Below are 57,671 nucleotides of genomic sequence, written 5' to 3'. Positions count from 1 at the left end.
TCGTGTGAGCATATTTACCAACACAAATTACAAGGTTACACTAAACGGTCACATACAAAAATTGATAAATTGTTGTGACTTTTGGATACTAATGTCGTCTATATCAGACCAGGGAAATAAACAAAAATGAAAAAAATTGCACTAGCATTAGGATTGATGAGTTTAGCCGCATTTGCAAATGCTGCAGACCCGCTAAATGGTACAACTTGGAAAACCATTGATGATAAAACCAAGCAGCCAAAAGCGATTGTAAAATTCACCGAGCAAAAAAATGGTACGCTTTCTGCGAGCATTCAGTCAGTTTTGACACCAGGTGAAGAGAATGCATGTAAAAAATGTGAAGGCCCATATCACAACAAATCATTAAAAGGCTTGCGAATTGTGACCGGTCTTAAAAATGTTGGTGGTACAAGCTATGAAAACGGTTCAATTTTGGATCCTCAATCAGGTAAAACTTACAAGTTAAAAGGTCAATTGGCTGATGGCGGCAAAAAATTAGAGCTTCGCGGCTTTATTGGTGTTGCTGCTTTAGGTCGTAACCAAACATGGATCCGCGCCAACTAATTTGACATGATTCAAACAAAAAAAGCCTGACAATGTCAGGCTTTTTTATAGTCTATTTTCAGCCACAATTGAACTAGAGCCGTGCATGAGTGTGATGAAAACATTTATTTCAATGCACGGTAAGCGTTTTCATCAAAGCCAACCAATAAGTCGCTACCTGTATCCAGTACTGGGCGTTTAATCATGCTGCTATGCGCAGTTAAACACTGAATCAAATTTTCTTCACTGGCTAAGGCTGCTTGTTGCTCTTCTTCACTGAGTTTTTTCCATGTGGTGCCTTTTTTGTTGAGAATCACATCAGCACCTTTGGCATCGAGCCATTTTTTTACGGTTTCAGCATCAATCGCTTGTTTTTTATAGTCATGAAACTCGTAGGTCAGGCCTAATTCGTTGAGCAAGTCGAAAGCTTTTTTCATGGTATTACAGTTTTTGATGCCATAAATTTTAAGCATGAACATGTGTCCTCAATTATTCAAACAATAAGATAAAAATACACTTCAGCATTATCCTACAGGCTAATTCATCAATGCTCAAAGCACGATCGTGATGTGGATTAAGAAATAAATGTTTTGCTGTACAAGTCGCATGCTGTAAATATTAGGCATTGTCATCAAAACGACATTTTGGCGTTTTAGAATAGCCTACAGAACAAAACGAATCAGAAAAGAAAGCGATGCCATAACTAGAAAATTCAGCCTAAGGTTGCACAGTCAGAAGTAAAAATAAAGCGAGAATAAGAATTTGCTGTGCAGATCGAATTTTTAGCTGTTTTATTTGGGGGAGTCTAGAGATGTAAGGGCTAGATAAGAGAAAACCCGCATTTAATCATCCTGATCATGCGGGTCTCAGTCCAACGTCCATTGTCACATCCTTGAAAACAAGCTAAATCATTTAGTTTGTTTTTATACTTCCTTCGGCGTCCAATCCTTTTGTGTCATCCTGACATGTCCCTTTGCCGTGCGACCATAATGCTACGTTCGAGTTGTGAGATAAATCCACAAATTCGTCATGCAATGTGAGAAATAACCTCTAATTGAGTAAACAATCGTTCACTCAATTAATTGCTGAAAGCTTAAATTTTATAGTCAATAATCACTGGGGCATGGTCGCTAAACCACTCATCTTTGAATACCCAAGCATTGACTGTACGTTCTTTCCAGTCTGGTGAACATGCATGGTAGTCGATACGCCAACCCACATTTTTGGCACGGGCTTGTCCGCGGTTAGACCACCAAGAGTAAAGCTCAGCTTCTTTGCGTACCTCACGGAAGGTGTCGACATAGCCAAGTTCATCATAAATATGATCGAGCCATGCACGTTCGTGCGGTAAGCAGCCCGAAGCCTTTTGGTTCCCAGACCAATTTTTAATATCGATACGTTTATGTACGATGTTGTAGTCACCGCAAACAATCACTGACTTATTTTCAGCACGCCATTGCTTCAAAATTTGTTGATATTCGCCTAAAAATAGGTCTTTGCGTGCCTGAGCTTCATCACCCGATGAACCTGAAGGCAGGTAGAGCGAGCAAATATGTGCAGTTTGTCCAAGTCCTAAATCGAACTCAGCAGAAATAAAGCGGCCTTGAGTGTCTGCTAATTCAAAACCTAAACCATCTGTCACCGAAACAAAGGGCAAGCGGCTATAAATCGCTGTACCTGCGTAACCTGGGCGTTCTGCAGGGAAGAGGTGTGTAAACCAACCTTCGGGTTTAAATTTATCGGTCCATTGTTCATGGGTAATGCGGCTTTCTTGCATACAAATGACGTCTGCATCGGATTGGGAAATCCAGTCAAAGATGCCTTTCTTTTCTGCCGAACGTAGACCATTCACATTAATTGAAACGACACGAAGAATTTTTTGATCACTTGGATAGCTACTCTTTGGTATCATGCTCAGGTTTAACCTCAAACTTAAAAAAAATGGAGCACCTCATGACAGCGCAAGCGGCATTTAATCCACAAGCTTTTATCGAACTCGCATTATCACGTGGTGTGCTTAAATTTGGTGAGTTTACTTTAAAATCGGGTCGTGTGAGTCCTTATTTTTTTAATGCAGGTCTACTGAACGATGGTGAAGCCTTATCATTATTGGCTTCTGGCTATGCAGCAAAATTAACAGAATGCGATAATGTGGAAGTGGTCTTTGGCCCAGCTTATAAAGGTATTCCATTTGTAGCTGCAACGGCAGTGGCATTGTCACAGAACCATGGTGTGAGCGTACCTTGGGGCTTTAACCGTAAAGAAGCCAAAGACCATGGTGAAGGTGGTGTATTGGTCGGTGCGTCTGTTGAAGGTAAAAAAGTCTGGATCATTGATGATGTGATCACTGCGGGTACAGCGATTCGTGAAGTGGTGACTATTTTGAAAAATGCCGGTGCGCAGATTGCGGGCGTATTGGTTGCACTAGACCGTCAAGAAAAAGGTCAAGGTGACTTGTCTGCCATTCAGGAAGTGCAAAAAGAGCTCGAAATTCCAGTTCATGCCTTAATTACCATGAAAGATTTGATGACTTTCTTAGAGGCTAAAGGCGAAACTGAAGCCTTGGCGAAAATGGAAGCGTACCGTGTTAAATACGGCATCTAATTTTTCGGGATTTCAAAAGGCAGCTGAAGCTGCCTTTTTTACGTCTTTAAATGATGATTGTTGCATCTAACTAACAAAAAACGTGAAATATTGCTTAAAAAGTAGGCGTTAAACGTGAAGAATCAATAAAAAGCCGTCTCAGTGCGCTATTTACTGAAACGGCTTTATTTAAAGTATTGATACTTATAGAAAATTTAAAGAATTTCGTATAACGTGTATTATGTTAATTTTAGGAAAATTTAACTATTCTAATTTTTTGGAATCTTAATATTTATAAGAGTCAAATAATGCTAATAAAAGGATATTGGATTCTTTCCATGTATGCACTGTTACTTATTGGGTGTACATCAAAGGATATTCCTCAAGAGGGGGAAATAGTGACATGGAAACAAAATCCAGAACTTATTGTTAAAGCTAAACTAGGGCCACGTCGCGTGCATATACCAGATCAATTCGATTATGAGTTTTATAAACCTGCACGAGAACATTATTTAGGTCAATTTGCCATAAACTATGTTCCTGAAAAATTTCCAACAATTATGCAAGGAGAAGCGAACAGTTTGCCGATGCCTGATTCGAATCGACAATTACAATTTGATTTAAAGTTAAGCAATTTAGATTTTCAAGCAACGGATGGATATTTGCCTGATCATGATGACCAAGTGAGAGTAAGGATTGAAGGTCTTACCATGGATATGCGAGCTGAAAATTTAGATACTCATAAGACATTTTTACAAAGAAAAGAATTTTTTGAAAAAAATTCAAAATTTGAAAAATATGGTCTGACTTGTTATCAGAGATTAGAAGCAGAATATTCCTTTAATTGTTATGGAAAATCTAAAGAGCCTGGCGTCAGTGGTGTTTTATTAAGTATACAAACTTTAGAAAGTTCAGTTGCACTGGAAAACAAGATTATTCCAATTAGAGGTGATAGTTATCAACCTAATAAATATGGCGGTATCTGGATTAAATGGGAAATGAACTTGAATAATTGGGATAGATGGCAAGAAATAGATAGTGCAATTTGGCGCTTATTAGGCACATGGAACTCTGCTCCACCATCTCAAGAAAGTAACTGATTTTAGTTTCATTTAACATAATGGCGATTATACGCAATACACTTGTATATTAATATAAATATCAATAATTTAAAAATTTCACCTTGGTCGCAAAAACAGCAAAAAGCCGACTTTGAAACAAGTCGGCTTTTTTATGAGCAGTTTTGATAGTTCTTGCCAATAAATTTGACTAAAAATTACACTTACTGGATTGAGTTATACAATTTTATGATACATTATTGTATATACAAATTTGAATGTTTTTTATGGAACAGTATTTTGAATGGGATGAGGCTAAGAATCGAAAGAATCAGAAAAAGCATGATGTCTCTTTCGAAACTGCGAGCCTTGTTTTTGAAGATCCACTACGGATCTCAATCCAGGACAGACATACCGATGGCGAAGAACGTTGGCAGACCATTGGAAAAGTAAAAGGCGTACTAATGCTCTTAGTAGCTCATACCATCTTTGATGAAGATGACTGTGAAATCATACGAATCATTAGTGCAAGACAGGTAACTAAAGCGGAGCGAGATAAATATGAGCATGGTTAGATACTCACGCAAAGAGCTGAATGAAAAATTCAGCGACAAGCAAGATGCTGAAATTGAACGCTTGCTTGCTAAAGGTATAGTTCCTGATGATCAGCTAGATCTATCAGATATTCCTGAAATGACTGATTGGAGTAATGCTGCACGCCATAATCAATTCTATCGCCCTGTGAAGCAACAAACTTCTATTCGGTTAGATGCTGATGTGCTTGCTTGGTTCAAAGCACAAGGTAAAGGTTATCAAACACGAATGAATGAAATTTTACGGGATGCTATGCTTAAAGAATTAAAAAATCATCAATAGAAATGGGAGCTTAAGCTCTCATTTTTTATCTTAAACTAATCAGTATCTTAATTTAAAAGCAAAAAATTATAAGTAAAAATAATTTAGGAATTATTAGATGCTTAAATCTCAATTTAAACCGAAGAAAATTTCCATTTATACACATATTACAGTTTTCATTGTATCTATAGTTTGTGGGGTAATACTTCTTCCAAACTTTTTAATTTTCCCTGCAATTTTCTATACTTGCACATATAAAAAAATAAGCGTGATAAAATCATTTATTATCGGAATATTTGTTTGCGTACTATTGTGGATTTCCAATATTTTGTATGGAAAACTAGCAGAGCATTGTTGGTATGAATATAAAACTAAAGGTATATGTGCCCTAGTCAAACCAAACTTTACTTTGTAAAAAAAGAAAGTTGAAAAATTTAAGTTTTAAATTAGATTTTTCTTCAATATTCCAAATATTCATTTAACATAAAATCTCTTATACGAAACTCTCTTGTAAGCCCAAAGTAGAAATGTCCGGTTTCTCCAAAGTAAAAATGTCCGCTTTTAGAATATGCGCTTTTGCAATTTCCTTAGCGGACGGTTTGATATGTTGGTGTCTATGTCGGATAAAGAACTTAAACGATTGTCGGTCTTGCAAGAAATCTGCGATCAACGCATAACTCAACCTCAGGCTGCTCAGCTACTTCATATCTCAGAACGTCAGATCAGACGCTTACTGCAGAAATACAAAGCTCAAGGTCCCGCTGCATTAGCCCATGCCGGTCGTGGCCAAATCAGCAATTCTAAACTTCCTGAAGAACTCAGACTTAAGTGTCTCAATATTGTTTCAGATCAACTTTATGGTTTCGGACCCACTTTAGCGCATGAAAAGCTCACCACTGTTCATGGATTTGATATTTCAGTGGAAACACTACGTTCTTGGATGATTGCAGCCGATTTATGGATCCCTCGCTGCAAGCGCCTGAAACGACCATATCAGCCTCGTTATAACCGAGATTGTTATGGTGAATTGATCCAAATTGATGGCTCACACCATGATTGGTTTGAAGGCCGTTCTGCCAAGTGCTGCCTACTGGTATTTATCGATGATGCCACAGGAAAATTGCAGCATTTACGCTTCTGTGCGTCAGAGTCAGCCTTTGACTATATGATTTCGACACGTTTATATATCGAACAGCATGGTAAGCCATTGGCATTTTACAGTGACAAACATTCAGTTTTTAGGGTGAATCAAAGTAGCAAGAAAGACACCAAGATTACCCAGTTTGGACGTGTTCTGAGCACTCTCAATATCGATATCATTTTCGCTAACTCCCCTCAAGCCAAAGGTCGTGTAGAACGAGCGAATAGAACACTTCAGGATCGTCTGATTAAGGAGATGCGTCTAGAAGGCATCAGTTCAATTGCAGATGCCAATAAGTGGCTGCCGTGCTTTATTGAGCAATTTAATCGTAAATTCGCCAAGATGGCTTTTAATTCCAAGGATCTACATCGGCCTATCGCTGAAACAGCCGAAGAATTAGATGATGTTTTTACCTGGCGTGAACCCCGCAGGGTCACGAACAGCCTGACGATTACATATGATAAATGCGTATATATCCTGAAAAAAACAGAAGAAAATCAAAGATTGATCGGCAAGTATATTGAGTTTCTGGAATACCCGGATGGTACGGTAGCCATTGAACACCAAGGTAGAAAAATCAATTACAGTATCTTCGATAAATTAAGTCAGCTCAACCAGCGAGAGATCGTTGAAAATAAACGTTTGGGTTCTGTACTAGCGCATATTCAACAACAGCATGAAGAATTAGAACAGCAAAACAAACGGAGTCGTTCTCAATCCATGCCACGTAGACGTGCACAGAAAACAGCAATTCAACAACGCAATTGAATCCTGTGCTTGACTTGGAAATGCCTGTATAGGACATTTCTATTTGGTTTTAAGGTAGGACATTTCTACTTAGGAATAACATCTCTTCATCACACTTCTTACATTCCAACATTACCCCTAACTTTTCGTTCCGTCCTTGCTCAGTGATAACCCAAGGACGGTTTTGCCAAGGCGGATCATGCCGGACATGCTGTGTATGGCCACAAGCTAAAATAGCATACCAATGATTTTCATCATCCAAGGCAAAATCAACAATGGCTTGCTGCATATCGGACACCTATCTAAACTGAACTTATGTTGAAAAGGGGAGAGAGCTCATGCTGAGCAATCACAACGGCTTGAATATCAAATTGCTAAATAGACTGTGAAATTTGGTTTATTTCTGCCGCACGCTTACGCCGCGACAATTCTATTTTTCCCGCCATGTTTGGCTTTATACAGCGCTAGATCAGCACGCTTAATTGTATCTTCGTAGGTACAATCTTCAGGCATGATGGTTGTTACTCCTATGCTCACGGTGACATGGGCGTTATCTATTGAAAACCGACTTAATTCTTTTCTGGAATGTTCATGAATCCGTTTGGCAAATTGAATGGCTTGTTCACAGCCCGTGTTGGGTAATGCGACCACAAACTCATCTCCACCTAAGCGGCAGGCGCAATCAGTCTTGCGCAGCGTTAAACGAAGAATATCTGCGACTGCTCGGATTGCCTCATCACCGACATGATGACCTTTGCTGTCGTTGATTTTTTTGAGGTTATCAAGATCGAACATCAAAATCGAGGTCTGTATGGAATGTCGTAGGTATGACTCATAATGTAATGCTAAGTCATGCTCTAATTTTCTTCGATTGAAAAGACCGGTTAACTGATCCGTATGGCTGAGTTCCTTCAGCTTAATTTCCAAGTTGTGACGCGCTGAAATATTACTTGCGACCCAAAGCACAACGTCTTCTTCATCTACCGCAAAACTGAGCGCTTGGATGCGCACTTCAAACCAAATGGGCTCTTCAGGACCATAATCGGGCAGACCTTTTACATCCCTATTGCTCAATTCGTACTCTTCGATGAGTAGATTTCCTGACGCTAGAGCTTGGTCGATCAGTTGCATAAACAAGTTGGCTTTATCTGGCTTGATCACATCTGAAATATAGGTACCAACAAGACCGGAACCATCGTGGTAATAGCGATTATCGCGCCCACCAAAAACCGCAACGTATTTTCTACTACGCGATATGACAAAAGCAGGGTCTGGCAAAGCATCAAGAATGATAGCCATCTGCTCAATGTTGATCATTAATTAATTCTATTTCTTTATTTACAATAATTAACACAATAGCTAAAAAAAATAAAAAGCACGTGTTTTTTCACCAAAAATAATGATGGGCGAGATGTAGATGTGATGAATATCTGTCTCAATTGCTTGGCGTCGATTTACACAGGCCTAACGCCATAATGCTTTCATGGCTTATTTCCATTATTAAGATAAAGCCGATGATAGAAATGTTTTGAATTATCGCCTGCATCACACGAATCCATACATACACATGCAAAATCAGAATAAACAAAAGAAAAATCTCGGCTATACTCATTCATAAATTAATAATGAACAGAGCACTGAATAATGCGTGTACTTGTTGTGATGGATCCCATCGAAAATGTAAACCTAAAAAAAGATACCTCAATGGCGATGCTATGGGCAGCAGCACGCCGTGGACATGAGCTAGGCTATGCATTACAGCAAGATTTATATATCGATCAAGGCAAAGCCTTTGGTTTGATTTCACCGCTAAAAGTTTTTGAAGACTACAACCACTATTACGAACTCGGCGAAAAACAAAAAGAATCAATTGCAGCTTATGACGTGGTTTTGATGCGTAAAGATCCGCCGTTTGATATGAACTTTGTCTACACCACCTATATTTTGGAACAGGCTGAACGCGAAGGCGCATGGATTATTAACAAGCCACAAAGCCTACGTGACTGCAATGAAAAATTGTTTGCGACGCAATTCCCTGAACTTCAAGTACCGACCTTAGTGACCTCGCAGCAAAGCCTGATTCGTGAATTTTTGCAAGAATACGGCGATGTGATTGTGAAGCCATTAGACGGCATGGGCGGTATGGGCATTTTCCGTTTATACCAAGATGGCGTTAATATTGGTTCAACCATTGAAATCCTGACCAATAACGGCACACAGCCGATTATGGCGCAGCGTTACATCCCCGAAATTGTGGATGGCGACAAGCGCATCTTGATGATCAATGGCGAACCCGTACCGTATTGTTTGGCGCGTATTCCGCAAAATGGCGAAGTGCGTGGCAACTTGGCGGCAGGTGGTTTGGGCGAGGCGCGTCCATTGACCGAAAATGATAAAGCCATTGCAGCCAAAGTTGGGCCATTCCTTCGTGAAAAAGGGTTAGTGTTTGTTGGTCTGGATGTGATTGGTAATTACGTGACTGAAATTAATGTCACCAGTCCAACCTGCGTACGTGAAATTGATGCGCAATTTGGCACCTCGATTGCCGATGATTTATTTGATGTCCTTGAGGCAGGTTTAAAAGCTTAATTTTGCACTAGATTTAAAAGAGTCCTTCACGGGCTCTTTTTTTGGCCTGCGCTAAGGGGAGGGGAGCTTAAAAAGCAAAAAAACTGTAAGTGAATGCAATTAAAGTGAAAAATTGTCTGATTTTTTTTCAATTCTCATAGATTAATAATAAAACTAGTTTAAACTTTTAAAATAGTAGAAAAAAACAATCATACGCCTGTTGAAAAAAAGTAAATTACCTTTCACGGTCATGCGTTTGTGATTACAATTGTTTGCTTAAAATCGAATATCATTAGCCTCTTTTTAGAATTGAAGAATTAGACAGTGACCGAAGTAACGCAAGTAAAGCCGAAACATGTCATGATGATGGCTGCCGGAACCGGTGGTCACGTCTTTCCAGCGCTCGCTGTTGCCAAAGAGTTGCAACAACAAGGCTGTGAAGTTTCTTGGCTCGCAACGCCAACAGGCATGGAAAATCGCCTGCTTAAAAATCATAATATTCCAATTTATCAAATTGATATCCAAGGCGTACGCGGCAATGGAGTCGTGCGTAAGCTGATGGCACCGTTTAAAATTCTCAAAGCTACTTTGAGTGCCATGCGTTATATGAAACAACTCAAAGTTGATGCAGTTGCAGGCTTTGGGGGTTACGTGGCTGGGCCAGGTGGCTTGGCAGCTCGTGCATTGGGCATACCAGTCATTATCCATGAACAAAATGCTGTGGCTGGGTTTACCAATACGCAATTATCGCGTGTGGCGAAAACGGTGTGTCAGGCATTTCCAAATACTTTTCCAGCTCAAGATAAAATCGTGACCACAGGCAATCCTGTACGGAAGGAAATTACAGAAATTTTAAATCCGTCATGGCGTTACCAAGAGCGTGAAAAAGCTGGGTTGCCATTACGGGTTTTAATTGTAGGTGGCTCACTGGGCGCACGTGCCTTAAATGAATGTGTGCCGGCTGCTTTGCAGCAATTAGAACAGCCCCTCAGTGTATATCATCAGTGTGGTCAAAATAATGCTGAAAGCACATTGGCTCGTTATGCAAACGCACCTGAACATATACAAGTTGAAGTTCAGCCGTTTATTGAAGATATGGCAGCAGCCTATTCTGCAGCGGATTTGATTATCTGTCGTGCTGGTGCACTAACCGTCACTGAAATTGCGACAGCGGGTGTAGCAGCCGTGTTTGTTCCTCTGCCAAGTGCAGTGGATGACCATCAAACTGCAAATGCAGGGTTCTTGGCCAATATCAATGCTGCAAAAATTTGCCCACAAGCGGACATGACCGCAGAAAGTTTAACAGCGTTGTTGAAGCCGCTGATGAATCGCCAACGACTTATGGAAATGGCGGTTAAGGCTCGACAACAGGCACAACCCGATGCGACACAGCACGTGGTTGGTTTAATTCAAGATTTGTAAAATTCGAGTAATCTATGTCTCCATCAACGCCTGCCGATCAAGCGAAAAAGCTCATTAAAGTGCCAGAAATGCGCCGTATTAAACACATCCATTTTATTGGGATTGGTGGTGCGGGCATGTGCGGTATTGCCGAAGTATTGAAAAACCAAGGCTATAAAGTTTCAGGTTCAGATATTAAAGCGTCGAAAACCACGGCTCAGCTTGAAGAAAACGGCATTCAAGTTTTCATCGGTCATGCTGCTGAAAATATTCAAGGCGCCAATGTAATCGTGGTATCAACAGCTATTGATTCTGAAAACCCAGAAGTGAAAGCGGCGATTGAAACCCGTACACCTGTCGTGCGTCGTGCAGAAATGTTGGGTGAATTAATGCGTTACCGTCATGGTATTGCCGTTGCGGGGACGCATGGTAAAACCACGACAACCAGTCTGGTGACCTGCATGTTGGCAGAAGAAAATCTGGACCCAACTTATGTCATTGGTGGTTTATTAAATCGTACTGGTGTGAATGCTGCATTGGGTGCAAGCCGTTATATCGTGGCTGAAGCAGACGAATCAGATGCGTCATTCCTGCATTTACAGCCGATGGCAACGATTGTCACCAATATCGATGCTGACCATATGGATACCTATGGCGGTAGTTTCGATGTATTGAAAGATACCTTCGTACAATTCTTACAGCGCCTTCCATTTTACGGTTTAGCTGTGATGTGTGGTGATGATGCCAACATCCGTGAAATTATGCCGCGTATTGGTCGTCCTGTCGTGACTTATGGTTTCAATGAAGACAATGACATTCGTGCCGTTGATGTGGCTCAAGAAGGCATGCAATCACACTTTACAGTTTTGCGTAAAGACCGTGAGCCGTTACGTTTAACCATTAACTTGCCAGGTCTTCATAACATCTTAAACGCCTTGGCAGCGATTGGTATTGCAACGGATGAAGGCGTTTCTGATGCTGCGATTGCGCGTGCCTTAGAAAGCTTCAGTGGTGTAGGTCGTCGTTTCCAAGTACAAGGCGAATTTGAAGTTGAAGATGGCTTGGTGAAATTGGTCGATGACTATGGGCACCATCCAAAAGAAGTGGAAGCGACCATTAAAGCGGCACGTGCAAGTCATCCAGATCGTCGTTTGGTGATGATGTTCCAACCGCACCGTTTTAGCCGTACGCGTGACTGTTTTGATGACTTCGTCGATGTCTTGTCACAAGTCGATCAACTGTTGTTATTAGAAGTTTATCCAGCGGGTGAAAAGCCAATTGTGGGTGCGGATAGTCGTGCATTGGCTCGAAGCATTCGTCTACGTGGTGAAGTTGAGCCGATTCTCATCGATCCAGTAGAAGGCAACTTACAAGCAGTAATGAAAAAAGTGTTACAAGCAAATGACTTGTTATTAACACAGGGCGCAGGTAATGTTGGAGCAATCTCAATCGAACTTGCTCAAAACAATCTCTATGTAAAATGATTACCGCTTGGTGATCCAAAGTTTGTTTAGACCGTAGATAAAAGTTTAAGGATATAAACGTGTCAAATGCTTCAAAATTCGGCAAAGTTGCCGTGTTATTAGGTGGGAAATCTGCCGAACGTGAGGTTTCTCTCGATAGTGGTAAAGCTGTACTTGAAGCATTGGTGCGTTCGGGTGTAAATGCCGAAGCATTCGATCCGCAGCAACGCAGTGTGACTGAGTTGGTGGCTTATGACCGTGCATTTATCGTACTTCATGGTCGTGGTGGTGAAGATGGTCAAATTCAGGGTACTTTGGAATGGTTAAACATTCCGTACACTGGAACAGGCGTTCAAGGCTCGGCGATTGGTATGGATAAAGTCAAAACTAAACAAGTTTGGCAAGGTTCAGAACTACCGACAGCACCTTATCGTATTGTCAGCAAAGATTCAAATTTACAAGAAATTGTAGATTCAATTGGTTTGCCATTTATCATCAAGCCTGTGCATGAAGGTTCAAGCATTGGTATGAGCAAAGTTGAAAAAATTGAAGACTTTGCAACCGCAATTGCAAAAGCGACCCAGCATGATGCAGTCGTGATGGCTGAAAAATGGATTACCGGACGTGAATTTACCATTGTGATTTTAAATGGTCAGGCATTACCGGTGATCCGTTTGGAACCGCCTGCAGATGTGGCTTTTTACGATTACGAAGCGAAATATAACCGTAACGATGTGCAATATGGTATTCCATGTGGCTTGACTGAAGATGAAGAAAAGCGTCTACAAGCTTTATCTTTACGCGCTTTCCAAGCGGTAGGTGCGAGTGGTTGGGGCCGTATTGACGCGATGCAAGATGCAGAAGGAAACTTTTGGTTACTTGAGGTAAATACTGTTCCGGGTATGACCAGTCATTCTCTAGTACCAAAAGCTGCTAATGCTGTAGGTTATAGTTTTGAAGATCTTTGTGTTGCAATTTTGGAACAAACCCTAACAGGTGCGGCACACTAAATTATGGCTCAACTTCCTGCGTCAATGCGCCGTAAACGTGCAGCAACGACATCGATACATGACAAACCACCGACACGTAAGGAAAAGCTTACCAATGTGGGTGGATGGCTGTTGTTGTTTATTGCATGTGTGGTCTTGATTGCTGGGATTTGGGGGCTATATAAAGTCATGACGGATGCACGTGTGGCTGAACTTGATGTGGTGGGTGTGCGGAGCGCCCAAGAAAAACAACAAGTCATGTCATACGTTTCACCGATGATGACTGAAAACTATTTTACCTCTGATTTACGTGTCATTCGTGACCGTACTTTAGAAATCTCTTGGGTCGATCGCGTGGTGGTATCGCGTGCATGGCCGAATGCAATTCGTGTACGGGTGATGCCGCGTCAAGCGATTGCACGTTGGGGAACTGGGCGACTGTTAAGCGACAGTGGTGATGTATTTGCTGAATTAACTCCGACCAATCATCAGAATTTACCGTTATTGCATGGGCCGACGAGTCAGTCCAAAATGATGATGCGTCGCTATAATGAAATTAATCAACTATTTATACCTGTTGGCATTCGTTTAAAAGAATTATATTTAACCGAACGAATGACTTGGTTTATGCAGTTTGATTCAGGCTTACGCGTGATTGTCGATCAAGATCAGACCATGAGTAAGTTGCAGCGTTTAAGTTATCTCGCACACAGTGACTTAAAACCTGTTTGGCCACGAATTTCTGCCATCGATTTGCGCTACCGAAATGGTTTAGCGATTCAATGGAAAAACTCTGTGCCAGCAAAGTCGGTAAATGGTCAGTTTGTTGTAACCAGTGATGACATAGGCATTGCGAATGCAGCGCCTGTAAAGCCATAATGATCGGCTTTATAAGTAGAGGCTTTAAGCCATAAATTAAACAAACATGTGAATGGTAGTAGTAAATAATGAATGAAGCTGTTCCCTCGGTTGTTGCGATTGACATTGGGACACACAAAGTTTCAGTTTTGATTGGTAAGGTACACGCGCCAGACAATATCCAAGTGGTAGGGATGGCGACCGCTCGTAACCGCGGCATGAATAAAGGGAAAATTGTCAGTCTCGATAAAGTTGTTACCGCAATTAAAAATGCAGTGCAGGAAGCGGAAGATATGGCGGAATGTCGTGTACATTCTGCGTGGATTTCCATTCCCAGTGCTGAACTAAAAAGTTTTTATGCCTCTGGTCGTACTCCAATTGAAAATAATGACCATGCGATTACCACCAATGAAGTGGTGCGTGCTTTAGAACTGGCCAAAGCCAGTCATTTAACGTCTGACCATTATTTGGTGAGTGCTGTACCTTTAGGTTTTGAACTAGATGATGAACCTGAATGGGTGTTAAACCCGATTCGCATGTCAGCACGGAGTATGACAGGACATTATCATTTGATGATGTTGCCAATCAGCACCATGCAGAATTTGGATCGTGCATTAAAAGGTGCCAATATTGGTGTTGAACGCATGGTCATTTCATCATTAGCAACTGCTGAAGCCAGTTTGCTTAAAGATGAAAAAGAATATGGTGTGTGCTTGGTTGATATTGGTGCTGGTACGACCAATATTGCGGTGTATTTAGATGGTCGCTTGGCGATGACACACACTTTGCAACGTGGCGGTGAGCATGTAACGCGTGATATTGCTGCTGTATTGCAAACCACAACAGAAGAAGCTGAACGTATTAAGCTGTTGTATGGTTGTGTTGACCTGAAAGTGGTTAAACCTGAAAGTATGATTCAATTCCAAGGTATTGATGGTCCACAAACCATTAGCCGTATTGAACTGACCGAAATCATTATTGCGCGCTATGAAGAAATCTTTAATCAAGTGCGTAATGAGTTGGTGGATCATGGTGCGATTCATGGTTTATACCATGGTGTTGTACTCACAGGTGATGCCTGCCAAATTGAAGGGATGGTGACATTTGCGCGTCGGATGTTAGGTGTTTCTGCACATTTAGGTAATCCACCTATGCAAGTGTATGCTGATGATCAACAGCAAGCCGCTTTACGTCGTTCACAATACGCGACTGCCGCAGGTCTGTTAATTTTCAGTCAAAGTGAAACACAAGATACGATCGTTGAGCCAGAAGATACGGAAAAACTTTCAGTATTGAATCGGGTAAAACGTGCATGGTCGGGCTTCAATGACACCTTGAAGTCGATCTTTTAAGTTGAAATATTTGGGAATATTGTTGGGAAGTTGTACGGATTATTGCTTGTACTTGACAAGCTGGAACTTGGACAGCATTCTAAAAAACAATTTTTATTAAGATCAAGGCAGTATACGGGCTGAAGTGTCTGCCAATTATGGATTAGGAATTTTTTAGGCATGGCCTCATTTGAATTTTTAGAAGATGATCAAAGCGACAGCAACGGTCAAGCCCGTTTCACAGTATTCGGTGTAGGTGGTGCTGGCGGTAACGCTGTGCAACACATGTTGGAATCAGATATCGAGGGTGTAAAATTTGTTTGTGCCAATACAGACAAACAAGCACTCGACCGCATGAATGCACAATTTAAAATCCAACTCGGCGAGCAAAGTACGCGTGGTTTGGGTGCAGGTGCAAATCCACAAGTGGGTCAAACTGCTGCTGAAGAAAGCCGTGAGTTGATTCGCCAACACCTTGAAGGTACGGACATGGTGTTCGTGACTGCAGGTATGGGTGGTGGTACAGGTACCGGTGCTGCGCCAGTTGTTGCTGAAATTGCCAAAGAAATGGGTATCTTAACGGTAGGTGTGGTGACGACTCCGTTTAACTTTGAAGGTAAACGTCGTCAGCAATCTGCTGAGAAAGGTATTGAAGCACTTGAGCAACATGTTGATTCTCTGATTATTATTCCGAACCAACGTCTACTTAAAGTATTCCGCGATATTTCAATGAAAGATGCTTACAAAAAAGCAGACGATGTATTGTTAAATGCGGTGCGTAGTATCTTTGATTTGGTGGTACGTCCGGGTCATATCAACCTTGACTTCGCCGATTTGAAAACTGCCATGAGTACACGTGGTTACGCAATGATGGGTGCAGGTTCTGGTCGTGGTGAAAACCGTGCGCGTCAAGCTGCTGAGCAAGCGATCCGTAGCCCGTTGTTAGATAACGTGACCATCATGAATGCAAAAGGCATTTTGATTAATGTTACAGGTGGCGATGATGTAACCTTCGGTGAAATTGAAGAAATCACTGATGTGGTGAACCAAATTGTCGATCTTGATGAAGGTCAAGTGTTCTACGGTACGGTATTTGATCCAGATGCACGTGATGAAATTAGCGTAACGGTGATCGCAACGGGTTTAACTCGTAATTCTGCCGATTCTGCTGAGCCAGTGAAACGCCCTGTCGCACAAGCAACGCGTACAGTCGCTTCTGCACAAGTACCTGTAGATGAAGATGATGTGCCAGCGATTCAACGTCAGCACAATGAAGCAGCTGCTCCGGCTGCAGCAGCGGCGTCAGCATCCAATTCACGCCCTACGCCAATGAGTATTCAAGACTATTTGAAAAATCAACAACGTAAATAAAATAAATTCAATGACTTAAATGTCTGTTGATTACAAAAGGTAGCTGATCAGCTACCTTTTTGTTTTTTATCAATGGCTAAATATGCTAACGTATAGCGGTTTTGTGAACTGATGATAGAAGACACATGTTGAAACAACGTACCCTGAAACGCATCGTGAAAGCGAGTGGCATCGGACTGCATAGTGGGCAAAAAGTGATGATTAACTTTGTGCCACATCATGCCGATGGGGGGATTGTGTTTCGTCGTATCGACTTAAATCCACCGATTGATATTCCAGCCGATGCTATGCTGATTCAAGAAGCATTCATGTGTTCTAACTTGGTGCAAGAAAATGCCAAGGTGGGCACAATTGAGCACATTATGAGTGCGATTGCTGGATTAGGGATTGATAACCTGATCGTGGAAGTGTCGGCGTCTGAAGTACCCATTATGGATGGGAGTGCCGGCCCGTTCATTTATTTGCTTATGCAAGGTGAACTACAAGAACAAAATGCACCTAAAAAATTCATAAAAATACGCAAACCTGTCGAAGCACTGATCGATGATAAACGTGCTGCCTTCCAACCCCATGACGGTTTCCAATTAAATTTTACGATTGATTTTGACCATCCTGCATTTAAGAAAGAATTTCAGTCGGCAACAATCGACTTTTCAACCGAAACATTTGTCTATGAAGTTAGTGAAGCGCGGACTTTTGGCTTTATGAAAGATTTGGACTACCTAAAAGCTAATAATTTGGCTTTAGGGGCGAGTCTTGAAAATGCCATTGGTGTAGATGACAATGGTGTGGTCAATGAAGAGGGCTTACGCTTCTCGGATGAGTTTGTTCGTCACAAAATATTAGATGCTGTGGGTGATTTATACTTGCTCGGTCATCAAATTATTGCGAAATATGATGCCTATAAGTCAGGTCATGCATTAAATAATCAGTTATTACGCAATGTCAAAAGTGATCCAGATAGCTATGAAATTGTAACATTTGATGACATTAATGATTGCCCAATTAGTTATGTGAATGTGACATAAGTCATTGTCTTATAATGGTGATGTTATATTGTATCATTTGTAAGTGTTAAATCTGTCACATTCTGAGCATTCAAATTTGTCTGTTACAACTGGGTGGTTACTTTTTATTGCTTGCCAAACGCAGCATTGCTTGGCTAAGCTTAGGGTCGCTCACAAAGTCAGCAGCATTACGGAGTAAATCCTGAGTTTCTGTACTGAGGGTTCTTGAAATTTTTTCAGGGGAATGGGGCGTTGGAGACGGAGTTCTCAGACGGACTTGAATCTTGTGCAAATCCTTGAATTCGTATATTTGTGATAATTGTGCAATATATTGCTTTTGCAAATAGGCCAACTGACTAATCAGTGCCTGATTTTCTCCAGTTAATATAAGTACACCATTTATATAACAAACAACTTGCCATTGATCCGGTTGGGGCAATAGCGGTTGAACAATTTTCGTAAGTTTCTGCCATACAGCAACTTGCGTTGAGAGAAACGACAAGTTTCCTGTTTTTATGTGTTTTCTTGTTGGTTGAAAGACGTTGACAGGTTCTGACATACATATTTCCTACATGTTTATGTCTTAATCTTATGCGCTCCTTTTGGCTGATATCAAGGACGAAATCACACAAGGAACAAAAGAGAACAGTTTATAGAGGTTTTTTATGCATTTACGACGTATTTTATTGGCGTTTTCATTGGCAGCTTCGGCCGCTTCAGTCGCTTTTGCAGATTTAGTTGAATTAAATCAAGCAGACTCATCATCAGATCGTATTGAACAGTTAACTCGCACTTTGTCTCAAGGTGCTTACTCTGAAAGCAATGATATTGATGTTCCAGCGGAAACGAAGTTGAATGTTCAAATTCGTGAAAAATCAATTGAACTCAACAATGCGACAATCGCAAAAAAATACGGTTCAAGCAATTCCTCTCAAAACTATTCAGCAAGTTCAAATAATCCATATTCATGGTTAATTGCCCACCCACTTCCAGACATGAAGCGCGTGAGCTCAAACTATGGTGGTCGTACCATGGGTGGCCGTGCAGAAAATCATTCAGGTTTAGATCTTTCTGCGGCTAGTGGCACACCTATTTATGCAACAGGCCCTGGCATAGTAACTAAATCAGGCTGGGGCACAGGTTATGGCCAATATGTTGAAATCAACCATGGTAATGGTTACCTGACACGTTATGCACATGCATCACGCTTAATTGCACGTGTAGGCGACCGTGTTGCTGCGGGTGAGCATATTGCTAACGTTGGTTGTACTGGTCGTTGTACTGGCCCACATTTGCATTACGAAGTAGTGAAAGATGGTCAACGCAAAAACCCATCGACGTATTTAGCGATGTTGCCATAAGCGCATACAACATCTGTATACGAAGCCATTGTCTGAACCTCTACAGACAATGGCTTTTTTATTTATCGCTAATAACTATAAAATTATCATTTTAAAAAATATTGTCTGTATAAAAAATGGCGAAAATTGACCCAAAAATGTAAATTTGTGTAATTGTTAATCAATAAGTATTTAGTAAATAAATAACAGAGCTATTTCGTATTCATCTGTGGCGATAACTCAGTCTAGCCAAAATATGGTACTAATAGAGCCATATATTTAGCACATAGGATAGGTGAAGTATGGCGTTTTATGGCGATACAGATGCGCAAGAAACCCAAGAATGGCAGGACGCATTTGATTCAGTTTTACAGCACATGGGAACTGACCGCGCTGCATTTTTGCTTGAAAAACTCTATCAACAAGCGATTGCTAAGCACGTTCCCATTCAGCGACTAAATACTCCTTACTTAAATACCATTTCAGTTGAAGAACAACCGCCTATGCCAGGTGATTCGGATATGGAGCGCCGTATTCGTGCGCTGATCCGCTGGAATGCCTTAGCGATGGTACTGCGTGCCAATAAAACAGGTGATGACTTAGGTGGTCACTTGGCAAGTTTTGCATCATCTGCAACTTTATATGACGTGGGCTTTAACCACTTCTTCCGTGCCAATAGCGACAGCTTTGGCGGTGACATGATCTATTATCAAGGTCACTGTGCACCGGGTATCTATGCACGTTCGTTCTTAGAAGGTCGTTTGACTGAAGAGCACTTAAATAATTTCCGTCGTGAAGTTGGCGGTAAAGGTTTGCCGTCATACCCACATCCATATTTGATGCCAGATTATTGGCAGTTCCCAACCGTATCGATGGGTCTAGGTCCAATCATGTCGATCTATCAAGCACACATCCAAAAGTACTTGATGAACCGTGGCCTGATCAAAGAAGAAAACCGTAAAGTTTGGGCTTACCTCGGTGATGGTGAAATGGATGAGCCTGAAAGTACAGGTGCCATTTCACTTGCAGGTCGTGAAAAGCTCGACAACCTGATTTGGGTCGTGAACTGTAACTTACAGCGTCTAGATGGCCCAGTTCGTGGTAATGGTAAAATTATTCAAGAACTTGAATCATTGTTCCGTGGTGCAGGCTGGCGCGTAATTAAGGTGGTTTGGGGTCGTCATTGGGATCCGTTACTGGCAAAAGATGATTCAGGTGCCTTAAAAGCGGTGATGGAAGAAGCGGTCGATGGTGATTTCCAGCGTTATCAAGTGAAAGGTGGTGCGTATACGCGTGCACATTTCTTTGGTAAGTATCCTGAAGCTGAAGAGTTGGTGCGCAACTTAAGCGATGAAGATATTGATAACCTGAACCGTGGTGGCCATGACCCATTCAAAGTGTATGCGGCTTATGCCGAAGCGATGAAGGAAACAGGTCAGCCAACAGTTATCTTGGCAAAAACAGTCAAAGGTTATGGTTTGTCGGAAGAGATTGAAGCAGTCAACAAGACGCATCAAATCAAGAAAATGCAGCTTGAGTCGTTGAAATATGTACGTAACCGTTTCAACTTGCCATTTACCGATGAACAGCTTGAAGAAGTGCCATTCTATCGTCCGAGCGAAAACTCGCCTGAATTGAAATACATGAAGGCGCGTCGTGAGGCATTGGGTGGTTATTTACCTGCACGTCGTAAAGAAAGTGAACAGCTGGCGATTCCTGAATTGTCTGTGTTTGATGCCGTACTGAAAGGCAGTGGCGGTAAAGAGCAATCGACGACCATGTTGATGGTACGTTTGATTTCATCATTATTGAAAGAAAAAGCCATTAAAGATCGTGTCGTACCAATTGTGCCAGATGAAGCGCGTACTTTTGGTTTAGAAGGTATGTTCCGTCAGTTGGGGATCTATGCTGCGCATGGTCAAAAATATACCCCTGAAGACCAAGAACAGTTGATGCACTATCGTGAAGCCAAAGATGGTCACATGTTACAAGAAGGGATTAACGAAGCGGGTGCGATGAGTGCTTGGGCTGCGTTAGGGACCAGTTATTCAACCAATAACTTGCCAATGATTCCGATGTATATGTACTACTCGATGTTCGGTTTCCAACGTATTGGTGATATTGCATGGGCTGCAGGTGATGCGCAGGCGCAAGGCTTCTTGCTCGGTGCAACTGCAGGTCGTACAACACTGAACGGTGAAGGTTTACAGCACCAAGATGGTCATTCACATATCTTGGCAAATACGATTCCAAACTGTATTTCTTATGACCCATGTTTTGGTTATGAGTTGGCAGTGATCGTACATGATGGTTTAAAACGCATGTACGTGAACCAAGAGCGCGTGTTCTATTACTTAACAGTAATGAATGAAAACTACGAACACCCTGCTATTCCTGAAGGTGCTGAAGAAGGCATTAAACGTGGTATGTATCTCTTCGAAGAAGATGAGAAGGCAACGGTTCAGTTGATGGGTTCAGGTGTGATTCTGCGTGAAGTTATTAAAGCGGCGAAAATCCTTCGTGATGAATATCAAATTCATTCAAACGTATGGAGCGTCACTAGCTTTAACGAATTAGCTCGTGATGGTATGGCGTGTGAAGAATACAACCGCTTACATCCGTTGGCTGAAGATACGAAAGAAGCTTGGGTCTCTCAATTACTTCGTGAAAAAGACGGTATTGTGGTATCGGCAACTGATCACATGCGTGCGTATAGCGAACAAATCCGTGCCTATCTTCCAGACAATCGTCCATTTGTTGCATTAGGTACAGATGGTTATGGTCGTTCAGATACACGTGGCAACTTACGTAGCTACTTTGGTGTCGATGCTGCACATATTGTGGTAGCAACATTGAAAAAACTCGCCGATGAAGGCGAAGTTGATGCACGTTTAGTTAAAGATGCCATCTCAAGCTTTGAACTAGATACTGACCGTCCAGTGGCATGGGCTCCGCAGGAAACGCCGGAACTGCATGCTGTGGCTGACTACAAAGAGGAGAACTAATCATGCAAATTACGACTCCTGATATTGGTGTAGATAAAGCAACGGTCGCTGAGATTTTAGTGAAAGTCGGCGACACCATTAGCGTTGATGACAGCATTGTGTTGTTAGAGTCTGATAAGGCCTCTGTTGAAGTGCCAAGCACTTCGGCAGGCGTGGTGAAAAGCATTGCAGTTAATCTGGGTGACAGTGTTGCTGAAGGTGCTGTGCTGATCGAGTTGGAATCAGAAGGTCAAAGTGCTGCTACAGCTGAGCCAGTACAAAATGCAACTGAAGACCAAGCAGCAGAACCAACTCCGGTTGTGGAAGCAGAACAAGCTGCAGCAGCACCTGTTGCAGCCAATGCTCCTCAGTCGCAAAGTATCGATGTGCAAGTCCCTGATATTGGCGTAGAGAAAGCTACGGTGAGTGAGATTTTGGTCTCTGTTGGTGATGAGATTGATGTTGATCAAAGCATTATCGTGGTGGAATCAGACAAAGCGACAGTCGAAGTCCCAAGTACTGTATCAGGCCGTGTTGAATCGATCACGATCAGTGCTGGCGATGTAGTGAAAGAAGGTGTAGTGATTTTAACGGTAAAAACGGCGGCTTCATCTGCTGCGGTTGAATCGGCTCCAGTGCAAGAAACTGCACAGCCTGTTGCTGCACCCGTTGTCGCAGAAGCAACACCAGCGCCGTCTACGGCTACAGCGTCTGGACCTGTAGAAATTGCAGTGCCTGACTTAGGTGTTGATAAAGCAGCGGTGGCTGAAATTTTAGTCGCTGTGGGTGATGTGGTTGAAAAAGACCAAAGCATCATCGTGGTGGAATCAGACAAAGCAACGGTAGAAGTGCCAAGCTCTACTGCTGGTAAAATCACCGCGATTCATGTTCAGTTAGGGCAAAGTGTCTCTGAAGGCGTCGCTTTGGTGACGATAGAAGCCGAAGGTCAAGCTGTTGCAGCACCCGCACAAGCAGCGAAACCTGCACCAGCTGTAGCACAGCCTGCGACAGTTGCACCTAAAGCTGAAAGCAAAGTTGAAGCAGCTCCACAATCACAAGGCGCAGATAAACTCACCAAAGAGCAAAATGCTGCCAATGCCAAAGTGTATGCAGGACCGGCCGTTCGTAAGCTTGCACGTGAATTGGGTGTGGTTTTGGCAGAAGTCAAAGCATCTGGCCCGCATGAGCGTTTAATGAAAGAAGATTTATTCGCTTATGTAAAAACCCGTTTGACTACTCCGCAAGCGGCACCTGCAGCTCAAGCTGTGGCACAGGTTTCAGGCTTGCCGAAATTGCCAAGCTTTGATGCTTTTGGTGGTGTCGAAGAGAAAGTTTTGACACGTTTACAACAAGTGTCGATTCCGCAATTGTCTTTAAACAATTTTATCCCGCAAGTGACGCAGTTCGATGCAGCGGATATTACTGATCTTGAAGCTTGGCGTAATGATTTAAAAGCTAACTTTAAGAAAGAAGGTATTGGCTTAACCATTATGGCTTTCATCATCAAAGCAGTGGCTTATTTGTTGAAAGAAGAACGTGAATTTGCAGGTCATTTGTCTGATGATGGCAAGTCAGTATTGCTACGCAATGAAATCCATATGGGGATTGCCGTGGCAACGCCTGATGGTTTGACCGTGCCTGTACTGCGTAATCCAGATCAAAAATCGATTAAGCAGATTGCAATTGAGCTGGGTGAACTGAGTCAAAAAGCACGTGACAAAAAACTGTCGCCGAAAGATCTACAAGGTGCGAACTTTACCATTACCAGTCTGGGTTCAATTGGTGGTACGGCATTTACACCGCTGGTTAATTGGCCACAGGTGGCGATTTTAGGTATTTCACCTGCAACTATGCAGCCGGTGTGGAATGGTGAAGGCTTTGATCCACGTTTGATGCTGCCGCTGTCATTGTCATACGATCACCGTGTAATTAATGGTGCGGATGCTGCACGTTTTGCCAATAAGCTGACGAAGCTGCTCAAAGATATCCGAACTTTATTGATCTAATCTGACCTGTTTAAGTTTCAAAATGAACCCTGCTTTGGCAGGGTTTTTTTATGGCGTCGTGGTGGTGGACTGACAAAGCCAATCAGGAAGTTCAATGGGTGAAGGGTAGAGCTTTAATGCTGAGTTTGCATTGAGGTTATAAGTGAGTGGAAGTGTACGATGTGGGTGCGCCGTCGACCAAAGCTTTTGTCTTAAATGTTCAAAGCGTTGGAAGTCTTTTAAAAATAAGCCCCAAAACTTTTCATAATGCTCCAGTTCTTGCACATGTTGATGCTGATACGCATGTGTTTGGCCCTGTTGGTGCTGGAAGTCATAGCCCATCAGCCAAATACGCTGCGGTTGAAAGAGATGTGCGAGTGAATAGGCTTGAAGGCCGCAATTATTACCATACACAAAGTACGGTGAATGAAATAACTCCGCTTGCGTATCGATGCGCACGGTTTTGAAGTTAATCACTTCATGTTCAGGATATGGACGGTTGTGACCTAAACCACATCCGCTAATGATGTCACCTTGAAAGCAGGCTTTGAGCATGGGTTGATAGTGTAACCACCACGCATAATCTGAATGATGGGCAATTTGAGCCTGAGGAAGTTGAAGAAAACTTTGATTACAGCAAATGATTAGCAGCTTTTTTGAGGGCTGAATGGTGGTTAAGTCAAAACTGAGCTGAGACGGGCCGCCTGCAATGATTAATACATCCTGCACATGCATATAGTGTTGAATAAATTCTTGAAATTTTTGATTATTGTTTTGCATATCAAATTGAGTCATCGAAAATTAAAATTGCGAAAACATGCATTCCTCGCTAGAATAGCATTACTTCATTGGGGAGTAGCCGCTTTTTACGCAAAGTAAAAAGGTGATGGTCAACATATTTGCTCTAAAACGAGCATGGTCATCATAGCAAAGAACCAAATGAGCTCTTCGTAGCTTTCTTTTGTTGGCAAGACCTTTGATTTATCACTCTGCACATTGGCTAGCAGGAGGGATAAGTCATCGGTATATGTTATTGCTAGCCAGAGAAATGCACCATGTTAACCGCTTTCTTCATTTCCCTTGCTGTTGTTGCCCTGTCAGAAATGGGCGATAAAACACAATTACTTGCCTTACTGCTTGCTGCACGTTTTCGTAAACCCGTTCCGATCTTAATTGCAATTTTCCTCGCGACTGTGGTGAACCACGGGGTTTCTGCTGTGCTGGGTCAATGGATTACCACTGTTTTAAGTCCAACCGTTTTATTGTGGATCGTTTCTCTGGGCTTTATTGCTATGGCGGTGTGGATGTTGATCCCCGATCAATTGGATGATGAATCTGAAAGTATCAATAAGTGGCAAAAATATGGGGTTTTCGGCGCCACTTTCGTTTTGTTCTTCTTGGCTGAAATTGGAGATAAAACCCAAATTGCCACTGTTGCACTGGCTGCACGCTTTGACAGTATTGGCTGGGTGACTTTGGGGACGACGCTAGGCATCATGTTAGTTAATGCGCCAGCGGTATTTATTGGGAACAAGCTAGCTGAAAAACTACCGATTTCACTGATTCATAAAATTGGCGCCTTGGTATTCTTGGTGATTGGTTTGGCTGCGTTGGCACAACACTATTTATTTTAAATAATGATCTCACCATATTAAAAATACATGAAATCCTGAGTTAAAAACTCAGGATTATTTGCCAATAAATGAGACCCAATTCACTGATATTTCAGATAATATTGACTGAATATTTATTGTAAGTTTCCCTAAATAAATATATGTTATTCACCTATAGAATATATATTTTTTGATAAAAAATTTGGGGAATTGGAATGGCTTTCGAACGCACAACATCACAGGTACTTTATGATGATGGAAAGCATAAATGTATTAGCTTTACCAGTTTGGTAAAAGGCGAGGGCGTACAGGCGAACCAGTTCCTGATTTTGGATAATGAGCGCGCAGCGGTGCTCGATCCGGGTGGTGACTTGACCTATGTCCCACTGACTATGGAACTGAATAAATATACCCGTTTGACCAATCTTGACTATGTGATGGCCTCGCATCAGGACCCAGACATTATTACCTCGATGCCACGTTGGTTGGTTTATACCGAGGCCAAAGTGGTGGCATCTAAACTGTGGGCGCGTTTCTTACCACATTTAAACTCTGCATTTATGAGTGACCGCATGAAAGGCAACTGGTTGGATCGTCTGATCGAACTGCCAGATCATGGTCAGGTGATTCCATTAGGCAACAGTCATTTGGTGGCTGTTCCGGCACACTTCCTACATTCGGTTGGTAACTTCCAATTTTATGACCCGATTGCCAAAATTTTATTCTCAGGGGATATGGGCGCATCAATGGTGGACGATGCTTCTAAACCTTTAGAAAATTTTGCCGCTCATATTCCTAAAATGAAAGGCTTCCATCAGCGCTATATGTGTTCAAACAAAGTGATCCGTCTTTGGGTCAACATGGTACGGACGATGGATGTGGAAATGATCGTACCGCAGCACGGCACGCCATTTATTGGTAAAGAACAGATCAATCAATTCTTAGATTGGATCGAAACCTTGCAGTGTGGTGTCGATTTAATGGATGAAACAGTCTTTACTTGCCCAGTATAATGACTTGAAAATTCAGAAAAAATAATTGAGTTTGCAGATAACATTTTTTAATATTTTTTGTCCATAAAATAAGCTTTTAGATGACGAGAATAGATAAAAATGTTGTCTCAAATACCGACTCAGGATGCATGTTTAACCTGTGGAGCATGTTGTGCCCACTATCGCGTTTCTTTTTATTGGGCAGAAGGGCTGAATATGCCCGAACATTATACTGAGCCGGTTAACGCCGTGTATTCATGTATGGCAGGCACCAATCAAGCGCAGTCTCGTTGCATCGCTTTGGGTGGTGAAATTGGGCAAGCAGTGAGTTGTAGGGTGTACGAGGCTCGCAGTTCCACATGTAAAAGTGTGCAGATAGCTGATGAGCAATGTAATAAAGCACGCATCGCGCATCAAATGATTCCATTGATCAGTATTCCACTGCATGACGCTGAAAATGATGAAGATTTCGATCAAGTCAGTTAAGGCTTGAGTTCCAGAATAAATTTATTGAAATTAAGCGGTAGAGTCTTCGGATTCTGCCTATATTGCACAGGATGCTGACTAACCCTCAGTGTATTCTTGCTGAAAACAGCATATTCGATGGTTAATATTGAAAACTCCGTAAAGAATTGCCGCAATTAAAATGAAAATTGAACGGAAATTTGTATATAATGGCTCACGGAAATTACCAGCGAGACTGTTATGTTGACCATCGTTCAAGAAGCCCTAACCTTTGATGATGTCTTATTACTCCCTGCCTATTCTACTGTTCTCCCAAAAGATGTCTCTCTTAAGACACGTTTCACACGTGGCATCAATTTGAATATTCCACTTGTTTCTGCTGCGATGGATACTGTGACTGAATCACGTATGGCAATTGCAATGGCGCAAAACGGTGGTATCGGTATCCTGCATAAAAACATGGATATTGCTGCACAAGCTGCAGAAGTTCGCCGCGTGAAAAAATTTGAAGCAGGTATGGTGAAAGACCCAATTACCGTTACACCAGAAACGACTGTACGTGAGCTGATTGCTTTAACTCAAGCAAATAACATCAGCGGTGTACCAGTGGTGAAAGACGGTCAAGTGGTGGGTATTGTTACTGGTCGTGACACTCGTTTTGAAACCAATCTTGAGCAACCTGTTAGTAACATCATGACAGGTCATGATCGTTTGGTAACTGTTCGTGAAAACGAATCAAAAGAAAACATCCAAGCATTACTTCAAAAGCACCGTATTGAAAAAGTCCTTGTTGTAAATGACAACAACGAACTGAAAGGTTTAATCACGGTTACTGATTTCCGTAAAGCTGAAAACTATCCAAATAGCTGCAAAGATGACTTAGGTCGTTTACGCGTTGGCGCTGCAGTAGGTACAGGTGCAGAAACACCAAGCCGTGTAGAAGCATTGGTAGAAGCGGGTGTTGATGCGATTGTTGTTGATACAGCACATGGTCACTCTGCAGGTGTAATTGAACGTGTACGTTGGGTAAAAGCTAACTATCCACAAGTTCAAGTGATTGGCGGTAACATCGCGACTGGTGACGCAGCACTTGCATTATTAGATGCTGGCGCAGATGCAGTGAAAGTGGGTATTGGTCCAGGTTCAATCTGTACTACACGTATTGTGGCTGGTATTGGTATGCCACAAATCTCTGCGATTGACAGCGTTGCCAATGCACTAAAAGATCAAATTCCATTGATTGCAGACGGTGGTATCCGTTTCTCTGGTGATATGGCAAAAGCGATTGGTGCAGGCGCGAGTACCATCATGGTAGGTTCATTGATGGCGGGTACGGAAGAAGCACCGGGCGAAGTTGAATTCTTCCAAGGTCGTTACTACAAAGCTTATCGTGGTATGGGTTCATTGGGTGCGATGGCAGGTGCTACAGGTTCTGCTGATCGTTATTTCCAAGACTCAAAAGCAGGTGCTGAAAAGCTTGTACCAGAAGGTATTGAAGGTCGCGTACCGTACAAAGGCCCAATGGGTAACATCGTTCATCAAATGATGGGTGGTTTACGTTCATCTATGGGTTATACCGGTTCTGCGGTGATCGATGACTTACGTAAAAATGCACAGTTTGTCAAAATTACTGCGGCAGGTATGTCTGAATCTCACGTACATGACGTGACTATTACTAAAGAAGCACCAAACTACCGTGTTGGTTGATATTTAGTAGCTTTTAGCCGAAAAGGCCGTCATTAATATGACGGCCTTTTTGTTTTTGGTGTAAAGTATTTGCAGTAAAAAGTGATGATTAAGATCACCATTAAGAAGTGAGTACAACATGAGTTATTTTGGTACAGATGGCATTCGTGGCAAATTCGGTGAATTGCCTATTACCCCTGAATTTGCATTAAAACTAGGATTTGCCGCAGGTAAAGTATTAAAACAATACAGTAAAAAAGCAAAGCCCATCGTTGTACTAGGTAAAGATACCCGATTATCGGGCTATATTTTAGAGTCAGCATTACAAGCCGGTTTAAACGCAGCAGGTGTTTATGTTCATTTGTTGGGTCCATTACCTACACCGGCTATTGCCCATTTAACCCGTGCATTACATGCCAGCTTAGGCATCGTGATCTCGGCGTCGCATAATCCGTATTTTGACAATGGCATTAAGTTCTTCTCGAGCGAAGGTAAAAAATTGCCGGATGAAATTCAAGAAGCGATTAACAAAGAACTTGAAAATGACTTGGTGATCGAAGATCCTGCAAACTTAGGTAAAAGTGTGCGTGTAAAAGATGCCAATGGTCGTTATATCGAATTTTGTAAATCAACCTTCCCCTACCATTTTGACCTGACAGGCTTAAAAATTGTAGTGGACTGTGCCAATGGTGCAGCCTATAGCGTCGGTCCATCGGTATATCGTGAACTGGGTGCAAAAGTGATTGCGCTGTTTAACGAACCGGATGGTTTAAACATCAATAAAGACTGTGGTTCGACACATCCTGAGTTTTTACAAAAAGCAGTTGTTGAACATCAGGCAGATTTAGGGATTGCCTTTGACGGTGATGCCGACCGTGTAATTATGGTCGATAAAAACGGTCAGCAAATTACTGGTGACCATATTCTCTATATTTTAGCCACTCAAGCGAGTCAAAAACCTGCGGGTATCGTGGGTACTGTGATGAGCAATATGGCGCTTGAAATTGCTTTAGATCAAGCCAATGTGCCTTTGCTTCGTGCCAAAGTTGGTGACCGCTATGTTCTACAAGGCCTAGAAGAAAAGGGCTGGGTAACGGGCGGTGAGCCATCAGGTCATATCTTGACTTTGGACAAGAGCACCACAGGTGATGCGATCATTGCTTCACTTCAGGTGTTAACTGTGATGGTTGAGCAAGGTAAAGCTTTGCATGAATTGGTGGAAGGGTTTGAGTTATTACCAAATGTCTTGGTGAATGTTCGCTTGGCTGCGATGTTTGATCCCTACGCTGTACCTGCACTGGTGAGCGAGTTTGAAAAAGCTGAAGCTCAGCTTAAAGGGCGTGGTCGCATCTTGATTCGTAAATCAGGCACAGAGCCGGTGATTCGTGTCATGGTTGAAGGTAATGACCTTGAAGAAGTCACCGCGTTAGCAAATCATTTGGCCGATGCTGTTCGTGCCAATGCAGCTTAAATCAAGAGGGGAAATTGCATGAATGATGTGATTAAGGACTTAAGTGAACTGCGTTTAACTTATCAAAAAGGTGAGTTGCATGAAGATCAGGTGAAGCGTGATCCACATGAGCAGTTTTTATTATGGTTTAACCATGCCTTAGCAGCACAATTGCATGAACCCTATGCCATGTCTTTGGCGACGGCAAATGCCCAAGGTCGTCCGCATGTGCGGACGGTCTTGTTACGCGGTGCGACCCATTCAGGTTATGACTTCTACACCAACTATGACAGTCAAAAAGGCAATGATCTGCTCGATAATCCTTATGCAGAATTATTGTTTTATTGGCAAGAGCAGGAACGTCAAATTCGGGTCAGTGGTCATGTGGAAAAGATTTCTCTTGAAGAATCGACGGATTATTACCATAAACGACCGCGTGACAGCCAAATCGCAGCACACATTAGCACTCCACAAAGTGGTGTTATCGCCAGTCGTGAAGAATTACAACAGCGATTCCAAAATTTGCATGATCAAGTGGAAAGCAAAGACGTATTGGCGAAACCTGAGTTTTGGGGTGGCTATCGTTTAGTTCCGGATTATTATGAATTTTGGCAAGGCCGTCCGAATCGTTTACATGACCGCTTGAGTTATGAACAACAGGATGGTCAATGGGTTCTACAGCGACTAATGCCATAAATGTCTAAACTTTTAATTCAACAAAGACCCTATTTGACGCGCCCTGAAGATATTCAGGGCGTTGCGCCGTTTATTGCGGACTTATTGGCACGTCGCGGGGTTTCTTCCGCACAAGAACTGGAATTGAAGCTCAAGCATTTACATGCCCCGACCTTAAAAGGCATGCAGCAAGCTATAGAGTTGATCGACCAAGCCATTGATGCGCATAAAAAAATTGTCATTGTAGGCGACTATGATGCCGATGGTGCAACCAGTACTGCATTGATGGTCTTGGCACTGCGTGATATGGGCGCGGATGTTGAATATCTGGTTCCAGACCGTTTTAAGTATGGTTATGGCCTGACACCCGCCATTGCTGATTTAGCCTTCGTGAGTTTTACCCCAGATGTGCTGATTACAGTCGATAATGGTATTTCGAGCCATGCTGGTGTAGCACAGGCACAGGCGCATGGTATGCAGGTGATCATTACAGACCATCACCTGACTACGAAGGAAACACCACAAGCAGAAGCGGTGGTGAATCCGAATCAGTTGGGATGTGAATTTCCAAGTAAAGCCTTGGCTGGTGTGGGTGTCGCATTTTATGTGTTGGCCAATTTGGCCAGTATGCGTAAAAAAAATGCTAAATCCACAGCCAACCTCAGCCAATATTTGGACTTGGTGGCTTTAGGCACTTATGCCGATGTTGCAAGTCTAGATCTGAATAATCGGATCTTGATCGATGCTGGTTTGAAGCGGATTCAGCAAGGACTATGTCGTCCAGGGATCAGTGCATTATTGGATATCGCCGGCCGTGATCCCGCACAGTTAAAAGCACAAGACTTGGGCTTTGTGGTCGGCCCGCGACTCAATGCCGCTGGGCGGATGGAGACCATGGATATTGGGATTGAGTGTCTGATTGCGGCGGATTTAAGTACGGCTTATCCGATTGCGCAGCAGTTGAATCAACTCAATATTGAAAGACGCCAAGTCGAAGGGCAGATTAAACAGGAAGCTCTGGCCGAGTTAGAGCATATTCAGCTTGATCAGGATAACTTACCTGCAGCATTGATCATGTTTGAACAGCATTGGCATCAAGGGGTGATTGGGATTGTTGCAGGGCGTTTAAAAGAACAATTCCATAGACCTGCAATCGTCTTTGCTGCAGATGAAGATAGCGTACATATTAAAGGCTCTGCGCGTTCGATCGAAGGTATTCATATTCGAGACAGTATTGAGCGTATTGCTGAATTACATCCGCATTTGGTGAGTCATTTTGGCGGGCATGCTGCCGCGGCAGGACTAACCATTCAAAAGCAGCATTTTTCTGAATTTAAAACCGCTTTTGAAGCATTCATCGCTGCGCAAGATGAAAGTTTATTTCAGGCCACTATTTGGACAGATGGCGAATTGCCCGATTCGGCCATTAATGTCGAAACCGTCGATCTTTTGCAAAATTTAAGTCCATGGGGACAAAAATTTCCTGCACCGGTCTATGAAGGTCTATTTAAAATTTTAGATTATCGTTGGTTGAAAGATGTGCATCTGAAATTAAAACTTGCTTTAGATAATGGCTTAATGGTGGACGCAATTGCATTTAATGCGGCAGAAAAGTATGAATTTAATCCTATGCAAGATCAAATCCGCTTGGTCTACGAACTCGATAAAAATGAATTTAGAGGAAATGTCAGTGTTCAATTGAGAGTTCTACACTTGGCTCAATAAATTCTATTTTTACAGGCAAATAAAAAACCGCTCAGAAGAGCGGTTTTTTATGGTTTTGAATTCAATGGATTAGAAGCGGTATTTCGCTGCTACACCAAATGAATTGTAGTCATTGTTGCCAACTTCACCGAAACCAACACGACCTTCAAGGCTTACTTGTTGGTTGAAGAATTTACGTGCATTGATCCCTACTTCGTTACGATCAGTGACATCGTTGTTGTAGTAGTCAGCACCAACACTGAATGTTTTGTCGATGAAGTAATCCGCTGCTAGATTGAATTCATCTAGATCACCGAATGCTGCACCCGCTTCAAGGTTGATGTCTTTACCATTGCTTAAAGTTGTTACGTATTTAGCACGTAAAGTTGGATCTACGCCATCATCTTCATCGTTATCCCAACCTTTCACACCAGCTGCAACTAAGAAGCCTGGTGCAGGAAGATAACCGACTTCAGCGCCGTAGTAGGTTGTATCGTTGTCTACTGTGCCAAATGGAGTGTCAACTTCAACATTATTACGGCTTACATCACCAGATACATAGAAATCTGAGTTTGGTACGAAGTATTCGATACCAACGCCATAAGTATTGTCGTCAACATCGCCACGGTCAGCGAAAGTTGCATGTGCATTTACGTTACTTGCACGGTTTAAGAATGCAGCTTCTGCAAGAGGAGCGTTACGAGTTTGAACAGGGTTGAAGTAATAAGTACCGTTTACACCAAATTCACTGCCAGAGCTTCCATTATCTGGGTCGATGTAACCAGCTGAAGCGCCCACTTCTGCTTGATAAGCATGAGCTGTACCTGTAATAGCAAGTGCAGAAAGAAGTGCTGAAGCAATTGCGAGTTTTTTCATGGAAACTACCCCTCTAAATTGTTTGGCTAAATTTAATACATTTTTTGTTACAAGTTTTAGTCTAGAGAATTTTTAAAGATGGTCAATCGCTGCAAAGTTGCAGAACTGTGTATTCGGTAATTTTATGTAATTTTAATTATTTAAGATATTGAAAAATATATAATTATTATTAATGTTTTGTTTTATTAAAACTGTGTAGATATTATGAATTTGTAGATTATTTGGTCAACAACTGGACTTTTTTTAAAGTAAATATTACATCGAAAAGAAAAAAGCACCTCAAATTTGAGGTGCTTTTTTAATGCACATTCCTAATTCAAACGAAATTAGAAACGTAAAGTTGCATTGATGTTGAACGCTTGAACGTCATCACCAAAACCAACTTGACCACCGATTGCTAGGTTCGGGTTAAGGAAGTATTTTGAACGGATAGCGAAGTAATCCGTGTCTTCATCACCATCATCTTCGATGTTGTAAGATGCACCAATGCTAAAAGCTTGGTCGAAGTAGTAGTCTGCACCAATCGTAACAGAGTCTAAATCACCAAAAGCGCCATCTGCCTCTAGGTTGATGTATTGACCATTGTTCAAAGGCGCAACATATTTTGCTTTAACAGCAAAACGGTTGTCTTCGTCTTCATCATTGTCGCCTTGATAGCCATCAATACCAACAGCAAGTAAAAGGTTAGAGACAGGTAAATAACCTACTAATGCGCGGTATGTTGTTGAATCATAGTCCTCGCTTGCTGAAATGCCAGCAACTTTTACTTCAGCTTTTTCTTCTTTGTAGCCTAATTCACCATTAAAGTAGAATTGTTCAAAGAAGTATTCAGCACCTAATGAAATATGGTGGCTGTCATATTCTGCTTTGCCTGCAAGCGGACCTGAAACAGGAAAATAATCTGATACATCTACTGTTTTTGTATCTAAATATTGATAGCTATATTTAGCATAAATATTGCTGTTATGACCTAAAAATGCAGCTTCGTTTAATGGGCCATTTTTAGGGTTTACTGAGTCTAAATATAACGTGCCTTGTAAGTTGAACAATCCGTTTGAATCTACGATGTCATTGTCCCAATCTGTATAAGTAAAACCGCCATCAACTTGACCATCATAAGCAAAAGTTGATGAAGTGATAACAGCTAACCCTAGTGCAAGTAATGTCTTTTTCATAAAACCCTCGAAACATTATTGTTGTAAAAAAAATGTAATAAATAGTAATGCGAGCGTATTGTTCATATTATGTGCATTGAAGTCAATGATTTGGATGATCAATCTGGCTGAAACTGTGCAAATGCTCTGTGATATAATAGGCGGCTATTTAAGCCAAATTTTTTGATTGAGAGTAATTCACGTGGAAATTAATCCGTATCTATTACAGCTAAAAGACTTAAACGACCGTGGTCAAACATTACGGGGGTATCTTTGACTACGATCTGAAAAAAGAGCGTTTAGAAGAGGTTCTACGTGAGCTGGAAGACCCAGCAATTTGGAATGATCAAAGCCGTGCGCAAGCAATGGCAAAAGAAAAAGGTGAACTCGAAAACGTCATTAACGTGCTCGAAGGGCTTTCAACTCAACTAGAAGATGCCCAAGCGATGCTGGATCTTGCGGTTGAAGCAGAAGAAGAAAGCTTACTTGTGGATGTGCAAGCAGAGTTAACTTCAGCGGAAGCAGAACTTGCGAAATTAGAATTCCGTCGTATGTTCAGTAATCCGATGGACCCGAACCCATGCTATGTCGAAATTCAAGCAGGTTCAGGTGGTACTGAAGCACAGGACTGGGCATCGATGTTACTACGTATGTATCTACGTTGGATTGAACGTCATGGTTTTAAAGCAGAAGTGATGGAAGAGTCTGATGGTGATGTGGCAGGGATCAAGTCTGCAACGATCCGTGTAGAAGGTGAGTATGCATATGGTTGGTTACGTACAGAATCTGGCGTACACCGTTTAGTCCGTAAGTCACCTTTTGACTCGGGTAACCGTCGCCATACTTCATTCTCAGCGGTTTTTGTATCGCCTGAAATTGATGACAATATTGAAATTGAAATCAATCCTGCTGATGTTCGTACTGATACCTATCGTGCATCTGGTGCGGGTGGTCAGCACATTAACAAAACAGACTCTGCAGTACGTTTAACTCACGCTCCAACAGGGATTGTGGTGGCATGTCAGAACCAACGTTCACAGCACGCCAACCGTGACCATGCTTGGAAACAGTTACGTGCAAAATTGTACGAACTTGAGATGCAAAAACGTAATGATGCGGCACAAGCGTTGGAAGACACCAAGTCAGATATCGGTTGGGGCAGCCAAATTCGTTCATACGTTTTAGATGACTCGCGTATTAAAGACTTACGTACCAGTGTGGAAAGTTCAAACACCGGCGCGGTACTTGATGGTGATTTAGATAAGTTTATTGAAGCCAGCCTCAAACAAGGTTTGTAATTTAAATTTATATAGAAAACAAAGTTCTATCTGTTTTTGATCATCATATCTAAAAAAATCGATATAAAAATCGAAAAAATACGATATAGTGTGTTCAAGATGCTGAATAGAACTTTGTTGTCCAAATTTTTATTTAATTAAACCCGTTTAAATTATGGATATTGATTTAATTTTTAAAGCACTTGCCAATCCGACTCGACGTCAAATCTTGGAATGGTTGAAAACACCTGAACAATTTTTGTCAGAAGAACAATGTGGCGGCTTTAATCGTGGTGTATGCGCTGGCAATATCGAAAAACTCGGTAATGTTTCGCAGTCTACGATGTCTAATCATTTGTCTGTGTTACAACAGGCGGGCTTAATTCAAGCCGAGAAATATGGTCAATGGTCGTATTTTTCGCGCAATGAAGAACTCATTCAGCAATATATTGATTATCTGCAGAACTCACTTTAAATCATTTTTCGCATTTGAAGTGTTAGGCGAGACATATATGGCTGAACTTAATACTCCTCTCATTTTGGGTGATTTACACCTCAAAAATCGCGTTGTAATGGCGCCACTAACCCGTAGTCGTGCAACCATTGACCGTGTTCCAACGCCGATGATGGCTGAATATTATGCACAGCGTGCAAGTGCTGGATTAATCATTTCAGAAGCAACAGTTATTTCAGAAGCAGCAAATGGCTATTTGCAGACGCCGGGTTTATTTACCGATGCTCAAGTTCAAGGCTGGAAACTGGTGACCCAAGCCGTACATGAACAGCAAGGTTTAATTGTGGCGCAATTGTGGCATGTCGGTCGTGTCTCTCATCCCGATCTTTTGGATGGTGATACACCGGTGTCTGCCAGTGCGGTACAACAGGCAGGCTATGTCAGTCTGCTTCGCCCAAAACGCGAATATGTCGTGCCACGTCCATTAGAGATTGCAGAAATCAAAAGCATTGTTGAGCAATACAAACAGTCTGCAATCAAAGCCAAAGAAGCCGGTTTTGATGGTGTGGAATTGCATGCGGCCAATGGTTATTTGATCGATCAATTCCTACAAAGCAAAACCAATTTACGTGAAGATGAGTATGGTGGTTCTGTCGAAAACCGCGCACGTTTATTGCTCGAAGTGGTGGATGCGCTGATCGAAGTGTGGGGAGCAGGTCGTGTAGGTGTGCATCTTGCGCCGCGTGGTGATGAACACGACATGGGCGATAATGATCCACGTGAAACCTTTGGCTATGCCTTAGAGCAGTTGGGGCAACGGAAGATTGCATTCTTCTTTACCCGTGAATATCTGGCGGATGACAGTATTAGTGACTATCTGAAACAGCGCTCAAATGGTGTGCCGTACATTGCCAATATGCGTTTAAGCCGTGAAGATGCCGTTGATTTATTGGCCTCAGGTAAAGCCGATGCGGTGTCTTTTGGTAAAGCCTATATTGCCAATCCAGATTTGTTTGAACGTTTGCTGGCGAATGCTGCACTGAATGAATTGCAGTTGGAAAATATGATTGGAACTGATGTAGCCGAAGGCTATATTGATTATCCAAGCATGAAAAATAAATTTGGTTCAGGTCGTTCAACCTATTAATCGACACTTGAATATGCATTATCCATTAACATGTGGATAATGCTCTGATATATTCTGCCGATTCAAACCGTTTTTGAGCGTAATAATTTGACTACTCCTTTTTGGTATAACGCAGCTTTGGCGCTGATTAAACCGCTATATCAATGGCGCATCAAAAAACGTGCTGAAGATCTCCAACTATATCAGCAAGAGTGTCTTGAGCGCTTTGGGCCATTTCAGCCGGTTAAAAACCGCAATGCAATTTGGTTTCATGTGGTTTCCGTAGGAGAAACCAACGCTGCACAGCCGCTGATTGAACATTATCTCAAAGCAGGTCATCCGGTCTTAGTTACCAATACCACCAAAACCGGACAAGCGCGTGCGAAACAATTATTTTTAAAAGCACCGTATGAATCGCTGTTTCAAGCAGTGTATCTGCCGGCAGATCAAAAAAAATTAGTCCGTCGTTTTATCGAAAAATATCAACCGAAAATGTTGGCTCTGGTCGAAACTGAACTCTGGCCAAATTTGATGATTGAAGCCGATCAGGCCAATGTTCCGTGTTTATTGATTAATGCCAGATTATCTGAAAAATCGGCGAAGGGTTATGGCAAAGTCCCGAGTTTGACGCAGCCGATGCTAAAGAGTTTGAAACAATTATTGGCGCAAGATCAGGCAACTTTAGCGCGATTTATTGAATTGGGTGCAAACCCGCATACCAGTCAGGTCGTGGGAAGTATCAAATTTGATATTCATGCGCCCGATAGCTTTGTGCAACAAGCAGCGCAGTTACGAAAAGATTGGGATTTGCAAGGCCGTAAAATCATCACCATTGCCAGTACGCATGCACCCGAAGAACAAAAACTGCTCGCGGCACTGCAGCCGATTTTGCAACAACAGCCTGAGCTGTTATGTATAGTTGTACCACGTCATCCTGAACGCTTTGATGAAGTTTTTGTAGAAGCGCAGAAACTGAATTTACGTACACAGCGCCGCAGTTTAAAGCAAACGATTCAGCCTGAAACGCAAGTGTATTTGGCAGATAGTATGGGTGAGTTATGGCTTTGGCTGGCAATGAGTCAGGCCTGCTTTGTCGGCGGGTCTTTAAATGAACCGGGCGGTGGACATAATATTTTGGAACCTATCGCGCTGCATGTCCCGACAGTATTAGGTCAGCATTATTTTAATTTTCAAACCATTGTGGATGAATTTGTAGCAGCTCAGGCGGTTGTGGTTGTGCAGGATTTTGAGCAGGCGGCTAGTGCATTGGTTGAGATCATTCAAAATACTGCGAAAGCTCAGGCTTTAAATGATGCAGCTCAGCTGATTATGCAAAAGAATACCGGGTCGCTGCAAAAGCATATTCAGGTGATTGATCAGTACCTTTGATTTTTCAACCATGATTTAAATTGGTTGATGCTTTAAATAGATAAATGAATAGGCTCGACAGAGTCTTACATTTAAGATTTGAAGAAAGGGGTTAGCCTTCGGTTAGAGGTACTCTTACGAAACGTTGTTTCTCATTAGGTAAAATGAGATGCGAAGCTTCGCAAGGAAGCCATCTTGCGGTGCAATGCAGCTCACGACAAAACGCGTCGATTTTTTATGTCTAACAAATAATCGCTGAAACTCGAGTGATTCTATTGAGTGTTGCCTTGAACCGTTGTGGATGACGTTTTCGTGTATCCAATTGAGCTGGGTAAGAGAATTTTTATGAACATCGTCCTGCTTGACCCACGTCAAACTGAATCTGAACTGTGGAGTATCAGTGCCAAACGCCAAATTGAGCATTTAAAAACCCATGTCGATGTACAAGTGGGCGATACACTCAAAGTCGGGATTCGGGAAGGAAAACGCTATTTAACCCAAATCGTCAGTATGGCGGATCACTGCATTCAACTTAAAGCTTTACAAGAAGAAGAAGTACCAGCAAAGCATCCCGTGACTTTAATTGTGGCGATGCCTCGTCCGAAAGTGTTACGCCGTCTGATCATGGATGCCGTCACTTTAGGTGTAGAAAAAATCATTTTGCTGCACAGTTATCGCGTGGATAAAAGCTATTGGCAGACCCCATTTTTACAGCAGCTCGATCACTATGTGACGTTGGGTTTGGAGCAGGCAGGTGACACCATTGCGCCCAAAATTGAATTGTATAAACGCTTTAAACCCTTTGTGGAGGATGTTTTACCGAGCATGATTTCATCGGACTATCCCGCTTATGTGGCGCATCCTTATGTTGAAGATGTGATGCCCGCAGGGATTCAACATGGATGTACGATCATTATTGGACCTGAAGGTGGATTTATCCCTTATGAGGTGGATTTACTCATAAAAAACGGCTGCCAAGCAGTCAGCTTAGGCAACCGAATTATCCGTACAGAAACTGTGATTCCGTACGTTTTAGGGCGATTATTTAGCTGTTGAAGCTTCTGCCTCAGCTTGATCACCACGGTAAACTTTCACTTCCTGTACAGGGTACGGAATTGAAATACCATTTTGATTGAATGCTTGGATAACGTGTTCTTGCACTTCACTGATTGAGTTCGCAGTAGTGGTTTCAGTGGTATCTACCCACCAACGGACATTCAGATTGACTGAGAAATCAGCCAAAGCATTTACGTTTACGGTAAATGCAGGCTGGCTCAAGATGGTTGGATCTTTGTCCAAAATAGCCAAAACAATGTTTTTAGCTTTTTGAATATCATCTTCATAACCAATACCCACCACAAATTCACAACGACGACGTTGATAAGCGGTATTCACCGTTACCGCACTGGTGTAAACAGTCGCGTTTGGAATCACGATACGACGACCATCTGGAGAACGTAGGAAGGTTGCACGGATCTGAATATCTTCAACCGTACCTTCCATTCCTGACACAATAATGTCGTCACCGATTTTGAACGGTTCACCGAGGAGAATCAAAATACCCGACAGTAAGTTCTGGAAAATATCTTTAAACGCGAAACCGATTGCAACCGAACCAATCCCCAAGGCACTCATGAGCTGACCCGGTGTGAAACCAGGGATCGCAATGACCATCGCAATCAGGAAACCGAAGAACATAATGGCTGAGCTACCCACACGGTTCAGGATCAAAACTAGATTTTGTTTTGAGTAAGAACGGTCAGTGAGCGCTTTACGAACAAAGAATCTAAAGAGTTTAGACAGTAGATAGAAGATCGTAAAAACAATTAATGCGATACAAATATAAGGCAGGCGTTCCCAAAATCCATCGACAAATTTATCGATCGTTGAGTATGCGTCATTATATTTAGAGGTATGTTCCAGCACGGTTTGTGCAGTTTTTTCAGTTGCCTCTTGCAAAAGTTGAGTCGTGCCTTGAGTGACATCACTCAAGGCATTTTCTTTTTCAGCCACGAGTTTTCCAAATGTTCAGATTTTTCGCTATTTTGCCTGAAATTAGTGGCGAAAATAACCCTCATTTACAGGCTTGCGAACAGATGTATCAAAATTCAGACAGGCTCAAATTCGGTCAGTGGCTTAGAAGTATTCAGTACCTTGTTGAATGATTTCTGTCGGCGATTCAATTTCACCGCTACCCATCATATACGAGGTGATGCTACCTGTAGCCAAGAGCGACAAGACACTGATTAAAATCATCAACCATGCCAGAATTTTTTCCCAAACGGCAGCAGGGCGTGGCGCGCCGTATTGATTTATGGTCGGTGTACCTGAGGCTAATAATAAATATAGGATAAAGAAAAGATTGATCACGGGGATAAATAATAATAGTAGCAACCAACCGGCTTTATTGAGGTCATGCAGCCGACGCACGACAAAGACACAATAAAAATAAATGTAGAGAATAATAATCGCCAAATAGGCGAGGCCAGATACCCCGGTGAATATGCCAACAAATTGCTCATTTAACGCCATGGTATTGATGTTGAAAATACCCACGGCAAGGCTTAAAGCGATTAAGGCAAAAAAGCTGATGATATTGAGAAAGCCATACCAACCAATCATGCTCAGTCGACCAAAACGTCCATCAGGTTTCAGGGGATTGTCCGATGTAGTGGTCGTCTGACGGGAAAAGAAAGAAGAGTCATTGGTATTCATGCTTGGGTCAACTCAACGTATATGAAAGAATAAAAAAGCGGAGTGCTGAGTAAAATTACCTTTGCAGTATAGGTTTAATTGAACTGGTCAGATACTGAATTAAAACATGTTTTTGTTGAAATTTTGCTTATAGATGTGCTTTAAATGGGAAAGAATAATACGACCAAAGCATGATTGCTGCGATTAAAAATTAATCGTCATACTGCTGTGATGCAGGAATTATAAAAGTAGAAATGTGGCATGGCATCTCGTGATGAGATGAATCAGATCAAGGAAAATACAATATGAAAGAGATCTATACAGTACCTGAAAGTTTCAAAAAAACCGCACGCATCAACGAGTCGGAGTACTTTGAGCGTTATCAAAAATCGATTGAACAACCAGATGAGTTTTGGGCGGAGCAAGCGCAAAAGATCGATTGGATCAAACCGTTTACCCAAGTTAAAAATACCAATTTTAAGCAAGATGATTTCAAGATTGAGTGGTTTGCTGACGGTGAACTGAATGTCAGTGCCAACTGTCTCGATCGACATTTAAAAGAACATCCACATAAACCAGCCATTATTTGGGAAGGAGATCATCCTTCACGGCATAAAATTATTTCTTTTGAAGAACTGCATGATGAAACTTGCCGTTTTGCCAATGTGTTGAAAAAACATGGTGTGGGCAAAGGCGACCGTGTGGTGTTGTATATGCCAATGGTGCCAGAAGCGGCAATTGCGATGTTGGCCTGTACCCGAATTGGTGCTGTACACTGCGTAGTTTTTGGCGGTTTCTCACCAGACTCATTGGCAAGTCGTATTGATGATAGTCAGGCGAAAGTCGTGATTACTGCGGATTGTGGGATGCGTGGTGGTAAGCCAATTCCACTCAAAGAAAATGTCGATCTTGCACTCGACATCGAAGGCACATCTTCGGTTCAAAATGTCATTGTGGTGCACCGTACAGGTAATCCGATCGAAATGAAAGCGGATCGTGATTTGTGGTATCACATGGAAATCATGTCGGTTAATGATATCTGCCCACCTGAACCCATGAATGCCGAAGACCCGCTGTTTATTTTATATACATCAGGTTCAACTGGAAAACCGAAAGGCGTATTGCACACCACGGGTGGCTATTTGACCTATGTGAATTGTACTTTCCGTGAGGTTTTTGACTTAAAACAAGATGATGTGTTTTGGTGTACCGCAGATGTCGGATGGATCACTGGGCATTCATATGTATTGTATGGCCCATTGTCGAATGGTACTACGACCGTGATGTTTGAAGGGGTGCCGCAATATCCAAGTTGGGCACGTACGGGACATATTGTCGATAAACATAATGTCACTATTTTATATACGGCACCGACTGCAATTCGCGCCATGATGCGAGAAGGCGATGCCTTTGTCCGAGAAAGTGACCGCAGTAGTTTGCGTTTATTAGGTTCGGTGGGTGAACCGATTAACCCAGAGGCATGGAATTGGTACTACACCGTGGTAGGTGAAAGCCGCTGCCCAGTGGTGGATACATGGTGGCAAACAGAAACAGGTGGTTTCATGATTACGCCATTGCCGGGAGCAACTGATTTAAAACCGGGTTCGGCGACGCGTCCATTCTTTGGTGTACAACCTGCGATAGTGGATGCTGAAGGCAATGAGCTTGAAGGCGCCGTAGAAGGCAATTTGGTGATTAAGGATTCTTGGCCGGGACAAATGCGAACCATTTGGGGTGATCCTGAGCGCTTTATTGAAGCCTATTTCTCCACTTATCCGGGGACGTATTTTACAGGTGATGGCGCACGTCGTGATGAGTCTGGCTACTATTGGATTACGGGCCGTGTGGATGACGTCTTGAACGTTTCAGGGCATCGATTAGGAACGGCTGAAATTGAAAGTGCGTTGGTTGCGCATGATGCTGTGGCAGAGTCTGCGGTGGTGGGTATGCCGCATGATATTAAAGGACAGGGGATTTGCGCCTTTGTCACCCTACAAGCAGGGACAGCTGAGACGGATGAGTTACGTCAGGAACTGGTGGCTTGGGTACGAAAAGTCCTTGGACCAGTGGCAACGCCAGATGCACTGCATTGGGCGCCAGCCTTACCAAAAACCCGGTCTGGTAAAATCATGCGCCGTATTTTAAGAAAAATTGCGGCCAATGAGCTGGACTCTTTAGGCGACACTTCGACCTTGGCAGAGCCTCAAGTGGTTGAACATTTGATTGCGACGGTTTATCCGAAGGCATAAGCAACTTGAGCGTGAGTGATAGCGTTCTGATGAAAGTTCACTATCGCTCATGCGATGGGTTATTAAGGTAATATTTAACGTCCTTTCTCCTATAAAAGTTTATTAGGATGAAGGGACGTTCATGATGCATTTTATCCATCCTAAATACGACGTATAAAATGATCAAATTATAAGTCGCCTGAATCTTGGTGACTTAGATTTCATGAGATATAGATTTTACAGATATAGACTGCAGGCATTGAGATAAGCTGAATGCCTCTACTTTGTTAAGCTAAAACTGTAACAGAATAATCAGACAGACATATGAACGCTTCAACTCCATTGACTCAAGATCCGATCGATATTGCCCAAAAACTGGCGGCAGAATTTGCCACGACGGCTGCTCAGCGTGATAAGCAGGGGGGAAATCCCAAAGCTGAACGTGATTTGATTCGTCAAAGTGGTTTGCTTGCACTTTCCATTGGAAAACAATACGGTGGACAGGGGGCAGATTGGCTGACGATTTTTAAAACCATTCAAACCATTGCTCAAGTGGATAGCTCATTGGCGCATGTTTATGGTTTCCATCATTTATTGATTGCAACGGTACAGTTGTTCGCGCAGCCAGAGCAATATGGCCCGTGGTTTGAACAGACTGCACGTGAGCATTTGTTTTGGGGCAACACCCTAAACCCTTTAGACCGCCGTACTACAGCGACGCAACTGTCTGAACATGAATATGTGTTTCATGGCGATAAAAGTTTTTGTTCGGGTTCCATGGATTCAGACATTTTGCTGTGTTCTGGCTTCAATGAAGATGGAAAATTATTGATCGGGGTGATTCCTACAGCACGTGAAGGCATCAGTTTTCTCGGCGATTGGGACAATATGGGACAACGTCAAACCGACAGTGGAAGTAGCCATTTTGAACAAGTTAAAATTTCCAAAGATGAATTACTACTGAACCCAGGGCCTTTGAGTACGCCGTATTCCAGCTTACGTCCGTTGCTTGCACAGTTGATCTTTGTGCATATGTTTTTAGGGGTGGCAGAAGGGGCTTTTGAAACAGCAAAACAGACGGTTCAAAACCAAAAAGCGTGGTCAAAATCATTGGCTGAAAATGCAGTGAATGACCCATTTATTCAAAAGCATTTTGCTGAGTTTTATGTGCAATTAGAAAGTGTACGTTTATTGGCAGATAAAGCGGTTCAACGTTTGCAAGGGGCTTGGGAGATTGGTGAAGCTTTGACGGCGGAACAACGTGGAGAAGTCTCTATTGCGATTGCAACAGCCAAAATTGCAGCCACCAATAGCTCGCTGTACATTACGCAAAATATTTTCCAAGTGATGGGCGCACGTGCCACGACGGCCAAACTGAATTTAGACCGCTTCTGGCGCAATGTGCGTACCCAAACCTTACACGATCCGATTGATTATAAATATCAGGAAGTTGGTGAATGGGTGCTCACAGCCAAAGTGCCAGACCCAAGTTTTTATTCTTAAACGTATATTGCACATGAGCCAATAAAAAGCCTCCGAAAGGGAGGCTTTTTTGCAATGTGCTGTCAGTCGATTTAACGCTGATGAATATTTTCTAAGGTATCGACTAAGGTTCGCGTCGTTTGATCAATCTCATAATTCACGGCATCACCGACTTGGACATCTTTCCATGTAGTGAGGCGCAGTGTTTCAGGAATAAGATCGATTGAAATTTCACTGCTGGCACGATCAACACGGTTCACAGTCAAGCTACAACCATTGAGCCCAATAAAACCTTTGAGAAAGAAATATTTAATATTGCCTGTTGGAATGTGAATATCGAGATGAAAGGTTTCCCCGCGATGCTCTAAGTTTTTGATCGTGGCTGTGCCTTCGATATGACCATAAAGATTGTGACCACCATTTTCTGCGCCAACTTTGGCTGAGCGTTCGACATTGACCTCATCACCGGCCTTGAGAGCTTTTAGCGTGGTGAGTTGATTGGTCAAATCTGAGACATCAAAATGTACTTGGTTGGCTGCCAAATCAATATGTGTGGCCGTTAAACACACGCCATTAATCGCCACACTTGCCCCGATAAAGACATCATGAAAAAAATTCTGATGATTTGAAATCACCAAGGTTGTGAAGCCATTGCCTTGACGAATGTCTAAGACTTTTTCTAAACCTTGCACGATGCCTGTATACATGTGAGCGTCTCTAAAATGATTTGCGTTTTCTGTATTGTAGGGACAAAACGAACGCTCGGCTATGCTTTACAGTGACCATTTCAGTACAGCGTTTTGATCCCTAGCAGTTCGATCTTGGCAATGGCCTACAATGCTCGGAAAGTTTCAATTGCAGCTAAGCGAGACTGCTTTAAATCGACGATCGGTTGAGGGTAGTTCAATTCTAGTTGAGGATTTTTGGCAAAGGGTTGGTGAATTTGCTTTGCATCCAAATCTGCCAGTTCAGGTAGCCATTGATGTAAATAATCCCCGTTCGGATCAAATTTCTGAGATTGGCTGATCGGGTTAAAAATCCGAAAATAAGGTACAGCATCTGTACCCGTCGAGGCGCACCATTGCCAACCGCCATTATTGGCTGCTAAGTCACCATCGACAAGGTGCTGCATAAACCATTGCTCCCCCAACCGCCAATCGATCAGTAGATTCTTACTGAGGAACATGGCACAAATCATCCGCACCCGATTATGCATCCAACCCGTAGCCAGTAGTTGACGCATCCCTGCATCGACAATTGGAATGCCTGTCTGACCTTGCTGCCATGCAGCCAAGTCTTGTGGTGCATGGCGCCATTTTATTTTTAAGGTTTTGGTTTGAAACGGCTGGTGCTGAGATACCTGCGGGTAGTCAAATAAAATGTGTTGGTAAAATTCACGCCAAAGTAGCTCATCGAGCCACGTTTGTTGCCCTCTGTGGTCGATCTGGAAATAGCCACCTTGTTCACGAAACAGGGCTTGCAGACATTGGCGAATAGACAAGATGCCCAAGTTGAGATACATGCCAATTCGACTGGTAGCATTGAGCGCTGGATAGTCCCGATCATCAGCATAACGATGCAGATGTTGTTCAATAAATTCATCTAAGCACTGTATTGCGTGATCTTCTCCAATCGGCCAAAGCTCGATTTGAGCAGCTAACAGCGATGTGGGATAAAAAGGACGTAAATCAAATTGATTTTGCCACAGCGGATGCGGTTCGAGAGCCGCTTGGGCTTCAATAGTGGGATAACAAGTAGGCAGACTGATGCTCAATTTTTCGTAGCAATTTTTCTTAAATGCACCGAAAACTTGATAAGGATGTCCAGATTGATTGCGAATACTGCCAACAGGAAACAGGGTGCGGTCATGGTACAACTCGACAGAGATGTGCTGCTGTTCTAATAACTGTTGTACTTCGCGGTCTCGTTTAAGTTCATTCACACCATGTTCAATATGTGCATGCACAGTGTGTACATTGAGCTGAGTGCATATGCTTAAAAGCTCAGTGGCGATGTCTGACCAATGGGGAATATTCTGAATAATCAGTGGAATATTTAGCTCAGCCAATTGCTGTCGCAAAAGTTCCAGTTGGGCAAGATAGCGATGGATTTTAATGGGGGCATCGTCATGCCTTGCCCATTGTTCAGGAGAAAGCGCAATAAAGGCAATCGTTGGACCAGACTGTGTCGCCTGCCACAGTGCGCTATGGTCATGTCGTCTTAAATCTTGTCGAAACCAAACCAGTTGCATGTTTATTGCCTCGTTTGTGTTGGAAATATCACTGGAATTACGGGGGTATCTAGTGGTAATGAAATTATCTAAAAAATCGATTTCTATAAAAAACCATATAATATCTATGGTTTAAGTTAACCGATTGCGCACAATGCTGTCAGCTTAAGCGTACAAGCAACGAAGTTTTTGACGCTAGGCGCACTTTTAAATTTTACCTAAGATGAACTCATACAGGAACAGGACGTTCCGGAACATAAAACAATAACAAAGTGTTCACCATCAGGACTGTGAAGCAAGACAGGAGTCATGCTTAAGTATCCATATAGAAAAAGCCCGACAGGATGTCGGGCTTTTTCTTTGTCTACAGGTTAGCTCATTTTCTAGAATCAGAGCATGTCTTTAAATGGTACTCGAGATAAAAAATCCCCTAAGCCGAGCCTTAGGGGAGGAAAGTGAAGTGAGCCGGTTGTGATTATTATGCTGATTACATGAGCTGTGACTGCATCAACAATTATGCTGATTTAGCCTGCACAACTTGCTGCTGTTGAGCTTCCAGTTCACGAACCAGTGGCAACACTTTTTCGCCAAAGTATTCCACTTCTTCAATGAAGTGGAGAAAACCTGAGAGAACCAAATCGACACCTACACTTTTGAGTTCCACAATGCGTTCGGCAATTTGTTGTGGCGTGCCAATCAGATTGGTTTTAAAGCCGTCGTTGTATTGAACCAAATCTTCAAAAGTAGATTTTGCCCAGTTACCTTCGCCTTCTTTTGTGGATGCACCTGCTTCACGAGTTGCATCGCCAAAGGCATTGACCGCTTCAGTATTGGCATTGTCGATAATAGCTTGAAGCACCGCTTGGGCTTCTTCCTCAGTATCTCGGGCAATGATGAAGGCATTCACCCCGATTTTGACCTGATGGTTATTGGCCTTGGTTTTTTCACGAATATCATCGATCTGCTTTTTCAACTCAGCAGGGGTATTGCCGTTGGTGAAGTACCAATCGGAAACACGTGATGCCATGTCACGTGCTGCACGTGAACTGCCACCTTGGAAGATTTCAATATGCGGTTTTTGCACCGGTTTCGGAGATAGAGTGTAGTCTTTAAATTGATAGTATTTACCATCAAAACTAAAGTTATCCTGCGTCCAAACGCCTTTTAGGCTACGAATGAATTCTTCAGAACGCGCATAGCGTTGATCATGCTCGGGCCATTCTTCTCCAATCGCATCAAACTCACCACGGAACCAACCACTCACGACATTAATTGCAATACGGCCATTGGTGAGATGATCGATGGTCGCCAATTGTTTCGCAGCCAGAGCTGGTTTCCAAGGGCCGGGTAAAATCGCGGCAATGACTTTGAGCTTTTCAGTTTTGGCCAAAATACCATGACTGAAACTCACCGACTCATGTTGATTTTCCGCGTTATAGCCTGCGGTAAAACGAATTTGAGTCAGCGCATAATCAAAGCCACTTTTTTCTGCAGCTTGTGCCAAACGCACGTTATAGTCATAGCTCCAATCGGTACGCTGTTCAATATTACTGACCACCAAACCACCACTGACGTTTGGTACCCAGTACGCAAATGTAATGTTTTTTTCTTGTACTGACATTTTGCAAACCCTCGGGATCGAATTGTTATGCTGTGGTGTTTAGGCCACTTGCGTTTTTGGCTTTTTACTATGCAGTCGAGCTTCAGCGGCATCCAAATTTGGAACAGCTGCAGAAGGAAGGACTTCTTCTTGCTCGATTTGCTTATTAATGCCCAAGTTTTGGTTGGCTTGTTGAGACTTGGCTTTCACCACTTCAGCACGCTGACCTTTGGCTGGAGCCCATTCCAAAATCGGCAGCGCACGTGCTACGGCTAAAGTAATGCGGTCACGGAGTAATTCACTATGAATGGTGTATTCAGGGGTGAAATCACGATCTGTTGCATAGACCCCAATCGGCAATGTTTGCGCTTGGAAGAAACTGAACAATGGACGCAGTTGATGTTCAAGCACTAAAGCATGGCGTTCAGAACCACCCGAAGCTGCAAGCAAGACAGGAACATCGACCAATGCAGTTTGTTCGACAAAGTCAAAGAAGTGTTTAAACAGACCTGTAAATGAAGCACGATAAACTGGTGTTCCAACAATCAGTGCATCAGCAGCTTCAACGGCAGCAAGGTCATCTTGTACACGTTGTGGCAATTGGTTACGGTAAATCGCGCCACCTAATAAATTGCCAATTTCGCTAAACTTAATAAAATGCACATTGATTGGAGTCGCATCACCGAGCTCATCAACAATGGCTTGTACCAAAGCTTCAGTTTTAGATGGATTGTTTAGACCACCTGACACAGCAACAATATTCAGGGGTTTTTGTAGATTAACTTGAGACATTTTTTAAACCTAAAAGTGTGGTTTCTCGGAATGCCTTTTATTAATCCCGATGGGTGGATCACTGTAAAATAACGAAAATCAGAAAAGTTATCTGATTTTTAGATATGTTGGAAAAACCAGAAAATTCGTGAAATTTCAAATTTTAAACTGTTGATATTTCAACATATAATGCTTAGATATAAGCATTTTTACTGTGTTGATAAATTTTATATGAAAATATGATTAGATTTAAAGATTTATAGAAAATGCGAAAAAAGACGCATTTTAGGTGAAAATCTACATTTTAAATGCAAAAAAATAAGTTCTTGCATATCCTTCACATAGCATGTGTGGTTAGAATAGGGTCATTGTGCACAAGATCTCTCACGTTGCTTATGAATATTTTAATCGTTGATGATCACCCGCTGTTTCGTCATGCTTTAATTCAGGCGGTTCGTTATAGTTTGCCTCAGGCGCAAATTCATGAGACTGCAGCAGTCAATGAATGCTATGAACGTCTTGAAAATGGCCCTGAGCCTGATCTTGTGTTATTGGATTTAAACTTGCCGGGTGCTTCAGGCTTTTCTGCTCTGGTGCATATTCGCGCACAATATCCATCGATTCCAATCATTGTGGTCTCTGCGCATGAAGAAGCGTCGATTATCCAACGTGCGATTGCACATGGTGCGATGGGTTATATTCCAAAATCTGCGCATCCAAGCCACATTGGTGAAGCGATTCGTCAAGTCTTAGAAGGCGAGATTTGGTTACCACCAAATTTACCTGCCAACATGAACTTTGACCCACGTGCTGCAGATGAAACAGCATTGGCCGAACGTATTCAGTCTTTAACACCGCAACAATTCCGTGTGTTAATGATGGTGGCGGAAGGTTTGTTGAATAAGCAAATTGCCTATGAGTTAGATGTATCTGAAGCAACCATTAAAGCGCATGTAACGGCGATTTTCCGTAAGTTAGGCGTACAAAACCGAACTCAAGCTGTATTGGCAATTAATGCATTGAATATTGAAGAAAAGAAAATCTAAGGATTTTTTCCAAAAAAAAGACCTCCATCGTGGAGGTCTTTTTTTATGCTGTTTAAGCGATAGAACAATGCGAATTAAACCAATAACTGATATTACGCACCTAAAAGTAATTTCGCATTTTTAAAATGATTTTTAAGTCAGTTCGACGGAGTCTTACATCTAGGGATTAAATAAAGGGATCAGCCTTCGGCTGGAGGTACTTTTGTTTCGGCAAAAGTACCCAAAACCATTGTCATCCGCAAAACTCGTTCACTTGCGCCAAATTATTCAAAGTATCGCAAAAACATTTGTGATTAGAAGTCGTCCTGTCTCAAACACTTGCGGATGACGTTACCGCGTATCGTTCTTTTATTTGAATCAAATTGTGCTTCTGATGTTACTGCGTAACATCAGTTAATACCTTATATAAACAACTTCAACAATAACTTAAGCAATATAGTCTTGCTTAGGCGTCAGATCGGTACAGTACAAAGGGTTGAGCGCACATTGTAATTCATCAATTTGTTCATCGGACACATAGCCGCGCGCTTTGAGATAATCCGCGACACGGTCATCACGTAAACTCAGGAAAGCCGCATCATAAACACCCAAATCCACAAATAGGGCTGCAGTTTCTAAGCTGTTAAAACGATCCAGATAAACATCATTGTCATACATCAGGAAGATATGGTCTTGCTTGGAGTTGGCATCGACATTCAAACGTTGTGCCAATTCAAATGGCGCTGTTTTAATAAACAGTAAATCAGATAATTCATCAAACTGTGTTTTATCCAGCTGGTTTTTGTCGGTTTTGACTTTACCGAGCCACGCTTTAAACACCAAAACCGCACCACCACGCAGTAGCATGCTCCAAATCTGATGACGGGTGTCCAAACCCAAGCCATTGGATTCTGCTTCTAAATTTTGCAGCAGTAGGTCTTCTTGCTCTGCCAGTCGATCGAATAAGCCAAGGCCTTGAGGTTTGTAGGCATTCGGCGCAAAGACATCAAAATTCAGTTCATCAAACACTTGTAACGCGAGAGGAACGGCACTGCGATAGAGTGTTTCCAACGCTTCGACTTGCACATCACTTAATTTGCTGAACTTAAATAGCTGACGCCAATCGATCTCTGGCAAAATGGCATTGGCACCATACTGACGATGAAACTGTAGATTTTGATCAAAACCATGCGGCATTGTTTCTGAAATATTCACAAGATCACTCCTAATATGCGGGGGAGATCAGCTTCTCAAGTGTTGAGTTATGACGCTTCTTGAATTGGCTTGAAACTGATCAACTTCTTATGAATATTTTTAAAACGAACGGCCGCAGCTAAATATACGACTAAAGTTTTAGTTTTTATTTTTGGTTATAAAAATATGATTTAAATCAAATAGATTTTTAATTGTAACTAAGTGTACAAGTGTTCATTCACGCATTCGATATCTTTTGCCATAGGCAATCTTAATTTGATATTTATGGCTAATAAATAGACGAAATATCGGGGCTATTTTGAATGGTCTTGCCGTTGAGACAAATTTTTTTGCCAGTTAGGTAAGTTTAAGTAAAAGCAAGGTAAACAAAAGCCCATTTCATGTGAATGAAATGGGCTACTTTTCACAGAGCGATGTCCTGTAACAACGCTACTGATTTGAAATTTTTAAACCAGATAACCATGAACGCAGTGAAGCCGGTTTCAATGGTTTTTTCAGTAAGACGATGTTTAACTCTTTTAGACGTTGCGGTAGTTCAGGATCAGAATCTGCGGTAATCAGCGCCACAGGGACATTTTCCTGACGGTTATCTAAAATAAAGTCGAGACCGATCTTGTTGTTATTCAAGTGTTGGTCAACCAACCAAACTTGAATATTTTCTTGTTGAATCAACTCCATGGCCTGTTCAGGTTCAGTGGCTTTAAAGACTTGATAGCCCCATTTGGTCAGTAAGGTCGACATCCCTTCCAAAATGGTTTCATCATTGTCTAAGCACAGAATCTTATAGGCTTTGGTCTTCAGCGGAACCGCTTGAGTCGGTGCAGCGACCACTTTTGGCGCAGCGACCACAGGCACTTCAATCATAAAACACGAACCATGACCAAGTTCTGAGAACACATGCACTGGGTAGTCGAGTAGGCTGGTCATGCGTTGCACGATGGCTAAACCTAAGCCCAGGCCCTGTTCGCCCCAAGGAGAGGTATGTCCACAGCGTTCGAACTCTTGGAACAACTTAATGCGCTGTTCTTCCGCGATCCCTGGACCTGTATCCCAAACGCCAATACGAATATGTCCTGGACGTGCTGAACGTAGCACACCCACCACAACACGACCACGCGCCGTATAGCGTAGGGCATTGCTGACGAAGTTTTGAATAATACGACGAATCCACTGTGGGTCGGTGTCAATCCAGAACTGAGCATCATGTACGGTCAGTTTGATATTACGCTGTGCCGCAATCGATTTAAATTGCAGTTCAAGATCGCTGAGTAAGTCATGCAGCGGATAAGGCTGACGTTTTGGTTGAATGGTTCCACCTTCGAGTCGTGCGATATCCAAGAGGGCAGAGAGCATACTTTCCGCACCATGCAGCGCACGATCTAGTTGCTGAAGCGTTTTACGATCATCGTCATTTTGTACGCTTTGCTCGAGGGCGGTACTAAACAGGCGAGCAGCATGCATCGGTTGCAATAAGTCATGGCTTGCAGCAGCAATGAAGCGGCTTTTCGACATATTGGCTTTATCGGCTTGCTCACGTGCCAATTGTTGTTCGGACAGGGCATCTGCCAACTGTTGGGTACGGTCTTGTACACGCCCTTCAAGCAAGGCTTCATTTTCACGGAATGCAGTAATATCGGCAAAGGTCGTGACGAAACCACCGCCTTCGATCGGGTTCCCGCGCATCTGAATTACACGACCATCTTTACGAATTCGTTCAAATTCGTGTGCGCTGCCGACTTGCATCCAATGCATACGTTTACGCACATGTTCTTCGACTGAACCAGGACCACATTCGCCGCGTTCAGCGTTATAACGAATCAAGTCTGAAATTGGGCAACCGACATAGACAATGTCTTTTGGATAATCGAACAGTTTGAGGTATTGATTATTCCATGCCACCAAACACATATTTTCATCAACCACGGACACACCTTGAGTCATATGGTCGATCATGGTCATGATCAGGTTTTGGTTAAAGCGCTGCCACTGTGAGGCTTGGTCAAGAATATTTGCGACCTGACCGAGTGCTAAACCATTATTGACCATGGCTGTGGTGAGTAGGGTACGGGCAGATGCCGCACCGATGGTGCCAGCAAGATACTGTTCGGTAAAACGCCACCACATGCCGTTGGCGCTGCTATTTTCATTCAAAACGACATTGTTTTGTGCGCAGAACTGGTTGAAGGCGCGCATAGTTGGACCTTCACCGGTAATGCGTTTTGCCAAAGTAATCAGATCACCTACTTTTAAGCGTGCCACATCATGGTGAATATAGCTGATGTCGTTTGATGTACTTTGAGCCGGGAGGGGCTTGGTTTCATAATAAAAGAAACTTTCGGCCTGAATTTGCTCGGCAACACTTGGACGGAAGACGCGGGAAATCCAAATATAGAGGGTGATATTTAAACCCAGTGCCCAAACTACGCCATGGGTAAGTGGATCGAAAGATTCAAACCCTAACAGTGCTTCAGGACGTAACCAACTCAAGCCTAGCGGACCCTGACTTAAAAGATTTTCGGTAAATGTTTTAAATTGTTCAGGCAGGCTACGCAATACGGTTGGTAATAACAGGGTATAAGCCCACATGCCAAAGCCGACCAACAGACCTGCATATACGCCTTGCTTACTTCCGCCGCGCCAATATAAACCACCAATTAACGCCGGTGCAAACTGTGCCACAGCACTGAAGGCCAATAGGCCAAATACCGATAATTGGTCAATGTCATTGAAGAAATGGAAGAACAAGAAGCCCAATAACATGACCGCTAAAATACATACACGACGTGTGAATTTCAGTACGAGTGGTAGGCGTTTGTCATGACGTGACAATAAGCGTGTACGCCACAGTGCAGGCATGATCAAGTCATTACTGAGCATAATCGACAAGGCCACTGACGACACCAACAGCATACCTGTCGATGCTGAAAAACCACCGAGAAACGCAAGTAAGGTCAACCAGTCTTGGTTATAACTCAAAGGCAGTGAGAGCACGGCAACATCGGGGATTGCCAAGTAGGCAGGTGCTGCATGCAGCGCCCAACTGGCAATCGGGATGATCGCGATAATGGTTAAAATCAGATAAATGGCAAACCAACGACGAGCACCACGGATATGCTTTTCATCTCGCAGTTCAACCACCGCGACATGGAACTGACGTGGTAGACAAATAATCGCTAATGCAGCCAATAAAGTTTGAATCCAAAAGCTTTCTGGCACACCTTTGAGCTGAACATCTTTAAAGGTGGTGTTGATGTCATGGCTGATTTGAGCCATGTTTTCAGGTGATTCAAAAACAAAGAAAAATGCGACTGCAAGTAGTGCAAACAGCTTGACGAAAGACTCAAATGCCACAGCCAACATTAAGCCGCCGTGCTGTTCAGTATTGGCAATCTGTCGTGTCCCAAACATCATCGCCAAAATCGCCAATACACCAGTCAAAAACAGCACACTATTGGTGGTGCCGGTCAGACCAGCGGTCGGTTCTAAAATGACCGTTGCACTTAGGGCAATTGCACGTAGTTGCAAGGCTAAATAGGGAATAATGGCAATCACGGCAAGGATCGTGACTAATGACGCTAAGGGGCCACTTTTACCATATCGTGCTGCTACAAAGTCGGCAATCGATGAAATGGCATGATGCTGACGGACACGGCCTAAACGTCGCCAAATATCATAGCCGAGCGCAACAAATAGCAGCGGTCCTAGATAGATCGGCAGGAAAATAATGCCCTCACGAACCGCGGCACCTGTTGCGCCATAAAACGTCCAAGATGAACAGTAAACCCCTAAAGTTAGACTAAAGAGAAGCATTCTGCCGCGAGTACTGAGCCTGCTGGCATGCTTTTCACCAAAGAATGCACATACAAAGAGTAATGCGATGTAAAGGGCCAATACCCCGACGATAAGCCAACTATTCATAGAGCCTGCAGCATATTAATTCTCGCTTAATGATAACGCATCCATAGGCTTAGGGAGGTTATTGCTCAAAATTTAACGACCAAAGTCTAAATTACAAGAGATAAGGAACATTGGTAAGTTTAGCTTCGAAATAATTCGAATTAGAAAATTGCGCGCCAAGGTTCGGCGTAAGGAGAACATTATGGATGAGAGACAGGTAGAACAAATTCTACAGAATCCAAAATTTAAGGAAATGGTTAGCCGTAAAAGTAAGTTGAGCTGGACTTTGACGATCATCATGTTGGTGGTCTATGTCGGCTTCATGCTACTTGTGGGCTATAACAAAGAGTTCTTGATGCAATCCGTGAGTGGTGGTGTAACCACGATTGGTATGCCATTAGGTTTGAGCATTATTGTATTGTCATTCCTACTCTGTGGTGTGTATTCGTACATTGCAAATAATAAATTAGATGCATTAAACGAAGAAGCAATGCGTGAAGTAGAAGCAATTACTCAAGAAAAAGGACTTCACTAAGATGAAATGGAATTCATTGAAAGCAACAGCACTGGCGGCTCCCGCTCTGCTCATGTCAAGCATGGCAATGGCAGGACCAGATTTAGGTGAAGCACAGCAGCAAGCGACCAACTGGCACGCAATTATCATGTTTGCCATCTTTGTAGGTTTTACGCTGCTAATTACTAAATGGGCTGCAAAACAAACTACCAACACTGCAGATTTCTATACTGCTGGTGGTGGTATTTCAGGTTTCCAAAATGGTCTAGCGATTGCCGGTGACTATATGTCAGCAGCATCGTTCCTCGGTATTTCCGCAATGGTATTCAGTTCAGGCTTTGATGGCTTGCTGTATTCATTGGGCTTTATGGTGGGTTGGCCAATTGTATTGTTCTTAGTAGCAGAGCGTCTGCGTAACTTAGGTAAATTCAACTTATCTGACGTTGTATCGTTCCGTTTGGCTGAAAAACCAGTACGTACATTGGCAGCAATGAGCTCGCTGGTGGTTGTAGCGTTCTACCTAATCGCACAGATGGTAGGTGCAGGCCAGTTAATCAAATTGTTATTCGGTCTAAACTACAACATTGCGGTTGTGATTGTTGGCTTGCTGATGATGGCGTATGTAATCTTCGGCGGTATGTTGGCAACGACTTGGGTACAGATCATTAAAGCAGTGATGCTACTTTCTGGCGCAACGTTCATGGCATTCATGGTCATGAAGGGCGTGGGCTTCAGCTTCTCTGAAATGTTCTCACAATCTATTCAAGTTTTCTCTAAAGTTCACGAAGTGACTTTGGCAGAAGCGGGCAATATTATGGGGCCTGGTAAATTGGCTGCGAACCCAATTGATGCGATCTCTCTAGGTCTGGCATTAATGTTCGGTACAGCAGGTTTACCACACATCTTAATGCGTTTCTTCACGGTTAAAGATGCCAAAGAAGCGCGTAAATC

Annotated in this window: 49 protein-coding genes, 1 pseudogene and 1 riboswitch (1 of these 51 only partly in view); of the genes and pseudogenes, 34 read left to right on the top strand and 16 right to left on the bottom strand. The window is 42.6% G+C overall.

Features of this window, described 5'->3' with window-relative positions:
- Window positions 1-126 precede the first annotated feature (126 nt).
- Window positions 127-564 (top strand): DUF2147 domain-containing protein, encoded by a 438-nt coding sequence (locus FTU06_RS06915; protein ID WP_180024632.1) that lies wholly within the window; start codon window positions 127-129, stop codon window positions 562-564.
- Window positions 565-668: 104 nt separating this feature from the next.
- On the opposite strand, the gene FTU06_RS06910 is transcribed toward FTU06_RS06915, so the two are convergent.
- Window positions 669-1,016, bottom strand: a complete 348-nt coding sequence (locus tag FTU06_RS06910) for a Spx/MgsR family RNA polymerase-binding regulatory protein (RefSeq protein WP_180088721.1) — start codon at window positions 1,014-1,016, stop codon at window positions 669-671.
- Window positions 1,017-1,636: 620 nt separating this feature from the next.
- A complete protein-coding gene (locus tag FTU06_RS06905) occupies window positions 1,637-2,455 on the bottom strand; it encodes an exodeoxyribonuclease III (RefSeq protein WP_180145716.1) in 819 nt (272 codons plus the stop codon).
- A gap of 41 nt (window positions 2,456-2,496) precedes the next feature.
- Between FTU06_RS06905 and pyrE the strand changes: the two genes are divergently transcribed.
- From pyrE to FTU06_RS06880, 5 genes and pseudogenes are all read left to right on the top strand, one after another.
- Entirely contained in the window at window positions 2,497-3,147 is a 651-nt protein-coding gene (gene pyrE / locus FTU06_RS06900) for an orotate phosphoribosyltransferase (RefSeq protein ID WP_078190583.1), read from the top strand.
- Between the two features lie 317 nt (window positions 3,148-3,464).
- Entirely contained in the window at window positions 3,465-4,226 is a 762-nt protein-coding gene (locus FTU06_RS06895) for a hypothetical protein (RefSeq protein WP_180113666.1), read from the top strand.
- Between the two features lie 245 nt (window positions 4,227-4,471).
- The gene (locus FTU06_RS06890) at window positions 4,472-4,759 is read left to right on the top strand and encodes a BrnT family toxin (protein ID WP_039890878.1); all 288 of its coding nucleotides are present in this window, start codon (window positions 4,472-4,474) and stop codon (window positions 4,757-4,759) included.
- Entirely contained in the window at window positions 4,746-5,060 is a 315-nt protein-coding gene (locus tag FTU06_RS06885; protein ID WP_180102757.1) for a BrnA antitoxin family protein, read from the top strand. Before FTU06_RS06890 ends, FTU06_RS06885 begins: the two co-directional genes overlap by 14 nt.
- Before the next feature lie 595 nt (window positions 5,061-5,655).
- Window positions 5,656-6,980 (top strand): annotated as a pseudogene (locus FTU06_RS06880) (ISNCY family transposase).
- 17 nt (window positions 6,981-6,997) lie between these two features.
- On the opposite strand, the gene FTU06_RS06875 reads toward FTU06_RS06880, so the two are convergent.
- Together FTU06_RS06875 and FTU06_RS06870 are read right to left on the bottom strand one after the other, a co-directional pair.
- Window positions 6,998-7,216 (bottom strand): DUF3565 domain-containing protein, encoded by a 219-nt coding sequence (locus tag FTU06_RS06875; protein WP_180145711.1) that lies wholly within the window; start codon window positions 7,214-7,216, stop codon window positions 6,998-7,000.
- 125 nt (window positions 7,217-7,341) lie between these two features.
- Entirely contained in the window at window positions 7,342-8,244 is a 903-nt protein-coding gene (locus tag FTU06_RS06870; RefSeq protein WP_180105523.1) for a sensor domain-containing diguanylate cyclase, read from the bottom strand.
- Between the two features lie 327 nt (window positions 8,245-8,571).
- Between FTU06_RS06870 and gshB the strand changes: the two genes are divergently transcribed.
- The 8 genes from gshB (at window position 8,572) to lpxC (ending at window position 17,936) form a co-directional block, all read left to right on the top strand.
- Window positions 8,572-9,516, top strand: a complete 945-nt coding sequence (gshB, locus tag FTU06_RS06865) for a glutathione synthase (RefSeq protein WP_180145708.1) — start codon at window positions 8,572-8,574, stop codon at window positions 9,514-9,516.
- Between the two features lie 303 nt (window positions 9,517-9,819).
- Window positions 9,820-10,917 carry an undecaprenyldiphospho-muramoylpentapeptide beta-N-acetylglucosaminyltransferase gene (gene murG / locus FTU06_RS06860; protein ID WP_180049736.1) on the top strand — a complete coding sequence of 366 codons (1,098 nt, stop codon included), beginning with the start codon at window positions 9,820-9,822 and terminating at the stop codon, window positions 10,915-10,917.
- A 14-nt stretch (window positions 10,918-10,931) separates the two neighbouring features.
- Window positions 10,932-12,380 carry a UDP-N-acetylmuramate--L-alanine ligase gene (murC, locus tag FTU06_RS06855; protein WP_078190576.1) on the top strand — a complete coding sequence of 483 codons (1,449 nt, stop codon included), beginning with the start codon at window positions 10,932-10,934 and terminating at the stop codon, window positions 12,378-12,380.
- 59 nt (window positions 12,381-12,439) lie between these two features.
- On the top strand, window positions 12,440-13,369 hold the full coding sequence (locus FTU06_RS06850) for a D-alanine--D-alanine ligase (protein ID WP_180107802.1): 930 nt from the start codon (window positions 12,440-12,442) through the stop codon (window positions 13,367-13,369).
- 3 nt (window positions 13,370-13,372) lie between these two features.
- Window positions 13,373-14,227 (top strand): cell division protein FtsQ/DivIB, encoded by an 855-nt coding sequence (locus tag FTU06_RS06845; protein ID WP_180008770.1) that lies wholly within the window; start codon window positions 13,373-13,375, stop codon window positions 14,225-14,227.
- A 68-nt stretch (window positions 14,228-14,295) separates the two neighbouring features.
- Window positions 14,296-15,558, top strand: a complete 1,263-nt coding sequence (gene ftsA / locus FTU06_RS06840; RefSeq protein ID WP_111884462.1) for a cell division protein FtsA — start codon at window positions 14,296-14,298, stop codon at window positions 15,556-15,558.
- 159 nt (window positions 15,559-15,717) lie between these two features.
- Entirely contained in the window at window positions 15,718-16,908 is a 1,191-nt protein-coding gene (gene ftsZ, locus FTU06_RS06835; RefSeq protein WP_078193216.1) for a cell division protein FtsZ, read from the top strand.
- A 125-nt stretch (window positions 16,909-17,033) separates the two neighbouring features.
- Complete coding sequence (gene lpxC / locus FTU06_RS06830; RefSeq protein ID WP_180063028.1) at window positions 17,034-17,936, top strand: UDP-3-O-acyl-N-acetylglucosamine deacetylase; 903 nt, start codon at window positions 17,034-17,036, stop codon at window positions 17,934-17,936.
- 97 nt (window positions 17,937-18,033) lie between these two features.
- Here the strand turns inward: lpxC and FTU06_RS06825 are convergent, their stop codons facing one another.
- Window positions 18,034-18,474 carry a DciA family protein gene (locus FTU06_RS06825; RefSeq protein WP_168379402.1) on the bottom strand — a complete coding sequence of 147 codons (441 nt, stop codon included), beginning with the start codon at window positions 18,472-18,474 and terminating at the stop codon, window positions 18,034-18,036.
- 106 nt (window positions 18,475-18,580) lie between these two features.
- On the opposite strand from FTU06_RS06825, the gene FTU06_RS06820 reads away from it, so the two are divergent.
- The 3 genes from FTU06_RS06820 to FTU06_RS06810 all read left to right on the top strand — a co-directional run bounded on the left by FTU06_RS06820 (window position 18,581) and on the right by FTU06_RS06810 (window position 24,245).
- Window positions 18,581-19,276, top strand: coding sequence for a M23 family metallopeptidase (locus FTU06_RS06820; protein WP_180022341.1), 696 nt, complete (start codon window positions 18,581-18,583; stop codon window positions 19,274-19,276).
- Window positions 19,277-19,557: 281 nt separating this feature from the next.
- A complete protein-coding gene (gene aceE, locus FTU06_RS06815) occupies window positions 19,558-22,260 on the top strand; it encodes a pyruvate dehydrogenase (acetyl-transferring), homodimeric type (protein ID WP_180041745.1) in 2,703 nt (900 codons plus the stop codon).
- A 2-nt stretch (window positions 22,261-22,262) separates the two neighbouring features.
- On the top strand, window positions 22,263-24,245 hold the full coding sequence (locus FTU06_RS06810) for a 2-oxo acid dehydrogenase subunit E2 (protein WP_180145705.1): 1,983 nt from the start codon (window positions 22,263-22,265) through the stop codon (window positions 24,243-24,245).
- Window positions 24,246-24,293: 48 nt separating this feature from the next.
- Here FTU06_RS06810 and FTU06_RS06805 read toward each other — a convergent pair whose 3' ends face one another.
- A complete protein-coding gene (locus FTU06_RS06805) occupies window positions 24,294-25,004 on the bottom strand; it encodes a methyltransferase type 11 (RefSeq protein WP_180008776.1) in 711 nt (236 codons plus the stop codon).
- 58 nt (window positions 25,005-25,062) lie between these two features.
- Window positions 25,063-25,205: riboswitch (yybP-ykoY riboswitch) on the top strand.
- Window positions 25,206-25,279: 74 nt separating this feature from the next.
- On the opposite strand from FTU06_RS06805, the gene FTU06_RS06800 reads away from it, so the two are divergent.
- The 7 genes from FTU06_RS06800 to recJ all read left to right on the top strand — a co-directional run bounded on the left by FTU06_RS06800 (window position 25,280) and on the right by recJ (window position 32,830).
- Window positions 25,280-25,858, top strand: coding sequence for a TMEM165/GDT1 family protein (locus tag FTU06_RS06800; protein WP_078190565.1), 579 nt, complete (start codon window positions 25,280-25,282; stop codon window positions 25,856-25,858).
- A gap of 194 nt (window positions 25,859-26,052) precedes the next feature.
- On the top strand, window positions 26,053-26,850 hold the full coding sequence (locus tag FTU06_RS06795; RefSeq protein ID WP_180049745.1) for an MBL fold metallo-hydrolase: 798 nt from the start codon (window positions 26,053-26,055) through the stop codon (window positions 26,848-26,850).
- Between the two features lie 99 nt (window positions 26,851-26,949).
- Window positions 26,950-27,315: a YkgJ family cysteine cluster protein gene (locus FTU06_RS06790; protein WP_180145702.1), complete on the top strand. Its 366-nt coding sequence runs from the start codon at window positions 26,950-26,952 to the stop codon at window positions 27,313-27,315.
- 219 nt (window positions 27,316-27,534) lie between these two features.
- Window positions 27,535-29,001 (top strand): IMP dehydrogenase, encoded by a 1,467-nt coding sequence (gene guaB, locus FTU06_RS06785; protein ID WP_078190562.1) that lies wholly within the window; start codon window positions 27,535-27,537, stop codon window positions 28,999-29,001.
- A 118-nt stretch (window positions 29,002-29,119) separates the two neighbouring features.
- A complete protein-coding gene (gene glmM / locus FTU06_RS06780; protein ID WP_078190561.1) occupies window positions 29,120-30,451 on the top strand; it encodes a phosphoglucosamine mutase in 1,332 nt (443 codons plus the stop codon).
- A gap of 18 nt (window positions 30,452-30,469) precedes the next feature.
- Window positions 30,470-31,126 carry a pyridoxamine 5'-phosphate oxidase gene (gene pdxH / locus FTU06_RS06775; RefSeq protein ID WP_180145699.1) on the top strand — a complete coding sequence of 219 codons (657 nt, stop codon included), beginning with the start codon at window positions 30,470-30,472 and terminating at the stop codon, window positions 31,124-31,126.
- The gene (gene recJ, locus FTU06_RS06770; RefSeq protein ID WP_180145696.1) at window positions 31,127-32,830 is read left to right on the top strand and encodes a single-stranded-DNA-specific exonuclease RecJ; all 1,704 of its coding nucleotides are present in this window, start codon (window positions 31,127-31,129) and stop codon (window positions 32,828-32,830) included.
- Between the two features lie 69 nt (window positions 32,831-32,899).
- Here the strand turns inward: recJ and FTU06_RS06765 are convergent, their stop codons facing one another.
- Window positions 32,900-33,685, bottom strand: coding sequence for a putative porin (locus FTU06_RS06765; RefSeq protein WP_078193204.1), 786 nt, complete (start codon window positions 33,683-33,685; stop codon window positions 32,900-32,902).
- 326 nt (window positions 33,686-34,011) lie between these two features.
- Window positions 34,012-34,860: a putative porin gene (locus tag FTU06_RS06760; RefSeq protein ID WP_180116813.1), complete on the bottom strand. Its 849-nt coding sequence runs from the start codon at window positions 34,858-34,860 to the stop codon at window positions 34,012-34,014.
- Window positions 34,861-35,041: 181 nt separating this feature from the next.
- Between FTU06_RS06760 and prfB the strand changes: the two genes are divergently transcribed.
- The 5 genes from prfB (at window position 35,042) to FTU06_RS06735 (ending at window position 40,120) form a co-directional block, all read left to right on the top strand.
- A protein-coding gene (gene prfB / locus FTU06_RS06755) for a peptide chain release factor 2 (protein ID WP_168379411.1) occupies window positions 35,042-36,137 on the top strand; the annotation gives its coding sequence in 2 pieces (ribosomal slippage) (window positions 35,042-35,113 and window positions 35,115-36,137; 1,095 coding nt in all).
- Between the two features lie 154 nt (window positions 36,138-36,291).
- On the top strand, window positions 36,292-36,591 hold the full coding sequence (locus FTU06_RS06750) for a helix-turn-helix transcriptional regulator (RefSeq protein WP_078190555.1): 300 nt from the start codon (window positions 36,292-36,294) through the stop codon (window positions 36,589-36,591).
- A 37-nt stretch (window positions 36,592-36,628) separates the two neighbouring features.
- A complete protein-coding gene (locus FTU06_RS06745) occupies window positions 36,629-37,717 on the top strand; it encodes an alkene reductase (protein WP_180145694.1) in 1,089 nt (362 codons plus the stop codon).
- Window positions 37,718-37,804: 87 nt separating this feature from the next.
- The gene (locus FTU06_RS06740) at window positions 37,805-39,085 is read left to right on the top strand and encodes a 3-deoxy-D-manno-octulosonic acid transferase (RefSeq protein ID WP_180145692.1); all 1,281 of its coding nucleotides are present in this window, start codon (window positions 37,805-37,807) and stop codon (window positions 39,083-39,085) included.
- 324 nt (window positions 39,086-39,409) lie between these two features.
- Window positions 39,410-40,120 (top strand): 16S rRNA (uracil(1498)-N(3))-methyltransferase, encoded by a 711-nt coding sequence (locus FTU06_RS06735; protein ID WP_180145689.1) that lies wholly within the window; start codon window positions 39,410-39,412, stop codon window positions 40,118-40,120.
- Here FTU06_RS06735 and FTU06_RS06730 read toward each other — a convergent pair.
- Complete coding sequence (locus tag FTU06_RS06730) at window positions 40,106-41,077, bottom strand: mechanosensitive ion channel family protein (protein WP_180145686.1); 972 nt, start codon at window positions 41,075-41,077, stop codon at window positions 40,106-40,108. The genes FTU06_RS06735 and FTU06_RS06730 overlap by 15 nt on opposite strands.
- 123 nt (window positions 41,078-41,200) lie before the next feature.
- Window positions 41,201-41,779 (bottom strand): DUF805 domain-containing protein, encoded by a 579-nt coding sequence (locus tag FTU06_RS06725; RefSeq protein ID WP_180145682.1) that lies wholly within the window; start codon window positions 41,777-41,779, stop codon window positions 41,201-41,203.
- A gap of 284 nt (window positions 41,780-42,063) precedes the next feature.
- Here FTU06_RS06725 and acs point away from each other — a divergent pair, with 284 nt between their 5' ends.
- Together acs and FTU06_RS06715 are read left to right on the top strand one after the other, a co-directional pair.
- Complete coding sequence (acs, locus tag FTU06_RS06720) at window positions 42,064-44,007, top strand: acetate--CoA ligase (RefSeq protein ID WP_180145679.1); 1,944 nt, start codon at window positions 42,064-42,066, stop codon at window positions 44,005-44,007.
- Window positions 44,008-44,310: 303 nt separating this feature from the next.
- Window positions 44,311-45,489 (top strand): acyl-CoA dehydrogenase family protein, encoded by a 1,179-nt coding sequence (locus tag FTU06_RS06715; RefSeq protein WP_180145676.1) that lies wholly within the window; start codon window positions 44,311-44,313, stop codon window positions 45,487-45,489.
- Between the two features lie 71 nt (window positions 45,490-45,560).
- Here the strand turns inward: FTU06_RS06715 and FTU06_RS06710 are convergent, their stop codons facing one another.
- The 4 genes from FTU06_RS06710 to msuE all read right to left on the bottom strand — a co-directional run bounded on the left by FTU06_RS06710 (window position 45,561) and on the right by msuE (window position 50,090).
- Window positions 45,561-46,175 carry a riboflavin synthase subunit alpha gene (locus tag FTU06_RS06710; protein WP_180145674.1) on the bottom strand — a complete coding sequence of 205 codons (615 nt, stop codon included), beginning with the start codon at window positions 46,173-46,175 and terminating at the stop codon, window positions 45,561-45,563.
- Between the two features lie 125 nt (window positions 46,176-46,300).
- Window positions 46,301-47,719: a deoxyribodipyrimidine photo-lyase gene (locus FTU06_RS06705; protein ID WP_180145672.1), complete on the bottom strand. Its 1,419-nt coding sequence runs from the start codon at window positions 47,717-47,719 to the stop codon at window positions 46,301-46,303.
- Window positions 47,720-48,212: 493 nt separating this feature from the next.
- Complete coding sequence (gene sfnG / locus FTU06_RS06700; protein WP_180145668.1) at window positions 48,213-49,319, bottom strand: dimethylsulfone monooxygenase SfnG; 1,107 nt, start codon at window positions 49,317-49,319, stop codon at window positions 48,213-48,215.
- A 39-nt stretch (window positions 49,320-49,358) separates the two neighbouring features.
- Complete coding sequence (gene msuE, locus FTU06_RS06695; RefSeq protein WP_180012447.1) at window positions 49,359-50,090, bottom strand: FMN reductase; 732 nt, start codon at window positions 50,088-50,090, stop codon at window positions 49,359-49,361.
- 374 nt (window positions 50,091-50,464) lie between these two features.
- On the opposite strand from msuE, the gene FTU06_RS06690 reads away from it, so the two are divergent.
- Complete coding sequence (locus FTU06_RS06690) at window positions 50,465-51,115, top strand: response regulator transcription factor (protein WP_078190543.1); 651 nt, start codon at window positions 50,465-50,467, stop codon at window positions 51,113-51,115.
- 426 nt (window positions 51,116-51,541) lie between these two features.
- Here the strand turns inward: FTU06_RS06690 and FTU06_RS06685 are convergent, their stop codons facing one another.
- Together FTU06_RS06685 and FTU06_RS06680 are read right to left on the bottom strand one after the other, a co-directional pair.
- Complete coding sequence (locus FTU06_RS06685) at window positions 51,542-52,291, bottom strand: hypothetical protein (RefSeq protein ID WP_171525947.1); 750 nt, start codon at window positions 52,289-52,291, stop codon at window positions 51,542-51,544.
- 447 nt (window positions 52,292-52,738) lie between these two features.
- Window positions 52,739-56,227, bottom strand: coding sequence for a PAS domain-containing hybrid sensor histidine kinase/response regulator (locus tag FTU06_RS06680; protein ID WP_078190541.1), 3,489 nt, complete (start codon window positions 56,225-56,227; stop codon window positions 52,739-52,741).
- A 181-nt stretch (window positions 56,228-56,408) separates the two neighbouring features.
- Between FTU06_RS06680 and FTU06_RS06675 the strand changes: the two genes are divergently transcribed.
- Together FTU06_RS06675 and FTU06_RS06670 are read left to right on the top strand one after the other, a co-directional pair.
- Complete coding sequence (locus FTU06_RS06675; protein WP_078190540.1) at window positions 56,409-56,741, top strand: DUF485 domain-containing protein; 333 nt, start codon at window positions 56,409-56,411, stop codon at window positions 56,739-56,741.
- A 1-nt stretch (window position 56,742) separates the two neighbouring features.
- On the top strand, window positions 56,743-57,671 hold the 5' portion of the coding sequence (locus FTU06_RS06670) for a cation acetate symporter (protein WP_180108842.1). It continues 787 nt past the right edge of the window; 929 of the gene's 1,716 nt are visible here — the first part of the coding sequence; it begins with the start codon at window positions 56,743-56,745; its stop codon lies off the right edge, out of view.

Source organism: Acinetobacter sp. YH12052, from assembly GCF_013419835.1.
Taxonomy (GTDB): Bacteria; Pseudomonadota; Gammaproteobacteria; order Pseudomonadales; family Moraxellaceae; genus Acinetobacter; species Acinetobacter amyesii.
Note: the sequence above shows the minus strand (reverse complement) of the source record. Positions and strands in the feature narration are given on the sequence as shown.

What these genes read in the sequence shown, in the direction of transcription:
- FTU06_RS06765 (WP_078193204.1), bottom strand. Translation starts at nt 33,685, where the DNA reads ATGAAAAAACTCGCAATTGCTTCAGCACTTCTTTCTGCACTTGCTATT.
- recJ (WP_180145696.1), top strand. Translation starts at nt 31,127, where the DNA reads ATGTCTAAACTTTTAATTCAACAAAGACCCTATTTGACGCGCCCTGAA.
- FTU06_RS06805 (WP_180008776.1), bottom strand. Translation starts at nt 25,004, where the DNA reads ATGCAAAACAATAATCAAAAATTTCAAGAATTTATTCAACACTATATG.
- FTU06_RS06690 (WP_078190543.1), top strand. Translation starts at nt 50,465, where the DNA reads ATGAATATTTTAATCGTTGATGATCACCCGCTGTTTCGTCATGCTTTA.
- FTU06_RS06725 (WP_180145682.1), bottom strand. Translation starts at nt 41,779, where the DNA reads ATGAATACCAATGACTCTTCTTTCTTTTCCCGTCAGACGACCACTACA.
- glmM (WP_078190561.1), top strand. Translation starts at nt 29,120, where the DNA reads ATGAGTTATTTTGGTACAGATGGCATTCGTGGCAAATTCGGTGAATTG.
- FTU06_RS06800 (WP_078190565.1), top strand. Translation starts at nt 25,280, where the DNA reads ATGTTAACCGCTTTCTTCATTTCCCTTGCTGTTGTTGCCCTGTCAGAA.
- sfnG (WP_180145668.1), bottom strand. Translation starts at nt 49,319, where the DNA reads ATGTCAGTACAAGAAAAAAACATTACATTTGCGTACTGGGTACCAAAC.
- FTU06_RS06760 (WP_180116813.1), bottom strand. Translation starts at nt 34,860, where the DNA reads ATGAAAAAGACATTACTTGCACTAGGGTTAGCTGTTATCACTTCATCA.
- murC (WP_078190576.1), top strand. Translation starts at nt 10,932, where the DNA reads ATGTCTCCATCAACGCCTGCCGATCAAGCGAAAAAGCTCATTAAAGTG.
- FTU06_RS06745 (WP_180145694.1), top strand. Translation starts at nt 36,629, where the DNA reads ATGGCTGAACTTAATACTCCTCTCATTTTGGGTGATTTACACCTCAAA.
- FTU06_RS06870 (WP_180105523.1), bottom strand. Translation starts at nt 8,244, where the DNA reads ATGATCAACATTGAGCAGATGGCTATCATTCTTGATGCTTTGCCAGAC.
- FTU06_RS06915 (WP_180024632.1), top strand. Translation starts at nt 127, where the DNA reads ATGAAAAAAATTGCACTAGCATTAGGATTGATGAGTTTAGCCGCATTT.
- FTU06_RS06885 (WP_180102757.1), top strand. Translation starts at nt 4,746, where the DNA reads ATGAGCATGGTTAGATACTCACGCAAAGAGCTGAATGAAAAATTCAGC.
- ftsZ (WP_078193216.1), top strand. Translation starts at nt 15,718, where the DNA reads ATGGCCTCATTTGAATTTTTAGAAGATGATCAAAGCGACAGCAACGGT.
- FTU06_RS06790 (WP_180145702.1), top strand. Translation starts at nt 26,950, where the DNA reads ATGTTGTCTCAAATACCGACTCAGGATGCATGTTTAACCTGTGGAGCA.
- FTU06_RS06875 (WP_180145711.1), bottom strand. Translation starts at nt 7,216, where the DNA reads ATGCAGCAAGCCATTGTTGATTTTGCCTTGGATGATGAAAATCATTGG.
- FTU06_RS06680 (WP_078190541.1), bottom strand. Translation starts at nt 56,227, where the DNA reads ATGAATAGTTGGCTTATCGTCGGGGTATTGGCCCTTTACATCGCATTA.
- lpxC (WP_180063028.1), top strand. Translation starts at nt 17,034, where the DNA reads ATGTTGAAACAACGTACCCTGAAACGCATCGTGAAAGCGAGTGGCATC.
- FTU06_RS06735 (WP_180145689.1), top strand. Translation starts at nt 39,410, where the DNA reads ATGAACATCGTCCTGCTTGACCCACGTCAAACTGAATCTGAACTGTGG.
- acs (WP_180145679.1), top strand. Translation starts at nt 42,064, where the DNA reads ATGAAAGAGATCTATACAGTACCTGAAAGTTTCAAAAAAACCGCACGC.
- FTU06_RS06705 (WP_180145672.1), bottom strand. Translation starts at nt 47,719, where the DNA reads ATGCAACTGGTTTGGTTTCGACAAGATTTAAGACGACATGACCATAGC.
- aceE (WP_180041745.1), top strand. Translation starts at nt 19,558, where the DNA reads ATGGCGTTTTATGGCGATACAGATGCGCAAGAAACCCAAGAATGGCAG.
- FTU06_RS06910 (WP_180088721.1), bottom strand. Translation starts at nt 1,016, where the DNA reads ATGCTTAAAATTTATGGCATCAAAAACTGTAATACCATGAAAAAAGCT.
- ftsA (WP_111884462.1), top strand. Translation starts at nt 14,296, where the DNA reads ATGAATGAAGCTGTTCCCTCGGTTGTTGCGATTGACATTGGGACACAC.
- gshB (WP_180145708.1), top strand. Translation starts at nt 8,572, where the DNA reads ATGCGTGTACTTGTTGTGATGGATCCCATCGAAAATGTAAACCTAAAA.
- FTU06_RS06820 (WP_180022341.1), top strand. Translation starts at nt 18,581, where the DNA reads ATGCATTTACGACGTATTTTATTGGCGTTTTCATTGGCAGCTTCGGCC.
- pyrE (WP_078190583.1), top strand. Translation starts at nt 2,497, where the DNA reads ATGACAGCGCAAGCGGCATTTAATCCACAAGCTTTTATCGAACTCGCA.
- FTU06_RS06750 (WP_078190555.1), top strand. Translation starts at nt 36,292, where the DNA reads ATGGATATTGATTTAATTTTTAAAGCACTTGCCAATCCGACTCGACGT.
- FTU06_RS06675 (WP_078190540.1), top strand. Translation starts at nt 56,409, where the DNA reads ATGGATGAGAGACAGGTAGAACAAATTCTACAGAATCCAAAATTTAAG.
- FTU06_RS06710 (WP_180145674.1), bottom strand. Translation starts at nt 46,175, where the DNA reads ATGTATACAGGCATCGTGCAAGGTTTAGAAAAAGTCTTAGACATTCGT.
- FTU06_RS06685 (WP_171525947.1), bottom strand. Translation starts at nt 52,291, where the DNA reads ATGCCGCATGGTTTTGATCAAAATCTACAGTTTCATCGTCAGTATGGT.
- FTU06_RS06825 (WP_168379402.1), bottom strand. Translation starts at nt 18,474, where the DNA reads ATGTCAGAACCTGTCAACGTCTTTCAACCAACAAGAAAACACATAAAA.
- FTU06_RS06905 (WP_180145716.1), bottom strand. Translation starts at nt 2,455, where the DNA reads ATGATACCAAAGAGTAGCTATCCAAGTGATCAAAAAATTCTTCGTGTC.
- FTU06_RS06715 (WP_180145676.1), top strand. Translation starts at nt 44,311, where the DNA reads ATGAACGCTTCAACTCCATTGACTCAAGATCCGATCGATATTGCCCAA.
- FTU06_RS06845 (WP_180008770.1), top strand. Translation starts at nt 13,373, where the DNA reads ATGGCTCAACTTCCTGCGTCAATGCGCCGTAAACGTGCAGCAACGACA.
- FTU06_RS06890 (WP_039890878.1), top strand. Translation starts at nt 4,472, where the DNA reads ATGGAACAGTATTTTGAATGGGATGAGGCTAAGAATCGAAAGAATCAG.
- FTU06_RS06895 (WP_180113666.1), top strand. Translation starts at nt 3,465, where the DNA reads ATGTATGCACTGTTACTTATTGGGTGTACATCAAAGGATATTCCTCAA.
- FTU06_RS06810 (WP_180145705.1), top strand. Translation starts at nt 22,263, where the DNA reads ATGCAAATTACGACTCCTGATATTGGTGTAGATAAAGCAACGGTCGCT.
- msuE (WP_180012447.1), bottom strand. Translation starts at nt 50,090, where the DNA reads ATGTCTCAAGTTAATCTACAAAAACCCCTGAATATTGTTGCTGTGTCA.
- FTU06_RS06795 (WP_180049745.1), top strand. Translation starts at nt 26,053, where the DNA reads ATGGCTTTCGAACGCACAACATCACAGGTACTTTATGATGATGGAAAG.
- pdxH (WP_180145699.1), top strand. Translation starts at nt 30,470, where the DNA reads ATGAATGATGTGATTAAGGACTTAAGTGAACTGCGTTTAACTTATCAA.
- guaB (WP_078190562.1), top strand. Translation starts at nt 27,535, where the DNA reads ATGTTGACCATCGTTCAAGAAGCCCTAACCTTTGATGATGTCTTATTA.